The organism is Marinobacter fuscus, assembly GCF_003007675.1.
Taxonomy (GTDB): Bacteria; Pseudomonadota; Gammaproteobacteria; order Pseudomonadales; family Oleiphilaceae; genus Marinobacter; species Marinobacter fuscus.
In genome coordinates, this window is record NZ_PXNP01000076.1 from 56,605 (window position 1) to 114,275 (window position 57,671).

The following is a 57,671-nucleotide window of genomic DNA, read 5'->3' on the forward strand; positions in this document are numbered from 1 at the left end:
CCGAAAAGCAAGCGCTCCTGCACGCTGGCCAGCCAGTGCCGTTAACTGTAAAATTCAACAAGGTTAACAACTCATTTCCCTTCCCTCCGGACGGAGCATTCTTATGCGCAATGCCGATCTTGTCGCCCGCGACCTGAAATCCGTATGGCACCCCTGTACCCAGATGAAAGATCACGAATCCCTGCCGCTTATTCCCATCAAACGGGGCGAAGGCGTGTGGCTGGAAGACTTCGAGGGCAACCGCTACATTGATGCCGTGAGCTCCTGGTGGGTGAACCTGTTTGGCCATGCCAATCCGCGCATTAACGCCGCCATTCAGGAACAGATTAGCCAGTTAGAGCATGTCATTCTGGCGGGCTTTTGCCACGAGCCAGTGGTTAACCTGTCCGAGCGGCTGATTGAAGTTACGCCGGAAGGCCTGAACAAATGCTTCTACGCCGATAACGGCTCCTCGGCCATCGAGGCGGCCCTGAAGATGAGCTACCACTACTGGAAAAACCACGGCAAGCCGAACAAGAAAAACTTCGTTAACCTCAGCAACAGCTACCACGGCGAAACCCTGGGCGCGCTGGCGCTGGGTGACGTCGCCCTCTACAAAGACACCTACCAGCCCCTGCTGATGGAAGTGCTTACCGCCCCTTCACCAGACGCCTACAACAAAGAGGCTGGTGAAACCGACGAGGAATACGCGCTGCGCCAGTTCGAAGCCATGGACGCACTGCTGGCCGAGAAACACGATGAAATCTGTGCCGTGGTGGTGGAGCCGCTGATCCAGTGTGCCGGGGGTATGCGCATGCACCACCCGATCTATCACACCAAACTGCGCGAAGCCTGCACCCGCTATGGCGTACACCTGATTGCCGATGAGATTGCGGTGGGCTTTGGCCGCACGGGTACTCTGTTTGCCTGCGAGCAGTCTGACATTACGCCAGATTTCATGTGCTTATCGAAAGGGCTGACGGCGGGCTATTTACCGTTGTCGGTGGTATTAACCACCGACGATGTGTATAACGCCTTCTACGACGACTACGAAACCCTGCGGGCCTTCCTGCACAGCCACAGCTATACCGGTAATCCCATCGGCTGTGCCGTTGCCCTGGCAACGCTGGATATTTTCCGGGATGAAAACGTGGTGGAGAACAATCGGCAGCTGGCCCGCTGCATGGCCGATTCCGTGGCCCACCTGGCCGATCACCCAAACGTAGGTGATATCCGCCAGCATGGCATGACCATGGCCATCGAAATGGTGAAGAGCAAAGCCGGAAAAACCCCGTTCCCCTGGCAGGAACGCCGTGGTATCAAGGTATACAAGCATTCTCTGACCCGACAGGCTCTGCTACGCCCGCTTGGCAATGTGGTGTATTTTATGCCTCCGTATGTCATTACCGAAGAACAAATCCGGCATCTTGCCCAGGTTGCTACCGAGGGCATAGAAGTTGCCGTCAAGGACTAGAGCTCCCAGTATGAGAATTCCCCGTATCCATACCCATAGCCCGCTGGCGACAGGCCGCCAGTGCCAACTGGACGAAAATGCCGCCAATCATGTTGGCCGGGTGCTGAGAATGCAGGCGGGCCAGTCGCTGGTGCTGTTTAATGGTGACGGCCACGACTACAACGCCGTGATCACGGAGGCTGGAAAAAAGCAGGTGCTGGTAGAGGTTACCGAGGCCAGCGCTAACAACACGGAATCCCCGCTGAACATTGTCCTGGCACAGACCTTGTCCAAGGGCGATCGTATGGATTACGCGGTACAGAAAGCAGTGGAAATGGGGGTGACCCGCATTGTACCCCTGACCACCGAACGCTGCGACGTAAAGCTCAAGGGCGACCGGGAAGACAAGCGCCTGCGCCACTGGCAGCAGGTCGCCATCAGTGCGGCAGAACAGTGTGGCCGGGCCCGGGTACCGGATATCCTGCCGATCATGACGCTTGAGGAATGGCTTGACCATGCCAGCGACTACGATCTCCGGCTGGTGTTACATCACCGCACTGAACACTCTCTCAACACCCTCAACAAACCTGCCAGCGTTGCCCTTATGATCGGCCCGGAAGGCGGTTTGACGGCCGACGAAATCACTCAGGCCGAAGCCCGGGGCTTTCTGCCGGTTGCCCTCGGCCCTCGGGTACTTCGCACTGAAACGGCACCGGTGGCCGCCATTGCCCTGTGTCAGTGGCTGTGGGGCGACATCGGCGAATGACGCCTGGGTGGCCCGGGTGCGGGTCACGCTTTGGCGTTGTGGTCATTGACTGTTTTCCCTGGGCTTCCCATTCTTCAAGGCCCAAAAATATTAAAAAAGTGCCAAGCCATGAAAGACCTGTTGACCAATCCTGCATTTTGGCAATACCTCAGCATACCGGTGATCGCGGCACTGATTGGCTGGAGCACCAACTGGCTCGCCATCAAAATGACCTTTTATCCCTTGGAGTTCATCGGCAAACCACCGCTGTTGGGCTGGCAGGGCATTATTCCGTCCAAGGCCCGGAAAATGGCAGCCATCAGCGTGGATGCTACCATTGCCAAGATTGGCACCGTGCAGGAAATCTTCGAACAGATAGATCCGAAAGTTCTGGCCGCCCACATTATCTACACGGTAAACCCGCGGGTGGAGGAATATGTCGACGAACTCATGCTAAAGGAATACCCCACATTCTGGGAAAACTTACCGGCGTCTGCCCGGCGCATGGTGTACGAGCGGGTTCGCAGATCAACACCGCAACGGGTGGATAACCTGGTAGACGACATCGCCGAGAACATCGAAGAACTGCTCGATATCAAAGGCATGGTCATTGAGCAACTGAGCCGTGATAAAAAGCTGTTAAACCGGATATTTCTCGAATGCGGCCACGTTGAGTTCCGTTTTATCATCAACTCCGGTTTCTACTTCGGGTTTCTCTTCGGGCTGATACAGACATTGGTCTGGTACCTGTACCCCGCCATATGGGTGCTGCCGCTGTTCGGGCTTCTGGTGGGCTGGGCCACTAACTGGATTGCGCTGAATGTGATTTTTCGCCCGCTGCGCGAACGTAAAGTCGGCCCGCTGCGCATTCAGGGACTGTTTCTCAAACGCCAGCCTGAGGTGGCAGAATCTTTCTGCCATATCGTCACCCACGAAATCCTCACTGTTGGCAACATCATCAATGCGATCATGGAAGGCCCCCAGGGGGATCGCGCACGTAGCATGGTGAAAATGCACATTAAACCCCTGGTGGATGAAACTGCAGGTATGGGCAAGGCAATCACCCAGGTCGCTTTCGGGCCAACCGGGTTCGCCGCACTTCGCCAGCAAGTAGGCGAAAAGGCCCTGGAGCTGTCTCGTACTTCATTCAATAACCCGGTGTTTGAAAAAGACCGGGCACGCTCTGTAGAGGCGATTATGGTAGAGCGTATGTCCACTCTGTCTTCCGAGGAGTTTCAGGATCTGCTTCGTCCCTGCTTTCAGGAAGACGAAATCAAGCTGATTCTGGTAGGCGCGTTTCTCGGCCTGGCGGCGGGTATTTTTCAGCTGGTGTTTGTATTCGGTGAGGCGTTTTATTGAAAAACAGGGGCTGGGAATGGCCTCTTTACACAACTATACTGGCTCTGGTACACGTAACCGATAAATACATACCATTCGGAGGCAATGGATGCCTGGTTTTTTCTCGTGGATATCAGGCCTGTTCAGCCGCAACGCACCGACGCCTCAACCCGCCTCGGAAACCCGCCTGTTTAACCCCAGCCATTCCTCGCCCGATGGGGAACAAAGCCAGCAAGCGGAACTTGTTGCCCAGCTTGAAGACCATCTGTTCTGCTGGCTGCTCGATGTTCAGCCCGCAAGCCTCAGAAAGAACCCGGAAAAAGCCGAACAGCACCTTGCCGAGCTGGAACGCCGCCTGGTGGAAAACACCATGGAAGAACTGCCCAGAAGGCCTGGAAGCCTGCCCCAGCTGATGCGCGCGCTCGCTAACGAAAGCACTGAACGCAAAGAACTCAGCCGGATTATTCTCAGCGACCCCTCTCTGACAGACCAGTTGCTGAAGGTCGCCAACAGCCCCTACTTTCGCCTGGGTGATCACCTCATTGAGTCGGTAGACCAGGCGGTCTTTGTCCTGGGCGTGGATGGTATCCGCAAAGTCGTTGCTGCCGCCCTGATGCGGCCAATGATGGCCGCCCGCAACAGCCGCGAAGCCCTGTTCGCACAACGTTCGTGGCGCTGGGGCCTCACCTGCGCCTGGGCCTCGGAACTGGTCGCCCAGATCCATCGGCAAGACAGCAGTGGTCACTTTATCGTAGGGCTGCTGCCCGCTCTTGCCTACATGACCATTCGCCGGGAGATGGACCGGATCTGTCGGGCCGACAACCGGGGGCATGAACCGGAGCCCGCGCTCTTGCGCATTGCCTTGGCACGCTACCAGTGGGCCACCTGCCAGTTGCTGGCCAATGTCTGGGGGCTGCCTCCGAAATACCACGCCTGGCTCATGGCTGCCGAGCGACCTACACCACGAAAGAGCCATCGGGCACTGACCAAAGGCCTGCTGATCGGCACCCGGGAAATGCTGCGGCACGCCCGACAGCGGAATCTGGCTACTGAAGATCTTGCCCGCATTGTTTATCTGGAGCCAGAGCAGCTTGAACGTGTTCGCGGCACTTTGAACCGTGCTCTGGAGGATGGCGGCCCGGCCAAAGCGTAACGCCAGTGTTCAGTTTTTGGGTTCCGGGCCAAGCGGCGGAGCCTGCTGTAACAGGTCTGAAAACCGGATATCGTCGCCACCGGGCACCAGATTCACCAGCTCATCCGGCAGGGAGTGAGCTGGTATACGATCAACCACCCGATCATCATCCCGGCGCACAGCCCTGAGCACACTGCCCACAGTGATCAGATTCAGCGCACGGCCGGGCACCAGGCGATCACCACTTCCACCCGCCAGGTGCAGCAGCCCGGCACGAATCAGCTTGTCACTGATTCGTCGAGTTACCTCTCCGGGCACCCGCAACTGCTGTTCCAGAGACTCTTGTTGGGGGGCCGGTTCGCCTCGGCTGAACGGGCTGGCCACCATCCACATCAAGGCAAGCCCCACCCGCTCCTGCAACTCCGGCGCCAGTTCCACGCTCTGGCGCTTGGCGACGGCCCCTGGATTCTGCAGATAGAAAGCCAGGCTGGCCCCCAGCAGCAGAATCATCCAGTTAAGGTACGTCCAGATCAGCAGGATGATGCCCACCGCAAACCCCGAGTAAATGGCCGCATACTTGGCAGAGCCTGCTACAAAGGAGGCGAACAGCATTCCACCTGCCTGCCAGGACACACCGGCCACCAACCCGGCAATAAAAGCATAGCGCAGCTTCACCCGGGTATTCGGGATGAAAATGTAGACAAAGGTAAAGGCGCCCACCACCAGAAAGAACGGAGTAAACCGGCTGGCCAGCACAATCAGTGAACCAAAGGGCTCAACCGCCATCAGTTTCTGGGCAAAGTCGGAGGCAAAGATAGTGGCCGTCGCGCCGATGGCAGACACCATCAGCAGCGGCCCCACCATAATCACACTCAGATAGTTACTGAAACGCTGGGCCATGGAACGCATTTCCGGCACCCGCCAGATCATGTTGAACGAGCGCTCGATTTTCTGGACCAGGGAAATCACGGTATACACCAGCAGCGCCAGGCCCAGCGAACCCAGAACACCCACTTTTATGTTGTCCACAAAGCCCAGAATACGCTCAGCCACCTCCACACCCTGAGGGCCCATGGGCTGGAAGAACTGGTACAGGAAGGGTTCCATGCGCTGATGCACACCCAGCGCCTTGAGCACGGAAAAGCTCAGCGCCAGCAGCGGCACAATACTCAGCAGCGTGGTGTACACCAGGCTCATGGCGTGAAGCGTCAGGTTGCCGCTGATAATATCCCGCACCAGCGCGTAGGCGGTCCGTCCGGTTTTGTACAGCCAGGTCCATGGCCAGTGTTGCGGTGGATTGGGGTTGGCGAGAATCCAGGTTTCCGCATTCTGAAGCCGTTCTTTGAATTGGAATGAAGCCACACAACGTCCTGTTTGCCAGTGTTTTGTACAGATTATCAGTCAGATACCAAATCACAACAAAGTATGGCGCATTGTGTGGCTTTTACTAGCGGTTTCGGCTCAGTATCGGAATTGGCTGATATTCCCGCTCAAGACCTCGCTCAGGGTCGCCAGGGAATCGGTCATGCTTCCCGTATTGCGGGCATTGTCGGAAATATCCTCAATTTGGCTTTTGAGATTGATCAGGTTTTCATCGATCTTACTGACGGCATCGCTCTGCTCCGATGCAGCCTGGGCCACCTGCTGGTTAAGCAGGCGCATCTCTTCCGCCTTTTCGTCGATCAGCCCAAGGCTCTCGCTGCACTGCTGAATGCGCTGGACCGTTGCACGGCTCTCCTCCTGCCCGGCCTTTACCGCCTCCACGGCGTCACGAGCCTGGGCCTGAAGTGACGACACCAGGTCGTCAATCTGGCCGGTGGAATTGGCGGTCTGACTCGCCAGGCCCCGCACTTCGTCAGCCACAATGGCAAATCCCCGCCCCATTTCGCCGGCCCGGGCCGCTTCGATCGCAGCATTCAGCGCCAGCAGGTTGGTTTTCTCGGAGATTCCCCGGATCACATCCACGACCTGGCCGATAGACTGGCTCTGGCGGGCCAGCCCGGCAATGGTTTCGGCCACGGCTTCCACTCGCGTGTCCAGCCGTGCCATGGCAGCAACCGCTTCGCTCGCCGACTGGCCGCCACTGTGGGTCAGTCCACCCACCTCATCGGCAAGGCGAGCCGCATGATTGGCACTGGTACGAACTTCCTCTGCCGTGGCGGTGACTTCGTTGGCTGCCGTGGCCACCAGGCTGGTTTCCTCATGCTGACGCCCCACCTGGTCGGCTAGGCTCTGGCTGCTCTCCCGGCCACGGGCCGCCATATTTCCCAGTTCGCTGGTAGACGTGGCCACTTGACCAATCAAGCCACCGAATCGAGCCAGCATCTGGTCAAACGCGCGCGTAATCACGCTCAGTTCATCGTTTTTGCGGTATTCCAGGCTGCCACGCAGGTCATTGTCGGCCTGTATTTCCTCAATGCGTTGTCCCAGCCTGCGAACCGGTTTTAGCAGGGAGCGCAGGAACAGCGTGCCCAGCAACAGGGCCGAGATGACAAGCACGCCAGCCATTGCCAGGCTGACGGTTCCGGCCTGATCGATTTCACGTCGGATAGCGCCACCGCTCAGGGCGACCTGGTCACTGGCCTGCCTCACAGTCTCCACCGCGTCCAGCACACCCTCGGTGAGCACCGTCTCGCGTTGCTGGTACCCGCTTCGGATATCGTTAAGACGAGCGGTGAGACTGACCGCTTGCTCTCGCGCGGCCTCCGCCATCGAGCGCCCCATCAGCATCATGGATTTCTCAAAGAACTCGAACATTTTCTCGCCAAGCGTGCGGTACTGCTCCACGGTTTCCGTCATTTCCGCGATCTTCGCCTGCAGGCTGCTATCGGCAGCAGCCATGGCGGTCAGCTCGCCCACCAACTGTTCAGAGGCAGCCTGGGCTTTCTCCAGAGACTCCATGTCCGCATTCAGGGCGGCGTGGAAATACCAGTACTGCATCGCTCCCATATGCTGCTGGGCGACGGTAACACGTTCCGACAGCTTGCCCAGCGCCCGTTGCTGGTCAATCAGGTCGGACTGCTCATCAATAGCGACTGTTTGGCCGGCAATGCCGCGAGCCTGCCGGTCAACGCTGTCGCCAATGCCGGCGATCCGCTGATGAACCAGGGCCGACGACGCAACGGACAGTCCGATCAGGAGGGTAAATAACAGGATTACCCGGGAACGGATGGTCAACTCAAATCGGGGGAATGCCATAGCAAGCTCACTCAGTTCGTCACGTAATGCCGGCGTGTCCAGCCCCGCATGTCGTCCAGGCGCTGCAACCGGGTAGCAGCATTGGTCAGCGTGGGCCGAATTGGCGCGTCTTCCGTCAGCATGCTGGTAAAGCGATGGGTCATCAGATCCCAGAACCGTTTCATTTCGGGGATGTTAGGCATGATCTCTCCCTTACGCGCGGAGCGGAAGGTGTGATCTATGAACGGGTCTGCACTCAGGCTTTCTACAACATCAAGATGGGCCACGGCGCCCAGGGGTTTATCGCTGTTGACCGCATGGAGTCCGTCTTCTGTCAGCAGGTAGTCTTCCAGAAACTGGCGGGCGATCTCCTTGTTGGTGGATACCGCGCTGATACCAGCCGCCAACACACCCACAAACGGCCGCCCCGGTGAACCGTCTACCGTAGGGACATCAGCGATACCTACCCTGATACCCGTATCCCGCAACTCACTCCAGGCCCAGGGACCGTTTATAATCATCGCCACCTCGCCTGCCTTGAACCCATTCATCATGGAACCATAATCCTCGCCCTGATTCAGCACCCCTTGCTCAAGCAACATGCGGATTCCGGCCACGGCTTCGATCGCGCCATCGGTCGCTACGCCCACATCACTCAGGTCGTAAACAAAGTCCCTGGTGCCAAAACTGTAGCCACCAGAACCGGCAAAGATTGGCCAGGAGAAGTACACATTCAGATAATCCCAGGCAATGGCACGGCCCCCCCGGGCACGCAGCTCACGATCCAGCTCAGCAACCTCCGCCAGCGTGTTCGGTGGTGTACTGACCAGATCCTTGTTGTACAACAAGCTGACCACCTCCATGGCAATGGGATAGCCATAGACCCGTTCGCCAACAGAGACCGACTGCCAGGCGAACGGCGCAATAACCTCTCGCACATGGGGAGAGGGAACGACGGGCTCCAAATGACCTTCGTTGATCCAGCTACCAAAACGGTCATGGGGCCAGATAATGATGTCCGGGGCCCGTGCCGTGAACCCATAGTGATCGTAGAGAGTGGTCAGATCTTCGGGAGTCTCTACAGTGACAGGAATGCCAGTTTCCTGCTCAAACCGTCTACCCACCTCCGCAAGGCCATTAAAGCCCTTGTCGGCATTTATCCAGATGAGCAACTCGCCACGTTCAAAGGCAGAAGCCAGAGGTGAAAACACACTGAAAGACAGCAGAACAGCCAGAATGGTTCGGATCATTGCATGTTGCCCTTTTCTTGTTATTCGGCGTTCCGAACATGTAAGCAAAGAGCGTCAATGATCACGTCATACCACGGCCAACTTTTCGGGGCGTAGGCCAGGGGCGTATCGCTATCCCCCTGGCGAAGTCGAGCAATTCTCAGGCACCCGATGCCAGATTCCGCGCCGTAATCTCAACAATCCGTTGTCTGGCCTCGCGGCTGGCCCAGGCCGAGTGCGGGGTGAGAATCAGGTTGGGAATAGCGTCTGCCAGCAGAGGGTTGCCATTGCGGGGAGGCTCTTCGGTCAGCACATCAAAGCCCGCGCCGGCAATATCACCATTCCGCAAGGCATCAGCCAACGCCGATTCATCGACCAAGCCACCCCGGCTGGTGTTGATCAGCAGTGCCGAAGACTTCATTAAACCCAGTTCCCGGGCACCAATCATGTTGCGGGTTTCTTCTTTCAGCAGGCAGTGCAGTGATAGCACATCAGCCTGCATCAACAGGTCATCCAGCGGAACTCGAGGATAGCCGTCCACTTCTCCGGGCTCTTGGCCGGGCCGGCAGCCAAGCACGATGTTCATGCCAAACGCTTTGGCCCGTTCCGCGACACCCTGGCCCAGATCGCCGTAGCCGACAATGCCCAGCGTTTTGCCTTCCAGCTCCATAATCGGGTAGTCCATCAGGCAGAACATATCGCTTTTGGCCCACTGGCCATTGCGGGCATCCCGGTTGTAATCCAGCAGCCGGGTGGCCAGTGTCAGGATGAGTGCCATGGTGTGCTGGGCAACGGTGGAACGGCCATAATTGGTGACGTTCATTACCTTGATGTCGTGGGCCTTGGCCGCCTCCAGATCGATGTTATTGAGGCCAGTTGCCACCACCGCGATGGTTTTCAGTTCCGGGCAGGCTTCAAAATGTTCGCGGTTCAGCACCACCTTGTTCACCAGCACCGTATCAAAGCCCCGAATCCGTTGAATCACCTGATCCGGCTTGGTGCGCGGGTGGCAGGTCAGTCCGCCGGTGATGTTTTCAATGGGGCTCAGATCCACATCCTCACCCAGTGTTGCAGCATCCAGAAAAACGGCTTTCATACTTTTCTCCTGACTCATCGACCCCACAGATTAAGGTAGACTGAAGAAAACGATCAATCTCCGGGAGGCTACCCATGGAACACGAATTCTGGCACGAACGCTGGGCAAAAGACCAAATCGGCTTTCACGAGGGCTCGGTGAACCAATATCTGCACGATCACTGGCCGGAACTGGCTGGCCAGGGCACCGACGCTGTGTTTGTGCCCCTGTGTGGCAAAGCCCAGGATATGTGGTGGCTGCACGACCGGGGCCATCCGGTCATTGGCGTGGAATTGAGCAGCATTGCCTGCAAAGACTTTTTCGAAGAAGCACAGGAAAAAGCCCAGGTGCAGCCGGGCGAACCTTTCACGGTATTCCGCCACCATGAACTGCAACTCTGGTGCGGTGACTTTTTCCAGCTTGCACCGGACGACCTGAAGCACACCCGGCTGGTGTATGACCGAGCGGCGCTGATTGCCCTGCCCCCGGCCATGCGCAAGGGTTACGTGGATCACCTGACTGCAGTCATCCCCGATGACACACGCATCCTACTGATTACCCTCGACTACGACAGTACAGAAATGCAGGGCCCGCCGTTTAACGTGAGCGATCAGGAAGTGTTTGAGCTTTACGGCGAAGATTACGACATCAACCACGTGGTCAAACGAGACATGGCCCGTGACAACCCCTTCGCCAAACGCAAAGGCCTGCGCAACGGCGCATCAGAGAGTGTCTTCATTCTACGGAAAAAATAATCTCTCCGGCGGGGCCCGCCAGGCTCCGCCGCCTAACACAATTTAATGAACCTAAATCGCCCGCCGACTGTCCAAGCCTTAGAGTCTGAACTAAGCTCAAAATTAAGCAGGCCGGATGCAACCGGTTAACGTATACCTGCTCAGAAACATCCCAATTTAACCAGCAACCAGATACACCGCCGGGAAAGGCGGCGAGAGATCAACGGGGAACGTGTGTGATTTTATAACAGGTAAGAGTCAGCGAGGGGCTATCTATGAGCATTCTGCAGCACTTCAAGAACCGGTATGACCAGTTTCAGGAAGAGGAGTATTCTCTTGAAGAATACCTGGAGATCTGCAAACAAGACCCAACAGCGTACGCCACCGCCGCCGAGCGCATGCTGATTGCTATCGGCGAACCCGAACTGATCGACACCTCCCGTGACCCCCGCCTGTCACGCATCTTTTCCAATAAGGTCATCAAACGTTACCCGGAATTCGACGAGTTCTACGGCATGGAAGACGCCGTGGAAAACATCGTGTCTTTCTTCCGCCATGCGGCTCAGGGCCTGGAAGAAAAGAAACAGATTCTCTATTTGCTTGGCCCGGTCGGCGGTGGTAAATCCTCACTCGCTGAAAAGCTCAAGGCGCTGATGCAGAAGGTGCCCTTTTACGCCATCAAGGGTTCACCGGTGAATGAAAGCCCGCTGGGGCTGTTCGATCCGGCCGAAGACGCGCCGATTCTGGAAGAAGAATACGGCATTCCCAACCGCTACCTGAAAAACATCATGTCGCCCTGGGCGGTCAAGCGTTTGCACGAATTCGGCGGCGATATCAGCCAGTTCCGGGTAGTAAAACGCTACCCCTCGGTGCTGGATCAGATCGGTGTGTCGAAAACCGAACCCGGCGACGACAACAACCAGGACATCTCCGCCCTGGTGGGCAAGGTGAACATCCGGATGCTGGAGGACTTCTCCCAGGACGACCCGGACGCCTACAGCTTCAGTGGTGGCCTGTGTAAAGCCAACCAGGGCCTGCTGGAATTCGTCGAGATGTTCAAGGCGCCGATCAAGGTTCTGCACCCCTTGCTAACCGCCACCCAGGAAGGCAACTACAACACTACCGAAGGCATGGGCTCAGTGCCCTTCGACGGGGTGATTCTTGCCCACTCCAACGAGTCGGAGTGGCAGACCTTCCGCAACAACAAGCACAACGAAGCCTTCCTTGACCGGGTCTACATCGTCAAGGTGCCCTACTGCGTGCGGATCACCGAAGAAATCGAAATCTACCGCAAGCTGCTCAAGAACAGCTCCCTGACCGGCGCCCCCTGCGCGCCGGACACCCTGGATATGCTGGCCCAGTTCTCGGTGCTGTCGCGCATCAAGGAACCGGAGAACTCCAGCATCTTCTCGAAAATGAAGGTCTATGACGGCCAGAACATCAAGGACACCGACCCCAAGGCCAAATCCATCCAGGAATACCGGGATGCCGCCGGGGTGATGGAGGGCATGGACGGCCTGTCGACCCGTTTCGCGTTCAAGATTTTGTCCAAGGTGTTCAACTTCGACACCACCGAAATCGCCGCCAACCCGGTGCATCTGCTGTATGTGCTGGAAAAGCAGATTGAGCAGGAACAGTTCCAGACCGAAATCCAGGAGCGCTACCTGCGGTTCATCAAGGAATACCTGGCCCCGCACTATGTGCAGTTCATTGGCAAGGAAATTCAGACCGCCTATCTGGAGAGCTACAGCGAATACGGCCAGAACCTGTTCGATCGCTACGTAACCTATGCCGACTTCTGGATTCAGGATCAGGAATACCGGGATCCGGAAACCGGTGAGATCCTTGACCGTTCGTCCATCAACGACGAGCTGGAGAAGATCGAGAAACCTGCGGGCATCTCCAACCCGAAAGACTTCCGCAACGAGGTGGTCAACTTCGTGTTGCGGGCCCGGGCCAACAACGGAGGCAAGAATCCCTCCTGGCTCAGCTATGAAAAGCTGCGCAGTGTCATCGAGAAGAAGATGTTCTCGAACACCGAAGATCTGCTGCCGGTGATTTCCTTCAACCCGAAAGCCAGCCAGGAAGATCAGAAGAAGCACAAGCAATTTGTGGAACGCATGGTTGACCGTGGGTACACCGAGAAACAGGTGCGCTTGCTTGCCGAATGGTATCTGCGCGTCCGGAAGTCCCACTAACGGCCAGCAGGAGCAGTTCTATGGGTATGACCCACATTGTTGACCGGCGCCTGAACGGCAAGAACAAGAGCGCAGTGAACCGGGAACGGTTCCTGCGCCGGTACCGGCACCACATCAAGAAAGCGGTGTCGGATGCCGTACAGAAGCGTTCCATTACCGATATCGAGCGGGGCGAGAAAGTCAGCATTCCGACCCGCGACATTGAAGAACCTGTTTTCCACCATGGCCAGGGCGGCCGGCAGGAAGTGGTGCATCCCGGCAATCAGGAATGGGTGGCCGGAGACACCATCCCCAAACCCGAGGGCGGAGGCGGGCAAGGCCAGGGCCAGGGCAAAGCCAGCCCCGACGGCGAAGGCATGGACGAATTCGCTTTCCAAATCACCCAGGAAGAATTTCTGGATTTCCTGTTTGACGATCTGGAATTGCCCAACCTGGCCCGCAAAAAGCTCAAGGACACCGAAGCGTTCAGTTACGTGCGCTCCGGCTTCACCACCCAAGGCGTGCCCGCCAAGTTAGATGTGGTGCGTTCGTTAAGGGGGGCCCATGCCCGACGCCTGGGCCTGGGCGGCGCCCGCAAGAAGAAAATCCGGGATCTGGAAGCCCAGCTGGCCGCGCTGAAATCGGCACCGGAGGAACTGGATCTGGCCTTCAGCCACGCTGACCAGATCAGGGTACTTGAGGAGGAGATCGCCCGCCTGAAAGCCAACGTGCGGCGCATTCCGTTTATTGATGAAATCGACCTGCGCTACCGGCAGCACCTGAAGCAGCCCAAACCGGCCACCAGTGCGGTGATGTTCTGCCTGATGGACGTATCCGGCTCAATGACCCAGATGCACAAGGACATCGCCAAGCGCTTCTTTATCCTGCTGTACCTGTTCCTGAAGAAGAACTACAAGAAAATCGACGTGGTGTTTATCCGGCACCACACCAGCGCCAAGGAAGTCGATGAAGAAGAGTTCTTCTACAGCCGGGAAACCGGGGGCACCATCGTGTCCAGCGCCCTGAAACTGATGAACAAGATCATCCAGTCCCGTTACTCACCGGCAGAATGGAACATCTACGCCGCCCAGGCGTCGGACGGGGACAACTGGAATGACGATTCACCCATCTGCAGCAAATTGTTGTCTGAGCGCATATTGCCCCAGGTGCAATACTACTCCTACATCGAGATCACACCTCAGGATCACCAGATGCTGTGGTACGAATACGAAAAAATTATGGAGCAGTATCCCCAGAGTTTCGCCATGCAACAGATCGCCGACCCCAGGGATATTTATCCGGTTTTCCGCCAGTTGTTTGAGAGGAAAGCGGCATGAGCAGCCTGATTGATCGCCCAAACGCACCGGAGAGCGAACAGCCCAGGGCAGGATCGCCCATTTCCACCAGCTCGGAGTGGACTTTCGATCTGATTCGCCAATACGACGAGGAAATCGCCAAGTGTGCAGCCGAGTTTGGCCTGGACACCTACCCCAACCAAGTGGAGGTGATCACCGCCGAACAGATGATGGACGCCTACAGTTCAGTGGGCATGCCAGTGGGCTACCATCACTGGTCGTTCGGCAAGCAGTTCCTGCAAACTGCCAAGGGCTATCAGCGCGGGCAGATGGGCCTGGCCTATGAAATCGTCATCAACTCCAACCCCTGTATCGCCTACCTGATGGAGGAAAACACGCTGCCGATGCAGGCGCTGGTGATTGCCCATGCCAGCTATGGCCACAACTCCTTCTTCAAGGGCAACTACCTGTTCCGCACCTGGACCGACGCCAGTGCCATCATTGATTACCTGGTCTTTGCCCGGCATTACGTGTCTGAATGCGAGGAGCGTTACGGCGTGGATGCCGTAGAGGAAATTCTGGATTCCTGCCACGCGTTGATGAACTACGGTGTCGACCGGTACAAACGCCCCTCCCCGATCTCAGCCGCCGAAGAGCGTCGCCGCCAGAAAGAGCGGGAGGAATATGAGCAGCGGCGCATTAACGATTTGTGGCGCACCATTCCCAAAGCCAACGAAGATGACGACCCGGTGCGGCGCAAGACCCGTTTTCCCGCAGAACCACAGGAAAACCTGCTGTATTTCATCGAAAAGAACGCTCCATTGCTGGAAACCTGGCAGCGGGAACTGATCCGGATTGTACGCAAACTGGCCCAGTACTTTTACCCCCAGCGCCAGACCCAGGTGATGAACGAGGGCTGGGCCACCTTCTGGCACTACACCCTGCTGCACCGGATGTATGACAAGGGCCTGGTGAACGACGGCTTCATGCTGGAATTCCTGCAAAGCCACTCGGCGGTGGTGTATCAGCCACCGTTCAACAGCCCCTGGTATTCGGGCATCAACCCCTACACGCTGGGCTTTTCGATCTTCACTGATCTGCGCCGGCTTAGCGAAAACCCCACCGATGAAGACCGGGAGTGGTTCCCCGATATGGCGGGCAAAGACTGGCTCGAAAACCTCCACTTCGCCATGCGCAACTTCAAGGATGAGAGTTTCATCCAGCAGTTCCTGTCGCCCAAGGTGATGCGGGATTTGCGGCTGTTTGCCATTGAAAACGACGACCAGGAAGATCATTACAAAGTCACCGCTATTCACGATGAACCGGGCTACCGCACCCTCCGGGAAAAACTGGCCCGCCAGTACAACCTGAGTTATCGCGAGCCTAATATTCAAATCTACAGCGTGGATGTTCGGGGAGACCGCTCTCTGACCTTGCGCCACATTCCGGTAGACCGCGTGCCTCTGGGCAAGGAAACCGACGAAGTGCTTCGCCACGCACATCGGCTCTGGGGCTTTGATGTGCATCTGGAGAGTGTGGATGAAGGTGTTGTGGTGGCGGAGCATCATTGCCCGCAAGGAACAGACGACGAGCATTAATCCTTACATACCGTTACAGCCCGGCCAACACCAGATCGAAACGGCGAATCTGTGCCGAATGTCAAATTCGCACTTTTGTTTGATCGTTCGCCGTGCCGGTTCGCCGTATACTTGCAGCTAACAATCAATGAATAAATAAATAACGAAAACTGGCGGAGAACGATAAGGAATGAAACGTCTAGGAACACTGGATGCATCCTGGCTGGCGGTAGAATCCGAAGACACCCCGATGCACGTGGGAACCCTGCAGATTTTCTCCCTGCCGGAGGGCGCACCCGATACCTTCCTGCGGGATATGGTCAGCCGAATGAAAGAGGCCGGAGATGTGGCACCGCCCTGGGGTTGCAAACTGGTCTGGCCGGGTTTTCTGGCGCGTGTGGTAGCCCCCTTCTGGAAGATCGACAAGAACATCGATCTGGATTACCACGTTCGCCACTCTGCACTGCCTCGCCCGGGTGGCGAACGGGAGTTGGGTATTCTGGTTTCCCGGCTGCATTCTCACCCGCTGGATTTTTCCCGGCCACTGTGGGAATGCCACGTAATTGAGGGGCTGGAGAACAACCGCTTTGGCCTGTACACCAAAATGCATCACTCGATGATTGATGGCATCAGCGGTGTGCGCCTGATGCAGCGGGTACTGACCACAGATCCGGATCGGCGCAATATGGCACCGCCCTGGACCGTACGCCCGCAGCAGCGGCGGGCCACTAAAACCGACAAAGAAGCAAGCGTTCCTGCCGCGATTTCCCAGGCTATGGATGCCCTGAAATTGCAGGCCGATATGGCACCCCGGTTGTGGCAGGCCGGGAATCGCCTGGTACATTCCGCCCGGCATCCGGAAGATGGCCTGACCGCACCCTTTACGGGCCCGGTTTCACTGCTGAACCACCGGGTAACCGGACAACGCCGGTTTGCCACCCAGCATTACCCCCTTGATAAGCTCAAGACACTTGCCCACGAATCCGGTGCATCGCTGAATGACCTTGTGTTGTATCTGTGCGGCAGTGCGCTTCGCCGGTTTTTACTGGAACAGGGCAACCTGCCTGAGGCACCACTGACGGCAGGCATTCCGGTAAACATTCGCCCGGCCGACGATCAGGGCACGGGTACCCAGATCAGTTTCATGATTGCCTCACTGGCCACCGACGAAGCAGAACCGCTGAACCGACTACAACAGATCAAAACCTCCACCCGTCGGGCTAAGGAACATCTGCAGAAGTTACCCCGTAGCGCCCTGACCCAGTACACCATGCTGCTGATGTCACCCTATATTCTACAGCTGCTGTCCGGGCTTGGTGGGCGCATGCGGCCGGTGTTCAACGTGACGATTTCCAACGTGCCCGGGCCGGAGCGAACGCTCTACTACGAAGGAGCAAAGCTGGAAGCAATGTATCCGGTATCTCTGATCGCCCACGGTGGCGCCCTGAACATCACCTGTCTGAGCTACGCCGGGTCTCTGAACTTTGGCTTTACCGGTTGTCGGGATACCCTCCCGAGCATGCAGAAACTGGCGGTATATACCGGTGAGGCCCTGGATGAACTGGAGGCGGCCATTCTGCCTCCGAAAAAAAGAAAGTCTGCGGAGAAAGCGAAGAAGTAGCCTGCCTCAGGCAATCTGAAGCAGGCGAAGCAGCTGGGGCCGGTGCTGATCATTGATCACATCGGCCAGGGTGTATTTATCCAGCACCTCAAGGAAGGCTTTCAACGCTTCCCCGAACATGGACTTAAGCCCGCACACCGGCGTAATTTTGCAGCTATTCTTCGCTGAGAAACACTCAACGATACTGAAGTCCTGTTCGGTTTCCCGCACCAGCACCCCCACGTTGATGTCTTCCGGCGCCAGATGCAGGCGCATCCCGCCTTTCTTGCCCCGTACCGTTTCGATGTAACCTTTCTTGTTCAGCTGGTGTACCACCTTCATCAGATGGTTTTTCGAAATCTCATAGCTGTCGGCAATTTCCTGGATAGTGGCCAGACGATCACCCTGGGTTGCCAGATAGATCAGCACTCGAAACGAGTAATCGGTATAACGGGTGATATGCATTCAAAACTCCAACAAAACAGGCCGACTCAGTAGGAGGCCCTGCTCAGAATATAGACGGCGACGGCGGCCATACACAGGCCCGACGTGGCCAGAACAAAAACCGGAAACCCGAGCCATGCTAGCAGCAGCCAACTGATCAACATCATGCTGCAGGAAAGCACCTTGGCTTTGCGCGGTATGGCTCTGCGCAAACGCCATTCTTCGATTGCTGGCCCGAACGTGGGGTGGCCCTCAAGCCAGGCGGCAAACGCAGGTGACCCTTTGCTGGCAAAAAATGCTGCCAGAATAACAAAGGGCGTGGTTGGCAACAGCGGAAGCACTACCCCTACAGCCGCAATCGCGACACTGATATACGCCAGAATCCGAAAACCGGTTCTGCCTGGCTGCACGGCCATGGCTCCCGCCTCATCGTTGTTCACGTCAACAACTATTTTAGCGCGATTCAGTGTACAGGTCTCCCCAACCGGCTAAGGAAAGCAAGGCGGGCAACATAGGCGATCTTGATACCGACGGCAAACAGCAAGGTGCCCATGTGGGCGAAAATCTGCAACACCATGGGCAGCCTGGCCGCCAGCGGGTATGCCAAGGCCACCGTAATCACCAACCCCAGCATACTCAGTAGTACCCCGGTGTTGGCCCGGAACAACCATTTCTCGTAAGTTTCCATCATTGTCTCCCCCGGCCAATTGGCCGATTCTGCTAAGGCGTATCTCACGTTTACTTCCTTCTCTTTTTAACATATATCCCATATAAATGTTATAGAGGAAATCGGCCATGACTGCAAACAACACAGGAATACTCCCCGAGGGGTATCGGAATCCGCTGAACGGTTTGCCATACTTGGGGTACACTGATGTAGAAAGATTGAACAGGATATGGCGTCCATGCCCCAGAATCGACTGACAGACCGCTTTGGCCGCACGGTGAATTATGTTCGCCTGTCGGTGACTGACCGTTGCGATTTCCGGTGCGTGTACTGCATGGCCGAGGACATGACCTTCCTGCCCCGCCAGCAGGTGCTGACGCTTGAAGAAATCGCCCGGGTGGCCCGCAACTTTGTCACTCTGGGCACCGAGAAGATCCGCCTTACCGGTGGTGAGCCGCTGGTGCGCAAGGACATCCTCGAACTGGTGCGCGAGATCGGCAGTTTCGGGCTCCGGGACTTCGCCATGACCACCAACGGCAGCCAGTTGCCCATCATGGCCGAAGAGCTTCGCCGTGGCGGCCTGCATCGTTTGAATATCAGCCTCGATTCCCTGGACGCCGACAAGTTCCGTACGATCACCCGCACCGGCAAACTCAGCCAGGTGCTTGATGGCATCGACGCCGCCAAAGCGGCCGGGTTTCGGGGCATCAAGCTGAACGCAGTGGTGATGAAGGGGCGTAACGACGAAGAAGTGCCGGAGCTGGTCGAGTTTGCCCGGCGCAAAGAAGTCGACATTACCTTTATCGAAGAAATGCCGCTGGGTGAGATTTCAGAACACGACCGGGGCTTGGCTCTTTGTACCAGCGATGAAGTCCGGGATATTATCCGCCAGCACCATGAGCTGCTGCCCGCCACAGAAGACTCCGGTGGCCCGGCGCGGTACTACCGGATGCCAGGCAGCAAGACACGGGTGGGCTTTATCTCCCCTCATTCCCACAACTTCTGCGCCACCTGCAACCGCGTGAGGGTAACGGTTGAAGGGCGATTGCTTCTGTGCCTGGGCAATGAGCACTCGGTTGATCTTCGGCGGGTTCTTCGGAGCCACCCGGAATCCGATGACAAATTACAGGAAGCCATTATCAAAGCCATGGATCTGAAGCCGGAGAAACACCATTTCTCCAGTAATGGCGATGTGCAGATTCTGCGTTTTATGAACATGACGGGCGGCTGACCCGCCGGTTTATAACCTTCTCTTCCTGCCCGGACGGAGCCTCTGTCGATTCCGGGCCTGCATGCTAACTCGCCAGCAAGCCCGTTCAAGCGCCGTCTGTTAATGCCCCATGTCGTGATCCTGGTGCACGCTCTGCTCCTGCATTGCTCCGTGGTCACCATGCATATCATGTTCACCCGACTGGCCGTCGCCATCGTGCATACCGCTCATGTCGTGCATGGCCATGCCCGCACTCAGGTGGTCTATGGTGATATCGGCAAACGCCAGTACCTCACCACCATGCTCTGCGGCGAAAGTGTCCGCCTCTTCGCGGGTGGCAAAGCTGGCCAGAGTCGGGCCCATGGCGCCCTGCCGTTCAGAATTGGCAACATAGAAAGCCTCTCGGGCGTTGATCAGCTGAGTGTCATCAGGGCTGGCCCACTCCGCCTGGGCCATATTGTGCACGTACAGGGTGTGATCCCTGTTCACATTTTCCGGCTGCAGGAACCAGGCAAACATGTCCTTGGTGGAGCAGAATTTGCGAACATCCTGCTCCCGCTCGGTAAATGCCTGGCCTTTTGGCCCCGGGAAGTTAGTGATCACCATCCCGCAAACATGGCATTCGTCACCGGATTCAAAATGCACTGGGTCCGGTGCCTTGGCCACCTGCTCTTCACTGCCGCTGCAACCCGCCAGCATAACCGCCGCCATACAGGCCAGAACCCACTGCAATACGAATTTAGACTTTCTCATGATCTCTCCGGTAACGTCAGATTTTTCGATTCTTGAATAACAGCAAGGCACCCGCCAATGGCAGAGCACACCAGACAATCAGGCCCAGCCAAAGGCCACCGGCACCGATGGGCAGATCCGCCCCAAGGCTCAGCACGCCGCTCAGCTGGGCGCTGTCGCCAAAGGCCACAATGTTCAGTAGCCGGTAGATATCTGTGGGGTTGAGCATCAACAGCCAGGGCAATAATTCCGGGTTCAATTTGCCTTCACTGGCAACCAGCGTGCCCAGCAGCACCAGGTCAAAAATCAGCACGAAGAAAAACCAGATGGCCAGAGCCAGGCCAGCGGCAACCGGTTTCTCGCTCACCCGCACGCTCACCAGATAGGCCAGAGCAATAAAGCCCCACCCCAGCAGCACTGTGGAGCCGATAAAACGCCCCATGGCCACCGCCAGGCTCGCTACTGCGACATCATCCACCAGCACCGCAATGGCAATAGCCGCCACGCCGAACCCGATCAGTGTGGCCAACGCCAAGGTAAGCCCATGGCCGAGAAACTTGCCCAGCAATAACTGGCTTTTGCTCAACGGGTAGGTCATCAGCAACAGTAATGTGCCGCCTTCCTCTTCACCGACAATGGCATCGTAGGCCAGCAGCAGAGCAATCAACGGAATCAGGAAGATCCCCAGGCTGGCCAGGCTGGCGATGGTAGCCGGTGTTGAGGCGTAGCCCACCTGGCCAGACGCCGCCGCACCAAACCAGGCAATCCCCAGAGCCAGGGTGGCAAACACCAGAGAGATAGCCACCAGCCAGCGGTTCCGCAGGCTGTCGCTCAGCTCTTTTCGGGCGATGGTCCAGATTGCGTTCATTGGCTACCTCCGCGATGCGCCAGGCCACCCGACCCGATGAAGTGCACGTAAATGTCTTCCAGGCTGGGTTGATGAACCCCCAGATCCGCCAGCTCGCCGGACTGTATCAGGCTCTCGATCAAGGCCATTTTCTGCTGTGGCCGCACATCCACCAGTAACCGGCCATTCGAACTTTTCATCATCAGCCCGGCCCGCTGGTCGGCCCGGTCAATCGCCATTTCCAGAGCCGCCACGCCATTGGCGGGCTGCAAGGTCAGGGTAACCGGCATATTGGCCTGCTTGCGCAGCGAGGGCAGATCACCCGCGGCTTTCAGAGCGCCGTCGGTGAGAATGGCGGCCCTGTCAATGTAGGGCTCTACTCCCGGCAACACGTGAGAACACAGCACAATCCCCGTGCCGTCATCGCGAAGGTCGCGCAACAACCGGTACAGATCCGCCGTGGCCACCGGATCCAGGCCCACCGTGGGCTCGTCCAGCATCAACAGCTTCGGCTTGCCCAGCAGCGCCTGAGCCAGCCCCAGCCGCTGGCGCATGCCTTTGGAATAGGTTTTGGTGCGGGACTCCATGGCATCCCCCAGCCCCACCTGTTCCAGCAGTGCAGGCACCTGGGCCAGTGGCGCGCCCTTGAGACGGGCAAAATGGCTGAGTATCTCCCGCCCGGTCAGCTGCGGGTAGAACATGACGTTCTCCGGAAGGTAACCGATATGCTGGGTAATCTGCGGGTCTCCTGCCTCTCCCCCCAACACCGACACTTTGCCTTCCGTGGGCTTCATCAAACCCAGAATCAGCTTGATCGACGTTGTCTTGCCAGCACCGTTGTGGCCAAACAACCCCAGAATCTCCCCCGGCTCCAGCCGGAGATCAACACCATGCAGCACCGTTGCCTTGTCGTAACGGTGGCTGACATTATCCAGACGAAAACAGTTCATCGGGTCTCCGATTGCAGATGTTCAGGAACACGCATCAGGGGCCGGGGATCCTTCACCCCCGCAGATTTCACTACCGGAAAGGCATCCTGCACCCAGCGCAGGGTATCCACGGCCGGGCTGAACATCAGCACCTTGGCCTCCGGATACTTCCAAAGCAGGCGGTCCACGTTATCGTTGGGCTCGTAGGGCACATCCCCGAGGCCATCCTGATTGCGATCCCACCCCAGATAATCACTCCAGTAATTGCCCCGGCCATCCTCCGCCCAGCTCTGGGTGCGGGTGGCCACATACTTCACCTGCCGCTGATTTTCCACAAAGGCGTTGTTGAACACCCGGTTCTCTTCGGAACCGGCGGTCAGGTGAATGCCGATGTTGCTTTGGCCGAAATAGTTGCCCTCAAAGGTGTTGTACAGCGAGTTGTAAATGAACACCGCTTTACCCTCGGCACCGGAGATCACCACCCCGGCACTCTGGCCCTGGGAAACCCCGGTCACCACGTTATTGCGCAGTTCCGAATTGGTGATGAAGTTCATCAGAATGCCGTAGTTCTCGTCGTTCTCCGACCGATTATTAAAAACCTTCAGGTACTTGCTCTGCATCAGCGCATAACCGGTACGGGTGCCCCGGGTGACGTTGTTTTCCAGCAGGTTATGCATCGAGTACATGTAATGAATGCCGTAGCGCAGATCCGTCATCACGTTGCCACGGATGGTGTTGCGGTTGGCGGTTTCAATGTAAACCGCGTCGCGGGTCTGGCTGATGTCGTTGCCCTCAATCAGCGCCCCGGTGGTATTGAACAAGTGAATACCGTTACCCCGATCCTGCGACCGCAGGCTGACATCACCCCGAATATGGTTGTTGCTTACGGTCACATTGGGCGTTGCATCCAGCCAAACCCCGAATGCAGGCCCCTGCAACCGATTGTTGCTGACCACCGCACCCTCGGCCTCCCGGGCGACGAATATGCCCGCATCCAGCTGGTTCAGATCCTTGCCCCAGTTGCGTACCTGGCAACCGGTAAAGGTGACGTTTTCCGCAAGAATCTCCACCGCATTGCCCTGCCCGCCGCCATCAATCACCGTTTCCGGTGCGCAGGCCACAGTAATGCCCGGCACCCTGACAGCCAGCGGCGACAATGTTTCCGGGGGAAGCTGGAACGAAGAACCCGGCGCAAGAGCGTCCAGATCCTGTTGAAGATCCGCCGTGGCGGTCAGCGCAAACAGAGCGACTGACAGGGCCACTCCATAACGCAATGTGTGATACATCAATAGATCTCAAAGGTGTTAAAAAATACTCTACTTTACTTTGATCGCAGACTTGCTGCCTACGTTAGGGCAAATCGATGGGAGAAGCCTTTCCAAAACCTTGCGGAGCCAGGGATGGCGGAGCAGAGCGTACATGGATGTATCCACAGCGTGTTTTGGAAAGGCTTCTCCCAACGGTTTGCTTCACCAACGTTGCAAATCAGGGAGCCCCATAGGAGCTCCCTGATCCGCGCCTGTGCTATCAGGCCTTCTCAACCAGCATCCGGCCACCCATCTCCATGTGGAGTGCGTGGCAGAACCAGTTACAGTAGTACCAGTAGACACCCGGCTTACCGGCTGTAAAGGTCACAGAAGCGGTCTGCTGCGGGCTGATTTCCATGCTCACACCATGGTTCACCATACAGAAACCGTGGGTGACGTCCTCAACCATATCCAGGTTGGTTACGTACACCGTTACTTCGTCGCCTTCCTTCACCTTGAACTCGGTCATGCCAAATTGCGGCGCAACAGAGGTCATGTAAATACGAACTTTGTTGCCGTCGCGAACCACCTTGTTGTCGGTTTCCAGCGTTACACCATCCTTTTCGGCCTGGGCACGGGCAGAGGCAAAGTACGGATCCTGACGATCATAAATCTTCTTGGTCTTGATCTGGTCACGACGCACCAGAATACAGTCATGAGGCTCGGCGTAGGTCGGGCCATCGTGTACCAGTTTCATTTCCTCGCCGGAGATGTCGATCAGCTGATCGTTTTCCGGGTGGAGCGGGCCAACCGGCAGGAACCGGTCCTTGGAGAACTTGGACAGTACCACCAGCCACTTGCCATCGGCGTCCCGGGATTCGGTCAGAGAAGCATGGTTGTGGCCCGGCTGGTACTGCACATCCAGCTTCTGGCGAATGTAGTTCACCTTGTCGCCATTGTAATGCTTGATCGCATCGGCGATGTTCCACTTACACACCTGACTGTCGATAAACAGTGTGGTGTAGGCGTTGCCGCGGCCATCAAAGGTGGTGTGCAGCGGCCCAAGGCCCAATTCCGGCTCTGCTACAATGGTGTCGCGCAGCTCGATCTTGTCGTCGAACAAGTCATCCAGCTTGTCGATGGCAATGACAGAAACGGTCGGTGACAGCTTACCGTTGGCGATGAAGTACTTGCCATCCGGAGAGGTGTTCAAACCGTGCGGGTTCTTGGGCACCGGGATGTAACGGGTAAATTCAGACTTACCACGGCCATCCACTACCGGTACCTTGGAATCGCCGATGGTCTTGAACTTGCCAGCCTTCACCGCAGCCGCAATGCGCTCTACGTTGAACACAACCACCCAGTCGCGGTCATTGCGCATGGTGCCCGCCAGATCCAGGGCGCGCTCGGAGTTGTAACAGGTAGACGCCGCGTACTTGCCGGTGTAATCCGCATCGGTGTTGTCGAGGTTACCGTCTACAATCACCTGCCAGGCCACTTCCATGGTTTCCGCATCCAGTGCGCTGAACATGGTGTAGCTGTTTTCCAGGCTGAACTCCTTGCCGTCGTTCGGCTGGGGAATGACAAATTCCGCGTTACAGAACACGTAGTTGGTCTTGGGCACTTTCTGCAGACGCAGACCGTGAATCGCCTGAACGTTCGGAATGTGGGTAATCTTGTCCGTCTTCATGATGTCCAGACGGATACGGGCAACCCGGGTATTGGCCTTGTCGTTGATGAACAGATACTTGCCATCGTAACGGCCGTCGGTCATGGAAATATGCGGGTGGTGGCAGTCACCGTTCAGGTACTGCTGGTCGCCGCCCAGAATTTCCTTACTTTCGTTGGTGATACCCCAGCCCGTGGCGGAGTCGACGTTGAATACCGGAATACGCATCAGCTCACGCATGGAGGGTACGCCCAGAACCCGCACCTCACCCTGGTGACCACCACTCCAGAAGCCGTAGTACTCATCCAGCTCGCCCGGCGCAATGTGAGCCTTGTTACGCGCCTCTTCAGCGGCCGCTGCCCAGGCCTCACGGGACATCACCGATGTACCCAGGCCGGTAGCGCCAGCCACGCCAGCCAGGGCTGCAGCGCCCATAAAGCGACGACGGCTCAGGCCGCCCTCAGGCACTTGCGGCGTATCCTTGGTCAGATCATCTCTTTTTTTCATAGCATCCAACTCCGTTATTGGTTATGGCGGTTATCACTTCTCATTTTTTACCGGGGCCTTTCCGGCTCCTCGGGACAACAATCAATTTACCTGTACTACCGGAATCTCTTCCGGGTGGCCCGGCGCGTTATGGCCCCGGCGCTTGCCGCGTCGTTTCACGATCAGCGGCGGACACTTGTGATCATCGAAGTAGGTCATCTGGCAATCGAGGCAATAATGGCACTCCATGTAGTTGATCGTGCCGTCCGGGTGGATCGCTTGCACCTCGCATTCCTTATCGCACAGCCGGCAAGGGTTGCCGCATTCCTTGCGGCGTTTCAGCCAGTCGAATACCCGCAGCTTGGTGGGCAGAGCCAGGGCTGCACCCAGTGGACACAAGTAGCGGCAATACACCTTGCGGGTAAAGATATTCACCACCAGCAACAACACCGCATAGGTGACAAACGGCCAGCTGCGATCAAAATGCAGCGTGATGGAGGTCTTGAACGGCTCTACTTCCGCCAGCCGTTCGGCGGTGGCCATGGATTCCAGCGATACACCAAACAACACCAGCAGAATGATGTACTTGATGGCCCACAGTCGCTCGTGCCAGGCAAACGGCACGGTGTACTGAGGCACCTTGAGCTTGCGGGCGATTTCGTTGATCAGCTCCTGCAGCGCACCAAACGGGCACAACCAGCCGCAGTACACCGCCCGCCCCCAGAGCAACACGATGCCAGCCACCACGGCCCAGAGTACAAACATGATCGGGTCGATCAGGAAGGTCTCCCACTTGAACCCGCTGATCAGACTGTTCACAAAGGTGAGCACGTTCACAATCGACAACTGGCCCAGAGCATACCAGCCGATAAAGAACAGGGTGTAGGTCAGGAAGGCGTGACGAATCCAGCGGGTTACCTTGGGCTTCTTCACCAGCCAGTCCTGGAAGAAAAGAATAAACAGCAACACTGCAATGCCCAGCCCAAGCACCACCACCTGGAACTGTTTTTGATACCAAACCTGTACCCACAGGGGCTGAGTTTCAAGCCACTCCTCTTCGGTCAGCACCGGCTCGGGGCGGGTGTAGTAAGTGTCTGGCAACTGGTATTCCAGCGGGAACACCTGGAATTCGCTGTCCAGTGGCCCGGTCTGACGCTTGACGGTAAGCTCCAGCGTCCAGGGTGCGCCCGGGTCAAAGTTGTACTGTTGGCGCACAATGAAAATGGCCATTTCTGAGAACGACGGCATACCATCGGCGTAAACGTCACTCAGGCGGTAAAAGTCGAGATCCCGGAAGTTGAACGTGTCACCGAACTGGCGAATCTGCACCCGATCAAAGATACCGCCGCGCACATAGCCGGAACCTTTGAAGGAGTATTCCCCGTTGGCCATCACAGCAATAGCATGCTCACCTTCTTTCAGCTCAGACATCAGCCACTGGTACTGGCTTTCGCCCAACAGGTTGCGGCCGATGGTCGGTGCATCCAGGTAACCGGCATAAAGATCAATCAGGACGTCGCCCCGCTCATCCGCATCGGCGGTTCCGATGCCCTCGGCGGGGGTGCCAACGAAAGAGTCATCCACCTGGCCCTTGGTCAGTATCAGGCGGCGCACCGAGCCGTCGCCGGTCAGCTCTTGCCAGTTCTTTTGCTGAAACTGATCCATCCTGACATTGGCCATGGGCGGACGGGTATTTTCGCCACCTTCAATCAGGCCGATTTCCACACCCACGCGGTGGGCGGTACGCATGATGACTTCGTTGATCACCATCACGGTAACCGTAGCACCGGATAAGCCATCTACCGCCACCTTGCGTTCGGTGGAGGTTCCACCCACGGTAACCCGCTGATCCGCTTTCAGGCCGGTGTACTGGTCGGTGAAATCGTGCATCTTACTTTCGGGAATGCCCACCAGCAGGATGGGCTCATCGTGGTGAATCACCTTGGCACCCCGGATTTCACCATGGGTATCCAGAACCACCATGGCATTCAGGGGCTTTCCGGAGTAGGCAGGGGTCTGCACGAAATCCAGCGACTGGTAGGCGTAACCCTTCAGTTCGTCACCGGCATAAAGCTGCTGAATCGCGCGATTGCCTTCCAGCGGCTGCAGCTCCGTCACCTCGGGAAAGGCGTTTTCGATGACTTGTCGCCCGGCAACGGGTTGATAGGAAGACAAGGGTTCTGCCGCAACGGAGGCCGCAAGTCCCATAAAAAGCAAACAGATAACAGTACGTAACGCAGTAGACACGCCGGCCCCCATATACGATGAAGCAACAACTAGGGTGGTTCAATTGTGATGAAAGTCAAATACCTCTAAGAGGATATAGCGCGCGAGGCACACGCGCTTTGAGGTCAGTCAAGGCTGATGGCCTGGCCCTGACTATTCAGAGGAAGATAGTTGCCCAGGTGCCCCATGCGGATGCTCTCCACCATCATGGTCATGGGCTGCTGAGCTTCATCGCTGGAGGGCACGATCCCGCCCCGGCCGGACATGGCGGCAACAAACACCATATCCCAGTCCTGCCCGGTTTCCCGGGACTCTTCAACAAGCTGCTCAAAACGAGACACTTCCTCGGGCGTCTTGTCGACACAGATTACGGGTGTCAGCGCACCGCCTTCACCCCGTTCAAACGCGGCACGCTCTTCGGCTGAGGCATCGTCCGGCAGTTCTGCTTTGCAGAACACGAACAGAAAACGCTGAGGCTCAGGCTCTTCCCGACTGGCCTGCACAAGATCCTGATAACTGCTGATCATGACTATCCCCTGGACATCAAGGCTTTAAAAAGCGGGCCCGAAGGCCCGGCACGGTTTATTGGCTGATGGACATCAACCGTTGGGGGTCTGATATAAAGAGTTTGCTTCGGTTCACACGAATCAGATTATTGGATTTCAGGTCGGCGAGAATCCGTGAAAAGGTTTCGGGCTGCATGGCAAGGCGCGAGGCCACCAGGCATTTGGGCAGCGGCAATTCCACCTCACCGCCCTTTTCGGCACCTTCCGGCAGCAAATCGATCAGATAACGTATCAACCGGTCGCGGGCATTCTGCACGGTCATGATTTCAAGATCGTGGAAACGGGTAACCGCCCGCTTGGCATAATGGCTGAGGGCGGCCTGGGCGTATTCCGGGTGCTTATCGAGCAGATCCCGGTAGGCTTTCACCGGAATCATCAACACTTCACTGGATTTCAGGGCTTCGGCATAACAGGCGTACTGGGGGGGATCGGCGTAAATCATCACTTCCGCAAAGCAGTCGCCCGGTGCAATGCTGTCCAGGGTTCTGTCGACACCCGAGGAGTCCAGGCGATACAACCGCAACCGGCCAGAAATCACGAAAAAGAAGTGATGAGCTGGCATGTCCTGGCGGTAAAGCAACTGGTGGTGGCCCAGCCGCAGTCTTCGGGACTGCTGGATCAGGCTCTCCAGATCCTTGGCGCGCAGGCTCTGAAAAAGCGCATGACTGCGCAGGGCTTGCAGGCTGTCTTCTTCATCCAGTGGCTTGTTGATGGCTACCAGGACGGGTTTGGTGTAACGCTGTTCTGCGGCTTGTGTCATGGCCATGGGTGTATCCCCTGTGCATATTCATGCATTCCAAATCTTGATTTAATAGTAGAAGGATACAAATGAAAAATCGCTCCCCCGATGGGGGTATTCTTTCGGTTATTACTGAGTAATTGATCTAACTCAATTCACGGAAGGCTTGTCGAACCCATGCTCGCCAGGCTCAACAACCTTTTAAAACTCGGGGAAACCCTGCGGAAGCAACGGGCTGGCCTTATAAAGCACGCTGTGAGTGCCGCCGTGGCACCACGCGGTTTTGTGAGCACAACCCGTTGCTTTTACTGCATTAATGGTGAATCCGGCAGCTCCAGATCCACACCTTCCACGCCGGTGTCGGCGGCCAGAACCTGCAAATACTGGCGCAATGCCCGGCGGGTGACGCTTTCGCTCAGATACTGGCGAATCTGCGGTTTTACGTGTTCATAGGGCAACGGCTCACCATCGATCCGCTGATCAACCCGGACAATATGCCAGCCGTAGCGGCTTTCAATCAGCTCCGGGTTCAGGCCTTCCTGCAGCGTCAGCACGGGGCGCTCGAACTCCTCGACCGTCTGGCCCTTGCTGATCTGGCCAAGGCTACCGCCCTGATGGCGGGATTCGCAGGCCGAATACTGCTTGGCCATATCGTCAAACCTTGCACGGCCGTCGAGCAGGGCCGACAAAATCTGCCGTCCGGCGTCTTCCTGGCGAATCCGCTCTTCCACGTCGTCCGGGGCAGCGGCCAACAGAATGTGGCTGACGGCCATCAGGGTCGGGCTGCAGAACCGGCCCGGGTTGGCCGCGTAAAAGCGTTCGCAGTCCTGCTCGCTGGGGTCGGGAACGCCCAGTTCCATTTCCAGTACCCGGGCGATCCGCTGTTCTTCGTCGTCAATGCTGTCAAGGTTCAGGCGGCTGGCCTGCTGCAGCAACAACTCCCGGAGTACCAGGCTCTTGGCTGCGTTGTGCCAGGCATCGGCCAGCTCTTCGGCCGGGTGATGCTGCATTTCCCGGGCAATGTCGTCCTCGTGTATGAGGGTGTCGCCGACATACACGGGTGGAAACTGATTTCTGGGTTTACCGGCTTCGCCGGTGGGAATAAGTTGCATGGTATCAACCTCCGGAACTGTCATCGTTTCCCCCTCTCCCCCAACCCCTCTCCCGCAAGGGGAGAGGGGGGCCCTGACCTGCGAGAGTCGCAACACCTGTCTCTCTCCTACCGCAGAGAGGTGATCAATCATCACATCAGCGTTCAGGGTTTTGCCCCCTCTCTCTCAGGGGGGAGGGGAGCCCTGACCTGCGAGAGTCGCAACACCTGTCTCTCTCCTACCGAAGAGAGCCGATCAATCATCACCAACGCTCAGTGTTTTGCTCCCCTCTCCCCTTGCGGGAGAGGGGCCGGGGGAGAGGGGGAGGGAGCGTTTATCCTCAGGCCCGCTTACGGACCACCTGGTACTTACGCCCGAAGTATTCCACCGGCACGCTGAGCATATGCACCAGGCGGGTGAACGGGAAGAGCACGAAGATGGTCAACCCCAGGAAGATGTGGGTCTTGTAGATCCAGTGCACATCGGCGATGTATCCGGCGATGCTGGAGCCTTCCAGGGTAAACACGCCCTGCGCCCAGGCGGAGAACTTGAGCATGGTGCTGCCATCCAGGTGCCCGAGGGTGGGCAGAATGGTGAGCATGCCCAGTACCAGCTGAACCACCAGGATAATGATGATCATGTTATCGGCAAAGGTGCTGCTGGCCTGTACCCGGGGGTCGGTCATACGGCGCCAGGCAAGCATGCCGCCACCAATGATGGCCATGATGCCGGCAATACCACCCACCAGAATCGCCATCACCTGTTTCTGGCCCGGGGTGATAATCCACTCATAGGCCCAGTGCGGTGTAAGCAGGCCAACCAGGTGGCCAAAGAAGATCACCAGTACGCCCACGTGGAACAGTACCGAAGCCATCACCATGTTTTTCTTGCGCAGCATCTGGCTGGAATGCGCCTTCCAGGTGAACTGGCCATGGTCGTAACGTGCCCAGGTACCGACAAACAGCACAACCAGGGCGACATAAGGGTAGATGCCAAAAAGCAGTGTATTGATATAGGACATAATATTTCCTCCTGCGCCTCAGGCGCGCCCGGCCGGACGGGGCGTGGCGTCTGTCATCAGCTGGTCACTCAGGTGAATGGTCTGGGTTTGTTCCAGTTCGCGGCGGCGCTGGCCGACAACACCGCCGGTGCTGCAGGAGCTGCCCTGGTCGTCGACAAACTTCACCATTTCCTCTTCCCACACCTTGTCCAGGGCCTCTGGCGTATCGTCGCGCTCTTCCGAAGCGACAATCTGGGCCAGTTCCTGGCGGTCGGTCTTGCGGCCCGAGAGCACCAGCAAGGCATCCATCACCACGTGGTAGAAGCTTTCCCGCTGATACAAGCGCTCGCCCAACAGGCCAAGAATATGGTGGATATCCTCCAGCCAGTTACGGATCTCATCCCAGGGCCGGGTGGACAGGTATTCCAGGAACAGCGGCAGGTAATCCGGCAATTCCTTGGCATCAATTTCCAGGCCATTGGCGCGGTATTGTTCCATCAGATCCACCATCGCCTGGCCCCGATCCCGGGATTCGCCGTGCACGTGCTCGAACAACAGCAACGAGGTTGCACGCCCTTTGTCGAACAGCCCCACATAGCTTTCCTGCATATCCAGCAAGTCGGAGTCGCACAGCGTTTCCACGCAACGAAGCAACTGCTCCTTGTTCTGTCCGGGCAGCCGTGTGTCTTCCAGCACGGCGGCCACCAGTGCATCGCGGGACTGCTGCAGGTCTTCGGTGGGGTACTCGAGTACCCGCGCCAACACTTTCAGTAATTGCATGTCAGCCTCCTTAATCCTGCAGCTGTTTCGGGTCAACCTGCTTCACGGTCGCCAATTTGCTGACCATACTGGTGGTCTGCTTCTTGCCGCCGAACAGGCTGAACTCACTGTCGCCACCACTGCAGCCGTCGCCGAAGCTGAAGCCACAACCGCCGCGCTCACCGAAGGCGTCTGCATCCGGGAACGCTTCCTTGGCCAGCTCACGATGGCTGGTGGGAATCACAAAGCGATCTTCATAGTTGGCGATGGCCAGGTAACGGTACATTTCATCGGCCTGCTCTTTGGTCAGACCACACTCCTCGAGGGCGCGCAGGTCTTCCCTGCCCTCCACGGTTTCGGCGCGCTTGTACAAACGCATGGCCATGATCCGCTTGAGGGCGAGAACGATGGGTTTTTCGTCACCGGCAGTCAGCAGGTTCGCCAGATACTTCACCGGAATCCGCAGGCTTTCGATCTTCGGCAGTACGCCGTCGAACTCCACCTTGCCGGCTTCCGCCGCCGATTGGATCGGGCTCAGGGGCGGCACGTACCAGACCATCGGCAGGGTACGGTATTCCGGGTGCAGCGGCAGGGCCAGCTTCCAGTCCACCGCCATCTTGTACACCGGGCTTTGCTGGGCGGCTTCGATCACGTTCATCGGAATGCCATCTTTCTTCGCCTGCTCGATCACTTTCGGGTCGAACGGGTCGAGGAAGATTTCCAGCTGCTTCTCGTACAGCTCGTGCTCGCCCGGGGCGCTGGCGACTTCTTCAATGCGGTCGGCATCGTACAACAGCACGCCCAGGTAGCGAATCCGGCCAACGCAGGTCTCGGAACAGACCGTCGGCATACCGGCTTCAATGCGTGGGTAGCAGAAAATACACTTCTCGGACTTGCCGGTTTTCCAGTTGAAGTAGATCTTCTTGTACGGGCAGCCGGAGACACACATCCGCCAGCCACGACACTTGTCCTGGTCGATCAGAACAATGCCGTCTTCTTCCCGCTTGTAGATGGCGCCACTGGGGCAAGCGGCAACACAGGCCGGGTTCAGGCAGTGCTCGCACAGGCGCGGCAGATACATCATGAAGGTGTTTTCAAACTGGCCGTAGATGTCTGCCTGCACCTGGTCAAAGTTCTTGTCTTTGCGGCGCTTGGCAAACTCGGTGCCCAGGATTTCTTCCCAGTTCGGGCCCCATTCAATTTTCTTCATACGCTGGCCGGAGATCAGCGAGCGGGGACGGGCAATCGGCTGGTGCTTACTGTCCGGCGCTTTGTGTAAATGCTGATAGTCGAAGTCAAACGGCTCGTAATAATCGTCGATTTCCGGCAGATCCGGGTTGGCGAAGATGTTCGCCAGTACCCGGAACTTGCCACCAATGCGCGGCTTGATCTTGCCGGAGCTGTCGCGCATCCAGCCGCCTTTCCACTTGTCCTGGTTCTCCCACTCTTTCGGGTAGCCAATACCGGGTTTGGTTTCAACGTTGTTGAACCAGGCGTATTCCATGCCTTCGCGGCTTGTCCAGACGTTTTTGCAGGTGACCGAACAGGTGTGGCAGCCAATGCACTTGTCCAGGTTCAGTACCATGCCGACTTGGGAACGGATTTTCATTTTACAGCCTCCTGAACATAGTCATTGCCTTCACCGTCGAGCCAGTCCACGTTCTTCATCTTGCGGACCACCACAAACTCATCCCGGTTGGAACCTACGGTGCCGTAGTAGTTGAAGCCGTAGGAGTACTGGGCATAACCACCGATCATGTGGGTCGGTTTCGGGCACACCCGGGTGACCGAGTTGTGAATACCGCCACGGGTGCCGGTAATCTCGGAGCCGGGAATGTTCACAATCCGCTCCTGGGCGTGGTACATCATCACCATGCCGGGCATTACCCGCTGGCTGACCACCGCCCGGGCGGCAATGGCGCCGTTGGCGTTGAACAGCTCAATCCAGTCGTTGTCTTCCACGCCGATCTCTTTGGCGTCATCTTCACTCAGCCACACAATCGGGCCACCGCGGGACAGAGTCAGCATCAACAGGTTGTCGCTGTAGGTGCTGTGGATGCCCCACTTCTGGTGCGGCGTGATCCAGTTCAGCGCTTTTTCAGGGTTACCGTTGCTGCGCTGGTTGATCATGCTGCCCACGGCCTTGGTGTTGATGGGCGGACGGTACACCAGCAGGCTCTCGCCGAAGGCGCGCATCCACTCGTGATCCTGGTAGAACTGCTGACGGCCGGTCAGGGTGCGCCAGGGAATCAGCTCATGGACGTTGGTGTAACCGGCGTTGTAGGACACGTGCTCGTCTTCCAGGCCAGACCAGGTCGGGCTGGAGATGATCTTGCGTGGCTGAGCCACAATGTCCCGGAAGCGGATTTTTTCCTCTTCCTTGTTGGTGGCCAGATGGGTGTGATCCAGGCCGGTGAACTCGGACAGCGCCGCCCAGGCTTTGACCGCCACCTGGCCGTTGGTTTCCGGCGCCAGGGTCAGGATGACCTCGGCTGCATCAATGGCACTCTCGATCTTCGGGCGGCCTGCGTTGGCACCCTCGATGTGGGTGTAGTTCAGCTCTTTCAGGAAGCTGATTTCTTTCTCGGTATTCCAGTTGATGCCCTTACCGCCATTGCCCAGTTTGTCCATCAGGGGCCCGAGCGAGGTAAAGCGGGCATAGGTGTTCGGGTAATCCCGCTCCACCGTGATGAAGTTGGGCGCGGTCTTGCCCGGAATCAGGTCGCACTCGCCTTTTTTCCAGTCTTTCACATCGAACGGCTGGCCCAGCTCCGCAGGCGCATCGTGCAGCAGCGGCAGGGTCACCACATCTTTTTCGACGCCGAGATGGCCTTCGGCCGCCTTGGAGAAGGACTTGGCAATGCCCTTGTAGATTTCCCAGTCACTGCGCGCTTCCCAGGCCGGATCGGTGGCAGCGGTCAGCGGGTGGATGAACGGGTGCATGTCTGAGGTATTCAGGTCGTTCTTCTCATACCAGGTTGCGGTCGGCAGAACGATGTCGGAATACAGACAGGTGGTGGACATCCGGAAGTCCAGGGTCACCAGCAGGTCGAGCTTGCCTTCCGGCGCGTCGTCCCGCCACTTCACTTCTTCCGGTTTGGCGCCACCCTCGACACCCAGATCCTTGCCCTGCAGGCCGCTCTTGGTGCCCAGCAGGTACTTAAGCATGTACTCATGGCCCTTACCGGAGGAACCCAGCAGGTTGGAGCGCCAGATGAACAGGTTACGCGGGCAGTTTTCCGGGGCTTCCGGATCTTCACTGGCAAACGCCAGAGAGCCGTCCTTCATGGACTGAGCCACGTAATCCGCCACCTCCATGCCAGCCTTTTCGGCTTCGGCGGCAATGGTCAGCGGGTTGCGGTTCAGCTGGGGTGCAGACGGCAGCCAGCCCATGCGCTCGGCGCGCACGTTGTAGTCGATCAGGCTGCCACCGAATTTGGATTTGTCCGCCAATGGCGACAGGATTTCATCCACACCCAGCTTCTCGTAGCGCCACTGGCCGGAGTGAGCGTAAAAGAAGGAGGTGGAGTTCATGTGCCGGGGCGGGCGCTGCCAGTCCAGACCAAAGGCCAGCGGCTGCCAGCCCGTCTGCGGGCGCAGTTTCTCCTGGCCCACATAGTGTGCCCAGCCACCACCGCTCTGGCCGATACAGCCACACATGATCAGCATATTGATCAGGCCGCGGTAGTTCATGTCCATGTGGTACCAGTGGTTCATACCGGCGCCGACGATGACCATGGAGCGGCCTTTGGTCTTGTCAGCGTTGTCGGCGAACTCACGGGCAATACGGATCACTTTCTCGGCGGGTACGCCGGTGATCTGCTCCTGCCAGGCAGGCGTGTAAGGCTTGATTTGATCGTAGGAAGTGGCGCCGTCGTCGTCACCCAGGCCACGGCTGATGCCATAGTTGGCCACCATCAGATCGTAAACCGTAACCACCCGGCCTTCGGAGCCGTCCGCCAGCTTGACTTTGCGGGTGCCCAGCTTGTGCTTGAGAATGTCGCTGTATTCAACGTGGTTGAAGTGTTCGTGCTCGATGCCGCCAAAGTACGGGAAGGCCACATCCACCACGTCGTCGTGCTTCTCCACCATCGACAGCTGGAGATTTACATCAGAGCCTTTGGCGGTTTGCTTGAGGTTCCACTTGCCCTTCTCGCCCCATCGGTAGCCGATGGAGCCGTTCGGTGCGGTCAGCTCGCCAGTGCTTTCATCAATGGCGATGGTTTTCCACTCGGGGTTGTTCTCTTCACCCAGGCCATCCACCAGATCGCTGGCCCGCAGGAAGCGACCCGGCACGAAGCTGCCGTCGTCTTTCGGCTCCAGCATGACCAGGTAGGGCATGTCGGTGTAGCGACGAACGTAGTCGGTAAAATATTCGCTGGGCTTGTCAACGTGGAACTCTTTAAGAATCACGTGGCCCATGGCCATACCCAGAGCGGCATCGGTGCCCTGCTTGGGGTTCAGCCACTCGTCGGAGAGCTTGGAGACTTCGGCGTAATCCGGGGTAATGGCGACGGTCTTGGTGCCCTTGTAACGCACTTCGGTGAAGAAGTGGGCATCCGGGGTACGGGTCTGGGGTACGTTGGAGCCCCAGGCAATGATGTAGCCGGAGTTGTACCAGTCGGCGGATTCCGGCACGTCGGTCTGCTCACCCCAGGTTTGCGGAGAGGCGGGCGGCAGGTCGCAGTACCAGTCGTAGAAGCTCATGCAGACGCCACCAATCATCGACAGGTAACGGCTTCCCGCTGCATAAGACACCATGGACATGGCAGGAATCGGAGAGAAGCCGAAAATACGATCCGGGCCATATTGTTTGGCGGTGTAGACGTTCGACGCCCCGATCAACTCATTCACTTCGTCCCAGTTGGCGCGAACAAAACCGCCCATACCACGGCGTGGCTTGTATTCGGCCGTCTTCAGCGGGTCTTCGACAATAGAGGCCCAGGCTTTCACCGGGTCTTTGTGCTCGGCCTTGGCGGCACGCCACAATTTGACCAGGCTCTTGCGCATCAACGGGTATTTCAGGCGGTTGGCACTGTACATGTACCAGGAGTAGCTGGCACCGCGAGGGCAGCCGCGGGGCTCATGGTTGGGCAAATCAGGGCGGGTACGTGGGTAGTCGGTCTGCTGGGTTTCCCAGGTAACCAGCCCGTTCTTGACGTAGATTTTCCAGCTGCAGGAGCCGGTGCAGTTTACGCCGTGGGTGGAGCGCACAATCTTATCGTGCTGCCAGCGCTGGCGATAGCCGTTTTCCCAATCGCGATTTACTTCATGGGTTTCGCCGTGACCGTTAGAGAACGATTCGCGGTTCTTCCTGAAGTAGTTCAATTTGTCGATCAAATGACTCATGGTCTCTCTCTCCATCAACCCGATTGCCGGATCGTTTTTTCCGAATGGAAACCATTGTGGAGAATGAAATACCTGAAATCTGCATGGTTACTACCAGATAACCGGGGCATACCCCGGTATGGGTAGCGCAGCTATATCTCGGGGTGGAGAAGCACCCGACGCTCCTCACGGCGGATCTGGCGGGCGAACAGCAGCAAGCTGCCGCCGAGTAGCAGAAAGAGGATCATGAACACGGCGGTACGGACACCGAACCACTGATTCACCATGCCAAACAGCACCGGCAGGGCGAATGCCATGGCGGAGGCACACACCAGCAAAACACCGGCAAACAACGAGGCTTCCTCGCGGTTGGCAAGTATCACGATGCGTTGCAGACTGCCCATGGCGGTGCCCATCGACACACCAAGCACCACCGCAAACATTCCTTCCACCGATATCGGCAACACAAACTCCACCACCAGCTCCTGCTCAATACCCTGAATGAACAGCGTCATGGGAGGATATGAAAGCACCAGTAACGCCAACAGACAGCCTGCAAGGGCCTTGGTGGCGACTCCGGACGACCCGAAACGGTCAGACAAGCCGCCGCCGACAATCTGGGCAAGCGCCCCCGGCAGCACAAAATACTGGGCCAGCCGGGCGCCCTCATCGACCGTCAGGCGAAACTGGGCAGACAAAAAATCCGGCAACCAGAGAGCAAGCGCAAAAAAACTGCCGGCGACAACGCCAAAATACAGACACAGAGGAAGGTTTCGCCCCTGGCGAACACTATCGACAATCTGCCGCAGCGAACGCTTGTGAACGGATTCCGTCTCGCCCGTGGCCTCGGTCAGCATCAATAGCAGCGCAATCACCAGCAACAAAGTAATCAGATACGCCAGGGGAACACCCTGCCAGGAGAAGGCACTGTGAAACAGCGGCACCAGGTAGTAGTTGAACCCGGCACCGGTGACGCCCGCCCCAAACACGCCCAGCACCAACCCCAGGCGCCCGACCTCACAATGACTGGTAACAAACTGCAGGCCGGCGGCGTAGAAGCCCCCGGCAAATCCCAGCCCGGCGGCGGCAATCAGGTACCCGGCAAACGTATCGGTCAGCAACAGGATTGCCATGCACACGGCCAATCCAAACAGGCACACCAGCATGATTTCCCGGGCGCCATACCGGTAGGCAGCAAGGCCCGCAGGAATCGCCATCAGCGCACTCACCGCCATGGGCATGGCCAGCAACACCCCGAACTGAACACTGCTCAGGTTCAGCTCGGCCCGCATGTGCACCCCGGCCACGGCGAACAGCGTCCAGCAACCAGACGCCACCACAAAACCGGTCAGCGCCAGCGGCAATACCACCGCCAGCGATGCCAGTCTGTCGTCGTCCTGATCGGCCTGTGAATGCATCAAACGTCCTGAAAGTTAACCACTCTTTAGTCTCTGCTTTTGCTTGAGCAAGGGTCAAAGGCTATGATGGGATATAAACTATTGGGGTAATTGACTATCCTCAAGGTGGTACAAAAAAACAGGTGTTTTTGCACTTTTATATGCTTGCCACCTGACACTCTGGCCGACACCGAAGAGATTTCATGACATCCCGAAGCCCTCTCGTTAACCGCCTGGCGGTGGTCATCGGCGCTATTGTACTGACTGCCATTGTCAGCATGGCCACGACCCTGGCTGTGTCCAACAGCATCGAAGGCAATGCCACTGCCATTAATCTGACCGGTGCGCTGCGCATGGGCGCCTATGAGCTGGCTGTCCAGGCCGCATCCAGCGATCCTGCAGACCCGGAGCAGGCGCTGGCACAGCGTCTTGAGGCGTACCAGGCAAGATTGAAGAATCCGGCGATTATCAAAGCCATTCCGCCAACACCCGATCATCCGCTCAATAGCCAGTACCGCGAGGTCACTGAGCTCTGGACATCCCTGCTCGCGCCCGCCATCCGCGCCCATGAACGTGGCACAGCCGTCAGTGCCGACATGATCCGCGCGGCAGAACGCTACACCCGCGAAGTCGATGCGCTGGTGTCTATGCTGGAAGAGCGCACCGAAGCGCGCATCGACCTGCTGCATCTGATACAGATAATCAGCATGGTGTTTTCCATTTTGATTGTGGTGGCGCTGTTTATCGACCTGAAAACCCGGGTGCTCGGGCCCCTGCGCAAACTGGTCAGTATTGCCACCGGGGTAGCGGAACAAAACTTCAGCCGCAAAGCCAACCTATCTGGCAACGACGAGCTGGCGCAACTGGGCCAGGCCTTCGACCAGATGACCAGCGAACTGGCCCTGACCTACCACGAACTGGAAAGCCGGGCCAGGGAGAAAACCCAAGAACTGCAGGTCAGCCACGCGGCACTGCAGGTTATGCACTCTGCCAGCCGCAATCTGTTTGCCAACCACGACCTGTGCAGTGGCGCCATTCCCATGTTGCAGGAACTGGAAAAACTGCTCGGCATTGGCCCGATCCGGCTGTTTCTACACGACAAGCATTCCGCCGAGCCGGTCGAAGCCGTGACCACGGCTACGCCGGAGCGGCCGTTTTACTGCCGCGATCATCACTGCAATGCCTGCCTGGTGACGCCGGAAGTGTTCGACGAGATGCCACTGGAAAACAATGATGGCCGGCGCCTGCTGCTGCCCATCCGCACCCCGGGCCACCTGCTGGGCACCCTGGAGGTCTGGTACCCGGCAGAGAAAGGCCTATCTGATATGTCTCGGCGCCTGCTGGAAACCCTCACCGACCAGCTGGCCACCGCCATTTTCCTGGAGCGTCAAATTACCGAGGAACAACAACTGACGCTTGCCGAGGAACGCACGGTGATCGCCCGGGAACTGCATGATTCATTGGCCCAGTCGCTGTCGTATCTGAAAATGCAGGTAACACGCATGCGCCGATTGAATATCGAGGGTGAGCAAAAGCCGCTGCACGACGACATTCTGAACGAGCTGAGTACTGGCCTGAACAGCGCGTACCGCCAGCTGCGGGAATTGCTGGCCACCTTCCGACTGAAACTGGACACCCCGGATCTGGCCACTGCACTGCGCAAAACCATCAGCGAATTTTCCGAGCGCCTGGGTAAACCGGTGGAATTTGACTACAACCTGCCGCCCCAGACCCTCTCGCCGAACGAGGAAATTCATACCCTGCAAATTATTCGCGAGGCGCTGGCCAACGCAGTCAAGCACGCCAATGCCAGCCACATCCGCGTGCAAATTCTGTTCGAATCGCCCCGGGTGCTGGCCTGCGTGCAGGACAATGGCCGTGGGTTGCCGGGAGGAGAACAACCGGTGAACCATTATGGCCTGATCATCATGGAAGACCGTGCCCGCACACTGGGCGGACAGGTAAGGGTTCACAACAGGGATGAAGGCGGGGTGGAAGTCGCGTTAACATTCGTTCCCAAGAGCCGAAACCTGATTCCTACTGAAACCTCAACGGCATAAGCCCTGAGCAGGACACACGAGAGAGACCATGTCTGACACACCCGCAAGCATTCTGTTAATTGACGACCACCCCCTACTGCGTCAGGGCATCAAACAGCTGATCGGCCTGGAAGGAGATATGGAAGTGGTCGGCGAGGCCAGTAATGCCATAGACGGTATCCGCCTGGCCACCGAGCTGGAACCGGATCTGATCCTGATGGACTTGAACATGCCCGAAATGGACGGCATCGACGCCCTGAAGAGCCTGCGCGAGAAGAACATTAGCTCCCGGATTGTCATGTTCACCGTCTCTGACCAGGAAGACGATGTGGTTGCCGCCCTGCGCGCCGGTGCCGACGGCTACCTGCTAAAGGATATGGAGCCTGACGACATGATCGCCCAACTGCACCAGGCTGCGGTTGGCAAAATGGTGATCAGTGACCGGCTGACCACGCTGCTAGCCGAGGCGCTGCGTTCCAACAAACCCCAACAGACCAGCCGCCCGGATTTCGACAGCCTGACCCCACGGGAAAAAGACATTCTGCGGCTGATTGCCGAGGGCCTGTCCAACAAGATGATCGGCCGCAAGCTCGACATCAGCGATGGCACCGTCAAGGTGCACGTAAAACACCTTCTTAAAAAACTCAACCTGCGCTCGCGGGTAGAAGTGGCGGTCTGGGCCGTGGAAGAAGGGCTGCACAAAGCCTGAGTTATATCAAACCGTCGGCCGTGGCTTTCCGGTACTCTGGGCAAATTACCATCGCCCGGAGTATGCCATGGCCTTCAGCCTTCCCCCCATCGCCGCCCTGCACAGCCCCCTGCTTGATCAGTCCCTGGCGGTGATCCGCGACTACCTGCCCTCCCCGGCTCCGGTGCTGGGCATGGTCGACCGGAAAATCCCCATGCCGTTCAAGCAACTGCTGGCTGAGGCACCACTTAACCGGCTGTTTGCCCAGGCCATTGAAGAGGGCGAGTTTGATGACTTTGAGGGCCGAACCCTACGCCTGGAAGTGAACGGTGGGCACCCGGGTGTGACTCTGGGGTTCTGGGCTGGCCGGCTGAGGCTGGTGGATGGCCCGGGCGAAGCCACCATTCGCGGCTCTCTGGCCGCCTTCAAAACCCTGGCCGAACGCAAACAGGATCCGGATCAACTGTTTTTCCAGCGGCGACTGGTGATCGAAGGCGACACCGAGCTGGGCCTGGCCCTGAAGAACCTGCTCGACAGCCTGGACTGGAATCTCAGCTTTCGGGCACTGCTGTAATATCTCCCGGGCGAAGCTCCCGCCACTCGGGAAACGGCTGCCAGTTGCTCACCCATACCGGCAACTGGCTTGCAGGTATAGGCGGCGACATGGCGTAGCCCTGGGCATACTCACAGCCCAGGGCCAGCAAGGCCTGGCCCTGGGTCACGGTTTCCACACCTTCGGCAATCACGGTTTTACCAAATGCCCTGGACAAACCAATAACCCCCTTGAGTATCAACAGGTTTTCATCATTGCCTTCCACACCAGCAACAAAGCTCTGGTCGACTTTGAGCGTATCAACCGGCAACCGTTGCAGATAGGACAGCGACGAATAGCCGGTACCAAAATCATCCAGCGAAAAAGTAACACCCAGCGCCCGGCAGTCTTTAATTACCTGAACAGCCTTATCCAGGTCGGCCAACGCCGCCGTTTCCAGAATCTCCAGATCCAGCCTTGAGGGAGTAATCTGCGGGTACTGCGAGAGGATCATCGACAAACGGCTGGTAAAGTCATCGGATTGCAGGTGCACGGCCGAAATGTTCACCCCGACGTTCAACACCATTCCCTCCTTATCCCACGCGCTCATTTGCTTCAGGGCCTGCTGCAACACCCATTCCCCGAGTTGGATATTCAACTGGTGATGCTCAACTTGAGGAAGAAAGCGACCGGGTACCAGCAGCCCCTCTTCCGGGTGCTGCCAGCGAATCAGCGCTTCTGCACCAGCCACCTCGCCCGTGTGCATATTCACCTTGGGCTGGAAGTACAACCGGAATTCGCCGTCCTCCAGACCCCGCCGAATACCGGCCAGTACCATCTGGCGGGCATGGTGCTGCCCCTGCTCATAGGCATCCAGGTATATCCAGCCGCCCTTGGCTTCTTGCTTGGCCCTGTACAAAATATGGTACGCCTGACGCAGAATGGTTTCTGCTGCGATCGCCCCCGGCCCGGGAAACAACACGATGCCAGCAGTAAACTCCAGTACAACCTGATGCCCATCCAGGTCGAAGCGCTGGTTTGCCGTTAGTTTCAGGGCTGAAAGGCGGGATTCCAACTGGTTGGCGTCTGGTAGCAGCACCGTAAATTCATCCCCGCCGGTGCGTGCCAGAACGGCATCACATGGCAGGGCGTCCAGCCAGCGCCGGGTGAGTAACCCCAACAGGCGATCAGCCGCGTCTTCGCCAAGCAGGTTGTTAACGAGGGCAAAATTGTCCAGATCTATGGCTATCAGCACCCCGGAGCCGTCGGATCTTGGTTCGGCATCCATCCACTCATTGACAGCGCGGATGATACCGTTGCGGTTCCAGAGTCCGGTCAGGCCGTCGGTGTAGGCCAATGCTTCCAGGTGCTTCTGGTATTCGCTGGCCTGCTGCTCCAGCGCTTTGTTCAGGCGTTCGTTCTGAATACGCTGTACTTCCTCCTCCGCCCGGTGCCGGGCCATTTTCTCCCGCATCAGCTGGATGGTCAGCGCCGACAATTTGCCGTAGATCTCCAGCAAGGCATTGACCAGCACAGAAATAGTGCCACTGAGCTCGGCGTCTACCCTCTCCCGGGCCTCGGCCATGGTCAGCCCGTCGCGCAAGGCCTTTACCGTGAGCGCCATGCGCCGGTCAGACTCGAGAATGTGAAACGCCAGCCAGCGGGTCAGGTAATCAAACAACTCCATTAGAGTCTCTTCGCCCGGATCGTCCCGCTGTTTGAACATCTGGATGCGGACAAAAAACATCTGGTGCGAATCGTGATGGTTACGGGCAACATCTGACCCGCCCATCGCCTCATTCCAGATGGTCTCTTCATACTCGAAATGATAGGCCGCGTAGGCCAGCAACTCTTCAAGGATATGCTCGGTGGAGAGCTCCGAGGCGTCGGAGGCGAAATGCCAGGCGAGCCGATTCAGGATACTGACCAACACCCTATGCTGTTCGTCTATATCCTCAAGGCCGGTTTCGAAGTTCCGATTCCATGGAAATATCTCAAAGACATCAGACTCTTTCTGCCCCAACGCCATCTTGCGCTCCTGAGTTCCCGGCAACTGACGTACAGCATAGCTCAAAAAGCACCAATCGCATCCGCTCAGCCAGGCAAGCCGTCCGCCCTGCTCGACAGCAAAAACCGGCCATAGGCGAAGACATAAAGAACGTAGGTTATCAGCCAGAACACGAAGGGCAGGCCCACACCCGCCAGCAGATAGTATTCCGGCAGGACAACCGGGATAAATGTGCGAAGGGTGGCCGTTGTTACCAGCGCCAGCAACGCGGGCCAGATAAGTTTGGGCAACAGCAGAGCACGGCCGGTGTGGCGCAGACCGGCAATGCAGAACACCGCGAGAATGGCGGTGCCGGCAGCGCCCGCAGATAAGGCATGGCGGCCAGTGTAGCCTGGCAAGCTGTCGATGAGTGCCGTTATCCCAACCAGCACCAGCCCCACCACCATCCAGACATAGGCCACCGTCAACAGCAGTAGATACAGCCGCGACATGGCACGCCCCCAGGGCCATTCGCTCAGACGATCGGCCTGGGCCGCGGCCGCTGCCAGCGCAATCCAGCCGGTCACCGGGTGGCCGGGTGCCAGTAAGTCGGCAACAACAAACAGGATCAGAGCCGCCACCGCCAGATGCTCCCGGGCCGGTGTCAGCCGCCCTGGCCCGGCCAACCCAAGATGCTTTCGAGCCTCCATTGCGACCACCCGAACTATGCGGCTGGCGGTCAGGGCAATCAACACCAGCAAAATGTTCACCGTGGCATTTAATACCTCAACCGGCGTCAGCCCCCACACCCATTCTGGCGACAGCCAGGTAATATAAAACAACGCCTGGGCCAGAATAAATGCCGCAAGCGCCGCACCAATACTCAGGTGTCGTCGCCCTGCCTGAGACCAGAGCCCTGGCAACGCCCAGAACAGCAATGCCAATGGAAACGCGAGATTGACCAGCGCCACCAATGGCCCCGGCACAATCGCTGACAGCCAGAACACAAGGCGCCCGGATAACCACAACGCAACCAATGCGGCCAGCGGCTTACCCGCAACAGGCGGTACATTGGCCCAGGATGGCACTGACGTAAGAAGAAAACCCACCAATGCCGCGCTGGCAAAACCAAACAGCATTTCATGGCCATGCCAGGCCAGCGGTGGCAGAGCCATCGGCAGAGTAAACTGTTGCAGCAAAGCGCCTACCCAGGGCAACAATGCCAGGGGCGCATAAAGCGCACCCAGCAGGAAAAACGGCCGAAAGCCGTACGCCAGCCAAGGGTGATTAAACATAATAGAAATCCGCACCCGGCAACTCACCGCCAATAAACCCCGGTGAGAGTTCCGACAAGGCGGTAAAAAAGTTCTCCAGTGCCGGGCGCGCCTCTGCCGCCGTTACCATGTTCAGAATGGTTCGTTTAATCGCCCCTTCAAACACCGGTTTGGCCAAAGGCGCGTGCTCGGCCCCCAACTGCGCAGCCGCCGATGGCTCCTGCACCACCCAGTCAACCGCCCGGCCGATCGAGGCCTGCAATGCAGCCACCTGCCCTGGATGTTCATCCAGCAACTCCCGCCGACAAAGCACACCCGCCTGCGGCAACATGGGCTTGCCACCGGCCAGCCGAGCCCACTCCTGCTGCAGATCGAGCTCCCGGGGCGTCTGGCCGAACTGAACACTCTGCAGCCGGGTGGCCGTGCGCATGGGTTCGGGCAATACCGCTGCATCCAGCCGCTGGGCAATGTACATCTGTACGGTTTCAAAGGGGCTCGACTGGTAACTGATTTTCAGATCCCGCCCCACTTCCAGGCCTGCCCGTGCCAGCAGATAACGAAACACCAGATCCGGCATATCGCCACGCCAGGGTACGCCCACATGACGACCGGCCAAGTCTTCAATGGCCGCCAACGGGCCTCGGGATTCCAGGCCCAGAATGCCGAGGGTGCCCCAGACATTTACACTCATCAGCACCACGGGCACACCCCGGTTATAAAGGTTGGCCGCCACATTGGTAGGCGTGGCCGTCACCGACGCTTCGCCCCGGGCCAGCCAGGCTCGAAGCTGGTCAGGATCTTTCCAGTGGCGCAGTTCCGGCTCCGGAACCTGTTGGGTGAACTCCGGGTCTTGCAGCGCCCGGGCTAAAATAACCTGTGGTAAACCCAAAGGCGTTGCGGCAATTAGCGACGGAGCCGCCAGCACCCGCTGCAAGGGCAGCGCCGACAACAGGGCAGACGCAGCCGCCAGTTGAAGAAGTTCACGACGGTTCATGCCACCTCCGAGTCCGGGTGAAAAAGAAAACTGTCTTGTACCACAGGCTGCCGAAGTAAATGCCCGGCCTCCTCATACAGCCAGGCCGGAGTACGCTCGGCAAACGGTGTGCTCACCCGGTGTTCACAAACCACTGTGCCGGGCGCACCTGAGAGGACCACCACCCGATGCGCCAGGCGCAGGGCTTCGGTAAGGTCGTGGGTAACCATCAGTGTGGCGATACCCTGATCCACCACCAGGCACTGAACCAGTCCCTGGGCCTCGCTTCGTAACCCCACATCCAGCGCACTGAAGGGTTCATCCAGTAACAGGAAATCGGCATCTACCGCCAGCGCCCGGGCCAACGCCACCCGCTGCTGCATGCCGCCAGACAGCTCATGGGGAAAATGCTGGTCATACCCGGCCAGCCCCACTTTGTCTGCCAGTGTCCGGGCACGGGCCAGGCGTTCATGGCGATTTACCCCCCGGGCTTTCAACCCCAGGGCAATATTGTCGAGCATCCGGCGCCAGGGCAGCAGCCGCGGCTCCTGGAACACCGCCGCTGTGGTGCGAAAATGGTTCTTCATGTGGCCTGAGCTAACCTCAACCGCGCCCGCGGCAAGCCTCAACAAGCTGGTTTTGCCGCAGCCGGAAGGCCCCACCAGGCAGACGGATTCGCCAGCGGCCACCTGCAGGTTTACATTCGCCAGAATACAATTCGGGCCCAGATCCAGCGATACCTGTTCACACATCAACATAATCCACTCCTCACTGCGGCGGCATCGGGCCACGGGCCTGTCGCCAGGGCTCAATCTTCTTTTGTAGTGGCCGCAGCAATCCATGCTCCGCCACCAGCAACAGCACCACAATCACCACAATCCAGGCCATGGCACCGGCGGTATCCAGGCTCACCCTGGCCATGGCCATACCCGCACCCACACCATCTTCGGTGGCAAACAGCTCGGCCATTACCGTGACCTTCCAGGCCACCCCCAGAGCGGTAATCAGCGCGGGAAAAACATAAGAGACAATGTGGGGCAGGTAGAAGTCCCACAGGCGCATGGGCCAGGGCACCAGGTAAACATCGGCCATTTCCTGCAGCCGGGCATCCAGGGTTCGGGCACCAATCTGGGCTCCGGCAAAGGCGACCGGCACCGTGGTTGCGACAACCGTATAGATAGCCGCCAGCGAGCCGCTGCCAAACCAAAGCAGAGCCAGCACAATCCAGGCAATGGGGGGAATACCCAGCAGCACCGTAGAAATTGGCTCCAGCGCCCGCCCCAGGGTATGGGACAAGCCTGCCAGCAACCCCAGCCCAACACCCGCCAGAGCGGCAATCGCAAAGCCGCTCATGGCCCGCCAGGTGGTTGCCCAGACCGCGGCCCAGAGCTGATCGTTGCCCGCAAATGTCAGCAGTGAAGCCAGAGCATCTCTGGGGCCGGGCAACAGGAAGCTGCCATAGGCCAGACTGCCCCATTCCCATAAGGCTACGAACAACAGAACCCCGGTGAGGCTACCGCCCCACCCCAGAACCGTTCGAATCAGACTCCCCATCGATATTGCCTGCCCTGATCATTCAATTTGTACCGCCAACCACACGTTTCCATCCGGTTTGGTTCAATCCGAAAAATGAAAACCAAGTTTACCCGCCACCATGCGCCATTCTGTTGATGGAAATCAAATGATAATGAATGATATTCGCGATATAGTTGAGATACATTCTCAATTATCCCCATCCACGGAGTCGTCAATGAAACTGAACCGTCGCCCACTGGCTCTTGCTGTAGGTTTTCTCTCCACCCTGCCCGGTACTTACGGTTTTGCGGCTACCGGCCCCGAGTTGCAGGAGTTGGTGGTGACTGCCAAAGGCTATGAGGCCGATACCCTGGAAACCGCCAGTTCAACCGAGCAACTGACCACCGGCGATACCGCCGCCAGCAAAACCGCCGGAGACCTGTTCCGGGGCCAACCCGGCCTGGCCGTGCAGGGCGACGGAGGCGCCTGGGGCGGCAATCCGGTCATTCGCGGCCAGCGCAAAGAGAGCCTGGTGATGCTGGTGGACGGTGTACGCCTGAACTCCGCCCAACCCCAGGGCGCCATTGCCTCTCTGGCTGACATGAGTCTGCTGGATACGGTGGAAGTGGTGAAAGGGCCTGCGTCGGTGTTGCACGGCACCGGTGCCATGGGCGGCGCCATCAACCTGCGCACGCCCGAAGCCCGCTTTGCCGACCAGGCCCAGGCCCGTGGCCGGTTCTCCGGCAGCACCGGCACCGTAGACAGCAGCCTGGCGGGTGGCGCCCTGCTGGAGCTCTCCAGCCCGAACCATGGCCTGGTGCTCGGCGCAGCCGCCAAAGACGTGGACGACTACGAAACGCCCGATGGCGAGATAACCAACAGCGGCTTCCGCTCGGAATCCTTTCTGGCGAAATACGCCCTGCGCATCAGCGACAGCCAAAAGCTGACCCTGAACCTGCAAAATCACGAAGACCGGGATGTCTGGTATCCCGGTTCTGCCAAGCCCGGCCCTGGCGGCAATGGCACCCTGGTTATCCACTCACCGAAACAGAAGCGCACACTGGCAGAGCTGGGTTATACCGCAGATATTGGCCCCGGCACGCTCGAAACCAGCGTTTACCGCCAAGAAGTCGACCGGCAAATTCGCGCCTGGTGGGATTTCAAAGACCGCAACCAGGTGTGGAACAATGTCAGCTTTCGAACCGATGGCGCCAAAGCCCAGTATCGCCTGCCCCTGGGCGCCAACCACTTGCTGACGGTTGGCGCAGAGGGCTGGGAAATGACCGGCGATCCCAAACGCTTCACCTACAACCCTCCAATGTCGGATAACGCCATCGCCAATTCCCCGTTCCGGAACGGCGAGATCGAAAGCCAGGGCGTGTTCCTGCAGGACGACATCATGGCTGGCAACTGGAACCTTCAGCTCGGTGCCCGCTATGACCGGGTCACCGGAGATGCCCGAGTGGTCGGCAATGGTTCCGGTGCCAAAACTGAGGGGTTGGAAAACACGGCAGAAACCCTGTCCTGGTCGGTTGGCGCTATCTACAACCTGAATGACATGGTGAATCCGTACATCAATCTGGGCACCGCCTACCGGGCACCGGATATGCGGGAGCGGTTTGAGGACGCTGCCCGTGGCGACGGCTATTTCCACCGGGGCAACCCGCAACTCGACCCGGAAAAATCCACCAGCGCCGAGCTTGGCCTGAAGGGCCGGGGGCGACTGGGGCAGTACCAGCTTGCGGCATTCTATACCCGTATCGACGACTACATTGCCGGTCGCATCACTGGCCAGAATCACCCCCAGAACAACCTGCCCATCAAGCAGACGGAGAATCTGGACGAGGTAGAAATCTACGGTGCCGAAGCCGGGTTTCTGATGCCTCTGGAGGCCCTGAACGCGAGCGCACCCGCCATTGATCTGGACGGCAGCCTGACCTGGTTGCGCGGCGAGAACAAACAAGACGATGAGCCGCTGTACCAGATGCCCGCACCGGAACTGACTCTGGGGCTCGGACAGCAACATCGCCCGGGATTCAACTGGCATGGCCAGGTACGGGCCGTAGCGGAGCAGGATCGCACGGCCGATGCTTTCTCCAACGGAACAGAAGCCCAGACCCCAGGCTACGCAACCCTGGATCTGGAGCTGGGCTGGAATTTCGGTACCACCGGCAGTCTGCGCGAACTGGAGGTGACTCTGGAAGGCAATAACCTGCTCGACAAGCGCTACCACGAGCACTTGACCGATGGCGGCATCCTGTCACCGGGCCGGGGGCTGGTGGCCAGGCTGGCCGGGCGTTTCTGAACCTGCGGGTTTGAGCCGTTTCCCTACGGAGCGGCTCAGATCAGCCCCAACTCCAGCCGGGCATCGTCGTCCAGGTTGTCATAACTCCAGGGGGGATCAAATACGATCTCCACCTGGCATTCTTTAACCAGTGGAACCTGGGATACGTTGTCCCGGACATCCGCTGCAATCACATCCCCCATGCCACAGGTTGGTGAGGTCAGCGTCATGGTGACACAGACTTTGCCACTTTCCTGATCAATGTCCAGCCCGTAGATCAGCCCCAGACTCAGGACATTCACCGGAATTTCCGGATCGTATACCTGCCGCAGGGCATCCTCGCACTGGGCTTTGCTGATCTGGCCATCCGCCGGTGTTTCGAAAACCGGCACATCGCTGAATAACCCGATGCCCCGAGCAACATCCGGGGCCAGGCGATACAAGTTGCCGTTGTAGTTAATGGTAAAGCTGCCACCCAACGCCTGGGTAATCGACACCGTGGCACCGGCGGGCAGGCTTACCGGGGTGCCATGGGGCACATGCAGCCCAACACAGGTATCGGGCAGTTCAAAGGTTTCCGGCGGCCGCGCAGGTTTCTTGCTGTTCGGCGCCTTGATCGCCAGCATCTGGCCCGAGCCATGCCGGTCAACATCGATCTTCATGTCCTGCAGATACGGCGCACTGAGTGCGTCAATGTAGAGCACCAGATCCCCAAACTCGGCCCGGGCGTCGCTGGCCTTTTCTTCACCGGGCGGACAGTACGCCAGACAAGTTTCCGCTTGCGAGGTGCCGCCTTTGTCGACAAACACCCGGGCCGCCATGCCAGGTACATTCTGCCTCGCCAGTAGGTTCAATAAATAATTCCGGGCTTCTGATGTGACTTCAGCATTAACGTTCATCTCACTCCCACTTGTTGGCAATAATTCTCATTGACAGATCTTTAACATGCATCTATTATAAATCTTAATGCAAGAAAAGGAGCCGCGCCATGAGATATCAAACCATTCTTGGAAGCTGTAGCACGACCACGGTCAACCAGCTGATCCATCGCTGCCCCGAGACACTATCGGTTTTCCGAAAGTACGTACCCGACATCCCTGAAGATTCCCCCGTAACCGTTAAAGCTCTGGCGGAAGAATCCGGAGCTGCACCCCAGGCACTGTGCCGGGATCTGTTTGATGTTTACATGGAGCACAACCCACTGGAAGACCTGGACACCGACCTGCTGCTGAAACTGATCGCGGAAAACTACGACGCCAGACACTTGGAAGAACTGCCCAAGCTGCACCGGCTCGCCCGCAAGATTGAAGCGGTTCACAGAGCAAACCCGGACGTACCAAAAGGCATCACGCTGGCGGTCAAAAAGCTGGAGGACACACTCCGGAATCACATCGAGAAGGAACACACACACGTAATGAATCAGATGGTGCATGACCAGCCACCTCGCCAGGAAACACCCATCGCTCAAATGAACGAAGAGCATTCAGCCTTAAAGCAGCAGCTGAGCAAACTGCGCGACATGACTCATAACTACCAGGCACCGGCGTCTGCCTGTCGCTCCTGGAAACGCTTCTATCATGAACTGCAGGCTCTGGATTTCGGGCTTTCCGAGCAAATTTACCTGGAACGGGATGTGCTGTTCCCGCGCTTCCAGTTCTGAAGGAGGAACCCCGGTCAGGCCGGGGTTTCGTTTTTCTGAAGATACTCCCGGTACACCCGGACAGAGGCCAGCAGGCTTTCCCGATAAGCGGCACCGTATTGATTGCCATCGGAATCTGATTCTCTGATGGCAGACTCGTATTGCGCAACACCCTGCCGTGCAAAGGTCAACGCCGCTGCCATACCATCTCGGTTCTCAACAAAGGCCAGCCTTTGCCATTCCCGACCCTCCGGGGTATCCATTCATTGCCTCCAGAATTATTTCATCGCTTTATGCAGCATAGCGGGTGTGCGCTCGGCTTCAACCACACCACTGCGCACCAGAAAATCACCGAAATGTTCACCAGCCTGGCGCTGCTCACCATAGGCACGGAACAACGGGCGCAAGGTATCCAGGATGGTGTCAACGTCAATATTTTCCCGGTACAGGCGATTCATCCGCTGGCCGGAGAAATCCGCCCCCAGGTACAGGTTGTATTTACCCACGGCCTTGCCGGTGAGTGCGATTTCTCCCAGATAGGGCCGGGCACAGCCATTGGGGCAGCCGGTAATCCGGATATTGATGGCGTCTGGCTCTAGCCCTTCCTCCGCCATCAAACGCTCGATACGGTCGATAAAACCGGGCAGAAAGCGCTCGGATTCCGCCATAGCCAGACCGCAGGTTGGCAGCGCGACACAAGCCATTGAGTGCTGGCGCAAGGGTGTTCTGCGGTGACCAGCATCCAGGCCATATTCGGCTACCAGCGCGTCGATCTTGGGCTTGTGCTCCGGCGAGACACCGGCAATCACCAGGTTCTGGTTACAGGTAATGCGGAAGTCGCCGTCATGGTTTTCGGCAATTTTCCGCAACCCGGCTCGAATGGGGCCGCCCGCCTCGGTATCGGCAACGCGGCCGGTTGGGATCAGCAGGGTCAGATGCTGCTTTCCGTCTTCGCCTTCTACCCAACCAAAACGGTCGCCATTGCTGGTCAGACTGAAGCTCCGGGCCGGTTCAAAACCCCGACCATGATATTCCGCAAAACGCTCGCGGAACCAGTCCATTCCGTAGTCGTCGATGGTGTATTTGAATCGGGCATGAGCCCGATTGGTGCGGCACCCAAAATCCCGCTGAATGGCACAGATAGCCTGACAGGCATCAACAATCCGTGATTTCGGCACATAACCGGCCATGGTTGCCAGCCGGGGGTAGGTGCCCGGGTCGCCATAGGTCAGGCCCATACCGCCACCCACAACCACATTAAAGCCCTCGATACGGCCATCCTCCACAATGGCAATCAACCCGATGTCGTTGGCGAACACATCGCAATCATTTTCCGGAGGTACCGCCAGCGCGATCTTGAATTTCCGGGGCAGATACTTGTATCCGTAAAAAGGCTCTTCCTCTTCACCCAGCGCAGCCACCCGTTCTTCGCCAAGCCAGACTTCACCATAGGCACCGGATCGCCAACGCAAACGATCGCTGATCGCCTGCGAGAGTTCGTGAATCTCCCGGTGCAGGTGCGACAGCTCGGGATTCACATTGCTGATGACGTTGCGGTTTACATCGCCGCAGGCACCCCGGGTATCTAGCCCCAGCTCATTCACCATGGCCATGAAGGTTTGCATCTTCTCTTTGAAAATGCCATGAAACTGGAAGGTCTGTCGGGTCGTTAACCGCAACGTAGAATTCGCACATTCGTCTGCGATTCTGTCCAGCCCCAGCCATTGTCTGCTGGACAATACGCCGCCCGGCAAACGCAACCGAACCATGAACTGGTAGAGCGGCTCGAGCTTCTGGCGCCGGCGTTCATCCCGTACGTCCCGGTCGTCCTGCTGGTAACTGCCGTGGAATTTGGTCAGCTTGGTGTCGTTGTCCGGCAAGGCGCCCGTGGCACGATCCTGCAAGCCCTGCAGTATCGTACCCCGCAGGTAGTCACTTTGTTGTTTGATCTGCTCTGCTTCTGGTAGTTTCTCAGTCATCAGTACACATCCCGCTGGTAACGTTTATCCCGATTCATTTGCCGCAGGTAGTCCTCGGCTTCCGCCAGGGTCATTTCCCCCTGTTCGCTGACCAGCGTCAGCAGGGTCTGGTGAACATCCGGTGCCATCTTTTCTGCATCACCACAGACATAGATCGAAGCGCCCTGCTGCAGCCAGGCCCAGACCTCGCCCGCCTGCTCAGCCAGACAATGCTGCACATAGCGTTTTTCAGCCTGATCACGGGAGAAGGCCACATCCAGCCGGGTCAGCAATCCATCACGGCGCCACTTGATCCACTCGGTCTGATAGAGGAAATCACTGCGGAAGTGCCGATCACCAAAAATCAGCCAGTTATCGCCACTGGCACCCCGTTCTTCGCGTTCCTGCATAAAGGCGCGGAAAGGCGCAACCCCGGTCCCCGGGCCGATCATGATGATCGGGGTGGCGTCGTCTGAGGGCAGTGAAAAGTTCTTGTTCGGGTCGATATACACGGGCAGTTGATCGCCTTCGACCAGCCGGTCGGCCAGCCAGCAGGAGGCCACGCCCTCCCGGTCGCGCTGGTGACTGTGATAACGCACTGCCGCCACCGTGATATGCACCTCATCTTCCTCTGCACTCTGACTGGAACTGATGGAATACAATCGCGGAGGCAACTTGCGTAACAGGCTAACCAGCGCCTGGGGCTCCAGGCCCTCAACCGGCCATTGCGTGATCAGATCCAGAAAATCCCGCCCGGCGGTCCACAGCCTTAATTCCTCCGGATTATCAGCCAGTGCCCGCAGTTCATCATGGCCAGCCAATTCGGCCCACTGTTTCATCAGCGGCGGCGTCAGCAGGGTAATCTCCCGCTCCAGACGCAACACGTCCGCCAGCGCCCGAGGTTCACCATCCAGCTCCACCCGGGCATCAGCCTCGAATCCCAGAGCCGACAACACGGCTTGCACCAGTGCGGGGGCATTGATCGGGCAAACCGCCAGCGCATCGCCTGGTTGGTAGCGCAAATCCGAGCCTTCCAGCGACACTTCAATGTGGCGAACTTCCTTGTCCGATCCCTGGCCACTGAGCAGCTGATTGGTCAGTAGCGTCGCCAGAAACGGATGCTTGCGCCCGTAGACAGATTCCACCACAGGCCCAGCACCCGGCGTTGCAGCCAGCGGCTGGGAAGCGCCCGCCCGGGCGGCCATTACGTCCAGTAACCGCTCAATCCACTGCTCGGCCAGATCTTCATAATCCACATCGCAATCCACCCGTTGCGCCATGGCCGTCGCGCCCAGCCCTGCCAGCCGCTCATCAAACTCCTTGCCGGTCTGGCAGAACTGCTCGTAACTGGAATCCCCAAGCGCCAGCACGCTGTAATTAAGGTGCTCCAACTTGGGGGCTTTCTTGCCCATCAGAAACTCATGAAAATCCAGGGCATTGTCCGGTGGGTCGCCTTCACCCTGGGTTGAGGTCACCAGGGCCAGCCATTGCTCCTGGCGAATCTGTTTGGGTTTGTAATCGGCAAGATCCACCAGCCGTGCCTTGATGCCCTTGTCTGCCGCACGGGCAACCAATTGCTCCGCCACGCCCTCGGCATTACCCGTCTGTGAGCCGAACAACACCGTCAATTCCGACTGCGGTACATCGCTGTTCACTGGCGCGCTCTGTGTGGCCGCTGGCGTTCCCTGGCAGTAACCTGCCAGATAACCTGCCAGCCAGTGGGCCTGATCGCGGTCAAGCCCGTCCAGAAGCTGCCTAAGTTGCTGTTGTTGCGCTCCCGTCAGTGGGGATGCACTGAAATCTGCTGCCATAAAAAACCCCGTGGTATCGGCCATCGTGTTCGAAAGCCGGTAAAAGTGTCACGGGCACTCTAGAAAGCGGGCACAAGCCCCATAAATCAGATTGTTTTCATGAGCCTTATCGATTAAGCCGATAAGAAAATTAACTCAATGTTTTTTATGATGTTTATCTATATAAAAAATCGTTCCATCGAAAATGATCTCGATCATCTTATGTTTTTTAGGCTTGACCCTATCATCCGTTCAAAACATTTGGTTCTAAACAGAAAGAGGGAACAGATAGATGACTGACACCGGGCAAACCCAGGAGCACCAGATTGTCGTGGTCGGTGCAGGTGCGGCTGGCACCAGCGTGGCGGCGTCTTTGTTAAGGCAGCAGCCAGGGCTGGACGTAGCCATCGTGGAGCCCAGCGACATCCATTACTACCAGCCCGCCTTCACTCTGGTGGGCGGCGGTGCTTACTCGCTGGCAAAAACAGCCAGGCCACAGGCCCAAACCCTGCCCACTGGAGCCCGCTGGGTAAGAGCCGCTGTCGCTGATTTACAACCGGAGAAAAACACCCTTACGCTGTCAGACGGGCGCACACTCGGCTACCAGATTCTTGTGCTGGCACCGGGATTGAAACTGGACTGGGACGCAGTGGATGGCTTGCGGGAAGCCATAGGGCGAAACGGAGTCTGCAGCAATTACGATCCCTCTCTGGCGGAATACACCTGGCAATGTTTGCAGGCGTTCCGGGGCGGTAAAGCTCTGTTCACTCAGCCCTCAACGCCTATCAAATGTGCCGGTGCGCCGCAGAAAATCGCCTACCTGGCGGCGGATTATGTGCGCCGAAAATGGCTGGCAGACAACAGCAAACTCAAGTTCTATTCCGGGGGCAGTGCTCTGTTCAGCGTGGCGGATTTTGTACCGCCGCTGACCCAGGTGGCCAAGCGCTACAACGTTGCTCTGCTGATGAATCACAACCTGATTGCGGTGAATGGCGCCAGACGCGAAGCGACCTTCCGTTTTACCAACAGCGCAGGCGAGACCACAGACGTGACCGAGACTTTCGATATGCTGCACGTGACACCGCCGCAGTGTGCCCCGGATTTCATCCGCAACAGCTCACTGGCCAACGAAGGCGGCTGGGTGGATGTCGATCAGCACACGCTGCAGCATGTCCGCCATGACAACGTATTCAGTCTGGGCGATGCCAGCTCACTGCCCACCTCCAAAACAGCCGCAGCTATTCGCAAACAGTCACCGGTCGCAGCGGCCAACATACTGACCAGACTGGCCGACAAACCACTTGAAGCCCATTACGACGGCTATACCTCCTGCCCGGTGGTGACCGGCTATGGCAAGGTAATGCTGGCGGAATTCATCTATGGCGGAAAAGTCACGCCCACCCTGCCCCTGAGCCCGTTCAAGGAATCCCGGTTTTACTGGCAGGTGAAAAAGCGTGGCTTGCCACCTTTTTACTTTGACTACATGCTCAAAGGCAAAGAGGGCGACCTTGCCCACAAGGCCATTGGCTAGTGTCCCGGGAAGCTGTGATAACAAGCTCATCGATGAAACCGACTCTGAATTCATCTGCTATTCTGCATTTAAACCCACACTTGAAATGAATAATTTTAAGGAGGGCAGAATTGATGGAAGCTTTAAAGGTACGAGTCTACCGTTATAACCCGGAGCAGGATTCAGTACCCTGGTATCAGGATAGCGAAATTGATGGCAGTTTCCGCAACCGGATGGTTCTTGATGTTCTGGAACACCTGAAAACACGGGACGTTACGCTGTCGTTTCGCCGCTCCTGCCGGGAAGGCGTATGCGGCTCTGATGGGCTGAACATCAACGGCCGAAACGGGTTGGGCTGCATCACCCGGGTTGCCGATATCCTCGGTAAGAAAAACCTGCTGGAGATTCGGCCACTGCCGGGTATGCCTGTGATCCGGGATCTGGTGGTGGATCAGTCGCTGTTTTTCAAACAGTACGAGAAGGTGCAGCCCTGGCTGATCAATGATGAGCCGACACCGGCCATCGAGCGACTGCAAAGCCCGGAAGACCGGGCCAAACTGGACGGCCTGTACGAGTGCATTCTGTGTGCCTGCTGCACCTCGGCTTGCCCGTCCTGGTGGTGGAACCCGGAAAA

The 57,671-nt window shown here is 57.9% G+C and carries 47 protein-coding genes (1 of these 47 running past the window's edge); 17 read left to right on the plus strand and 30 right to left on the minus strand.

All coding sequences use genetic code 11. From position 1 onward, the window contains the following. Positions 1 to 103 precede the first annotated feature (103 nt). The 4 genes from C7H09_RS09835 (at position 104) to C7H09_RS09850 (ending at position 4,668) form a co-directional block, all read left to right on the plus strand. A complete protein-coding gene (locus C7H09_RS09835; protein ID WP_106762349.1) occupies positions 104 to 1,453 on the plus strand; it encodes an adenosylmethionine--8-amino-7-oxononanoate transaminase in 1,350 nt (449 codons plus the stop codon). 10 nt (positions 1,454 to 1,463) lie between these two features. Then, positions 1,464 to 2,198, plus strand: coding sequence for a 16S rRNA (uracil(1498)-N(3))-methyltransferase (locus C7H09_RS09840; RefSeq protein ID WP_106762350.1), 735 nt, complete (start codon positions 1,464 to 1,466; stop codon positions 2,196 to 2,198). Between the two features lie 108 nt (positions 2,199 to 2,306). Then, entirely contained in the window at positions 2,307 to 3,536 is a 1,230-nt protein-coding gene (locus tag C7H09_RS09845) for a DUF445 domain-containing protein (protein WP_106762351.1), read from the plus strand. Between the two features lie 88 nt (positions 3,537 to 3,624). Continuing rightward, positions 3,625 to 4,668 (plus strand): HDOD domain-containing protein, encoded by a 1,044-nt coding sequence (locus tag C7H09_RS09850; RefSeq protein WP_106762352.1) that lies wholly within the window; start codon positions 3,625 to 3,627, stop codon positions 4,666 to 4,668. Between the two features lie 9 nt (positions 4,669 to 4,677). On the opposite strand, the gene C7H09_RS09855 is transcribed toward C7H09_RS09850, so the two are convergent. The 4 genes from C7H09_RS09855 to C7H09_RS09870 all read right to left on the minus strand — a co-directional run bounded on the left by C7H09_RS09855 (position 4,678) and on the right by C7H09_RS09870 (position 10,149). After that, positions 4,678 to 6,009, minus strand: coding sequence for a YihY/virulence factor BrkB family protein (locus C7H09_RS09855; protein WP_106762353.1), 1,332 nt, complete (start codon positions 6,007 to 6,009; stop codon positions 4,678 to 4,680). Between the two features lie 99 nt (positions 6,010 to 6,108). After that, on the minus strand, positions 6,109 to 7,845 hold the full coding sequence (locus C7H09_RS09860) for a methyl-accepting chemotaxis protein (RefSeq protein WP_106762354.1): 1,737 nt from the start codon (positions 7,843 to 7,845) through the stop codon (positions 6,109 to 6,111). A gap of 11 nt (positions 7,846 to 7,856) precedes the next feature. Beyond that, on the minus strand, positions 7,857 to 9,074 hold the full coding sequence (gene malE / locus C7H09_RS09865; RefSeq protein ID WP_106762355.1) for a maltose/maltodextrin ABC transporter substrate-binding protein MalE: 1,218 nt from the start codon (positions 9,072 to 9,074) through the stop codon (positions 7,857 to 7,859). A gap of 139 nt (positions 9,075 to 9,213) precedes the next feature. Further along, positions 9,214 to 10,149: a D-2-hydroxyacid dehydrogenase gene (locus tag C7H09_RS09870; protein ID WP_106762356.1), complete on the minus strand. Its 936-nt coding sequence runs from the start codon at positions 10,147 to 10,149 to the stop codon at positions 9,214 to 9,216. Positions 10,150 to 10,223: 74 nt separating this feature from the next. On the opposite strand from C7H09_RS09870, the gene tmpT reads away from it, so the two are divergent. The 5 genes from tmpT to C7H09_RS09895 all read left to right on the plus strand — a co-directional run bounded on the left by tmpT (position 10,224) and on the right by C7H09_RS09895 (position 17,532). Then, positions 10,224 to 10,883 (plus strand): thiopurine S-methyltransferase, encoded by a 660-nt coding sequence (tmpT, locus tag C7H09_RS09875; protein WP_106762357.1) that lies wholly within the window; start codon positions 10,224 to 10,226, stop codon positions 10,881 to 10,883. A gap of 254 nt (positions 10,884 to 11,137) precedes the next feature. After that, positions 11,138 to 13,060 (plus strand): PrkA family serine protein kinase, encoded by a 1,923-nt coding sequence (locus tag C7H09_RS09880; RefSeq protein WP_106762358.1) that lies wholly within the window; start codon positions 11,138 to 11,140, stop codon positions 13,058 to 13,060. A gap of 20 nt (positions 13,061 to 13,080) precedes the next feature. Further along, positions 13,081 to 14,376, plus strand: coding sequence for a YeaH/YhbH family protein (locus C7H09_RS09885; protein WP_106762359.1), 1,296 nt, complete (start codon positions 13,081 to 13,083; stop codon positions 14,374 to 14,376). Further along, positions 14,373 to 15,932 (plus strand): SpoVR family protein, encoded by a 1,560-nt coding sequence (locus tag C7H09_RS09890; protein WP_106762360.1) that lies wholly within the window; start codon positions 14,373 to 14,375, stop codon positions 15,930 to 15,932. The genes C7H09_RS09885 and C7H09_RS09890 overlap by 4 nt, the downstream gene beginning before the upstream one ends. 169 nt (positions 15,933 to 16,101) lie before the next feature. After that, a complete protein-coding gene (locus C7H09_RS09895) occupies positions 16,102 to 17,532 on the plus strand; it encodes a WS/DGAT/MGAT family O-acyltransferase (RefSeq protein ID WP_106762361.1) in 1,431 nt (476 codons plus the stop codon). Between the two features lie 6 nt (positions 17,533 to 17,538). Here C7H09_RS09895 and C7H09_RS09900 read toward each other — a convergent pair whose 3' ends face one another. The 3 genes from C7H09_RS09900 to C7H09_RS09910 are packed head-to-tail and all read right to left on the minus strand — an operon-like array spanning position 17,539 to position 18,643. Next, positions 17,539 to 17,976 (minus strand): RrF2 family transcriptional regulator, encoded by a 438-nt coding sequence (locus C7H09_RS09900; RefSeq protein ID WP_106762362.1) that lies wholly within the window; start codon positions 17,974 to 17,976, stop codon positions 17,539 to 17,541. Between the two features lie 26 nt (positions 17,977 to 18,002). Further along, a complete protein-coding gene (locus C7H09_RS09905) occupies positions 18,003 to 18,371 on the minus strand; it encodes a YbaN family protein (RefSeq protein WP_106762363.1) in 369 nt (122 codons plus the stop codon). 47 nt (positions 18,372 to 18,418) lie between these two features. Beyond that, positions 18,419 to 18,643, minus strand: a complete 225-nt coding sequence (locus C7H09_RS09910; RefSeq protein WP_106762503.1) for a hypothetical protein — start codon at positions 18,641 to 18,643, stop codon at positions 18,419 to 18,421. A 217-nt stretch (positions 18,644 to 18,860) separates the two neighbouring features. Between C7H09_RS09910 and moaA the strand changes: the two genes are divergently transcribed. Further along, entirely contained in the window at positions 18,861 to 19,853 is a 993-nt protein-coding gene (gene moaA, locus C7H09_RS09915) for a GTP 3',8-cyclase MoaA (RefSeq protein ID WP_106762364.1), read from the plus strand. Between the two features lie 99 nt (positions 19,854 to 19,952). Here the strand turns inward: moaA and C7H09_RS09920 are convergent, their stop codons facing one another. From C7H09_RS09920 to C7H09_RS09985, 14 genes are all read right to left on the minus strand, one after another. Then, on the minus strand, positions 19,953 to 20,585 hold the full coding sequence (locus C7H09_RS09920) for a nitrous oxide reductase accessory protein NosL (RefSeq protein WP_106762365.1): 633 nt from the start codon (positions 20,583 to 20,585) through the stop codon (positions 19,953 to 19,955). A 16-nt stretch (positions 20,586 to 20,601) separates the two neighbouring features. Continuing rightward, positions 20,602 to 21,432, minus strand: coding sequence for an ABC transporter permease (locus C7H09_RS09925; protein WP_106762366.1), 831 nt, complete (start codon positions 21,430 to 21,432; stop codon positions 20,602 to 20,604). Continuing rightward, positions 21,429 to 22,361, minus strand: coding sequence for an ABC transporter ATP-binding protein (locus C7H09_RS09930; RefSeq protein WP_106762367.1), 933 nt, complete (start codon positions 22,359 to 22,361; stop codon positions 21,429 to 21,431). Before C7H09_RS09930 ends, C7H09_RS09925 begins: the two co-directional genes overlap by 4 nt. Then, positions 22,358 to 23,626, minus strand: coding sequence for a nitrous oxide reductase family maturation protein NosD (locus C7H09_RS09935; RefSeq protein WP_106762368.1), 1,269 nt, complete (start codon positions 23,624 to 23,626; stop codon positions 22,358 to 22,360). The genes C7H09_RS09930 and C7H09_RS09935 overlap by 4 nt, the downstream gene beginning before the upstream one ends. A gap of 241 nt (positions 23,627 to 23,867) precedes the next feature. Next, positions 23,868 to 25,763, minus strand: a complete 1,896-nt coding sequence (gene nosZ / locus C7H09_RS09940; RefSeq protein ID WP_106762369.1) for a TAT-dependent nitrous-oxide reductase — start codon at positions 25,761 to 25,763, stop codon at positions 23,868 to 23,870. Positions 25,764 to 25,844: 81 nt separating this feature from the next. Further along, on the minus strand, positions 25,845 to 27,950 hold the full coding sequence (gene nosR / locus C7H09_RS09945; RefSeq protein WP_240616560.1) for a transcriptional regulator NosR: 2,106 nt from the start codon (positions 27,948 to 27,950) through the stop codon (positions 25,845 to 25,847). 143 nt (positions 27,951 to 28,093) lie between these two features. After that, positions 28,094 to 28,495 carry a ribonucleotide reductase subunit alpha gene (locus tag C7H09_RS09950; protein ID WP_106762371.1) on the minus strand — a complete coding sequence of 134 codons (402 nt, stop codon included), beginning with the start codon at positions 28,493 to 28,495 and terminating at the stop codon, positions 28,094 to 28,096. A gap of 55 nt (positions 28,496 to 28,550) precedes the next feature. Further along, positions 28,551 to 29,300 carry a Crp/Fnr family transcriptional regulator gene (locus tag C7H09_RS09955; RefSeq protein WP_106762372.1) on the minus strand — a complete coding sequence of 250 codons (750 nt, stop codon included), beginning with the start codon at positions 29,298 to 29,300 and terminating at the stop codon, positions 28,551 to 28,553. A gap of 278 nt (positions 29,301 to 29,578) precedes the next feature. Then, complete coding sequence (locus C7H09_RS09960) at positions 29,579 to 30,385, minus strand: peptidylprolyl isomerase (protein ID WP_106762504.1); 807 nt, start codon at positions 30,383 to 30,385, stop codon at positions 29,579 to 29,581. Positions 30,386 to 30,704: 319 nt separating this feature from the next. Continuing rightward, positions 30,705 to 31,385 carry a respiratory nitrate reductase subunit gamma gene (gene narI, locus C7H09_RS09965; RefSeq protein WP_106762373.1) on the minus strand — a complete coding sequence of 227 codons (681 nt, stop codon included), beginning with the start codon at positions 31,383 to 31,385 and terminating at the stop codon, positions 30,705 to 30,707. 18 nt (positions 31,386 to 31,403) lie between these two features. Continuing rightward, positions 31,404 to 32,144 carry a nitrate reductase molybdenum cofactor assembly chaperone gene (gene narJ, locus C7H09_RS09970; RefSeq protein ID WP_106762374.1) on the minus strand — a complete coding sequence of 247 codons (741 nt, stop codon included), beginning with the start codon at positions 32,142 to 32,144 and terminating at the stop codon, positions 31,404 to 31,406. A gap of 10 nt (positions 32,145 to 32,154) precedes the next feature. Next, complete coding sequence (gene narH, locus C7H09_RS09975; protein ID WP_106762375.1) at positions 32,155 to 33,732, minus strand: nitrate reductase subunit beta; 1,578 nt, start codon at positions 33,730 to 33,732, stop codon at positions 32,155 to 32,157. Next, positions 33,729 to 37,472, minus strand: a complete 3,744-nt coding sequence (locus C7H09_RS09980) for a nitrate reductase subunit alpha (protein ID WP_106762376.1) — start codon at positions 37,470 to 37,472, stop codon at positions 33,729 to 33,731. The genes narH and C7H09_RS09980 overlap by 4 nt, the downstream gene beginning before the upstream one ends. A gap of 131 nt (positions 37,473 to 37,603) precedes the next feature. Continuing rightward, positions 37,604 to 38,869: an MFS transporter gene (locus C7H09_RS09985; protein WP_106762377.1), complete on the minus strand. Its 1,266-nt coding sequence runs from the start codon at positions 38,867 to 38,869 to the stop codon at positions 37,604 to 37,606. A 182-nt stretch (positions 38,870 to 39,051) separates the two neighbouring features. On the opposite strand from C7H09_RS09985, the gene C7H09_RS09990 reads away from it, so the two are divergent. From C7H09_RS09990 to ubiT, 3 genes are all read left to right on the plus strand, one after another. Continuing rightward, on the plus strand, positions 39,052 to 40,908 hold the full coding sequence (locus tag C7H09_RS09990; protein WP_106762378.1) for a histidine kinase: 1,857 nt from the start codon (positions 39,052 to 39,054) through the stop codon (positions 40,906 to 40,908). 28 nt (positions 40,909 to 40,936) lie between these two features. Then, positions 40,937 to 41,596 carry a two-component system response regulator NarL gene (gene narL / locus C7H09_RS09995; RefSeq protein WP_106762379.1) on the plus strand — a complete coding sequence of 220 codons (660 nt, stop codon included), beginning with the start codon at positions 40,937 to 40,939 and terminating at the stop codon, positions 41,594 to 41,596. Between the two features lie 67 nt (positions 41,597 to 41,663). Next, positions 41,664 to 42,149: a ubiquinone anaerobic biosynthesis accessory factor UbiT gene (ubiT, locus tag C7H09_RS10000; protein ID WP_106762380.1), complete on the plus strand. Its 486-nt coding sequence runs from the start codon at positions 41,664 to 41,666 to the stop codon at positions 42,147 to 42,149. On the opposite strand, the gene C7H09_RS10005 is transcribed toward ubiT, so the two are convergent. Genes C7H09_RS10005 through C7H09_RS10025 form a run of 5 tightly spaced genes read right to left on the minus strand, consistent with a single transcriptional unit; the run spans position 42,127 to position 47,895 of the window. Then, the gene (locus C7H09_RS10005; RefSeq protein ID WP_240616551.1) at positions 42,127 to 44,181 is read right to left on the minus strand and encodes a putative bifunctional diguanylate cyclase/phosphodiesterase; all 2,055 of its coding nucleotides are present in this window, start codon (positions 44,179 to 44,181) and stop codon (positions 42,127 to 42,129) included. The two genes, ubiT and C7H09_RS10005, sit on opposite strands and share 23 nt — an antisense overlap. Before the next feature lie 20 nt (positions 44,182 to 44,201). After that, complete coding sequence (locus tag C7H09_RS10010) at positions 44,202 to 45,389, minus strand: NnrS family protein (protein WP_106762382.1); 1,188 nt, start codon at positions 45,387 to 45,389, stop codon at positions 44,202 to 44,204. Next, complete coding sequence (locus C7H09_RS10015; RefSeq protein WP_106762383.1) at positions 45,382 to 46,362, minus strand: ABC transporter substrate-binding protein; 981 nt, start codon at positions 46,360 to 46,362, stop codon at positions 45,382 to 45,384. Before C7H09_RS10015 ends, C7H09_RS10010 begins: the two co-directional genes overlap by 8 nt. Then, positions 46,359 to 47,099, minus strand: coding sequence for an ABC transporter ATP-binding protein (locus C7H09_RS10020; RefSeq protein ID WP_106762384.1), 741 nt, complete (start codon positions 47,097 to 47,099; stop codon positions 46,359 to 46,361). The genes C7H09_RS10015 and C7H09_RS10020 overlap by 4 nt, the downstream gene beginning before the upstream one ends. A gap of 10 nt (positions 47,100 to 47,109) precedes the next feature. Continuing rightward, complete coding sequence (locus C7H09_RS10025; protein ID WP_106762385.1) at positions 47,110 to 47,895, minus strand: ABC transporter permease; 786 nt, start codon at positions 47,893 to 47,895, stop codon at positions 47,110 to 47,112. A 196-nt stretch (positions 47,896 to 48,091) separates the two neighbouring features. Between C7H09_RS10025 and C7H09_RS10030 the strand changes: the two genes are divergently transcribed. Beyond that, a complete protein-coding gene (locus C7H09_RS10030; protein WP_106762386.1) occupies positions 48,092 to 50,161 on the plus strand; it encodes a TonB-dependent receptor plug domain-containing protein in 2,070 nt (689 codons plus the stop codon). A 35-nt stretch (positions 50,162 to 50,196) separates the two neighbouring features. On the opposite strand, the gene C7H09_RS10035 is transcribed toward C7H09_RS10030, so the two are convergent. Continuing rightward, a complete protein-coding gene (locus tag C7H09_RS10035) occupies positions 50,197 to 50,994 on the minus strand; it encodes an iron-sulfur cluster assembly protein (RefSeq protein WP_240616552.1) in 798 nt (265 codons plus the stop codon). A 134-nt stretch (positions 50,995 to 51,128) separates the two neighbouring features. On the opposite strand from C7H09_RS10035, the gene C7H09_RS10040 reads away from it, so the two are divergent. Further along, positions 51,129 to 51,800 (plus strand): hemerythrin domain-containing protein, encoded by a 672-nt coding sequence (locus C7H09_RS10040; protein ID WP_106762388.1) that lies wholly within the window; start codon positions 51,129 to 51,131, stop codon positions 51,798 to 51,800. A 14-nt stretch (positions 51,801 to 51,814) separates the two neighbouring features. Here the strand turns inward: C7H09_RS10040 and C7H09_RS10045 are convergent, their stop codons facing one another. From C7H09_RS10045 to C7H09_RS10055, 3 genes are read right to left on the minus strand one after another with little or no spacing between them, the layout of a single operon-like run. Next, on the minus strand, positions 51,815 to 52,042 hold the full coding sequence (locus tag C7H09_RS10045; RefSeq protein ID WP_106762389.1) for a hypothetical protein: 228 nt from the start codon (positions 52,040 to 52,042) through the stop codon (positions 51,815 to 51,817). Between the two features lie 15 nt (positions 52,043 to 52,057). Then, positions 52,058 to 53,758, minus strand: coding sequence for an NADPH-dependent assimilatory sulfite reductase hemoprotein subunit (locus tag C7H09_RS10050; protein ID WP_106762390.1), 1,701 nt, complete (start codon positions 53,756 to 53,758; stop codon positions 52,058 to 52,060). Further along, complete coding sequence (locus C7H09_RS10055) at positions 53,758 to 55,548, minus strand: assimilatory sulfite reductase (NADPH) flavoprotein subunit (protein ID WP_106762505.1); 1,791 nt, start codon at positions 55,546 to 55,548, stop codon at positions 53,758 to 53,760. Before C7H09_RS10055 ends, C7H09_RS10050 begins: the two co-directional genes overlap by 1 nt. Positions 55,549 to 55,819: 271 nt before the next feature. Here C7H09_RS10055 and C7H09_RS10060 point away from each other — a divergent pair, with 271 nt between their 5' ends. Continuing rightward, a complete protein-coding gene (locus C7H09_RS10060; protein WP_106762391.1) occupies positions 55,820 to 57,058 on the plus strand; it encodes an NAD(P)/FAD-dependent oxidoreductase in 1,239 nt (412 codons plus the stop codon). A 113-nt stretch (positions 57,059 to 57,171) separates the two neighbouring features. Then, positions 57,172 to 57,671, plus strand: the 5' portion of a protein-coding gene (locus C7H09_RS10065) for a succinate dehydrogenase iron-sulfur subunit (protein ID WP_106762392.1). It continues 214 nt past the right edge of the window; the window shows 500 of its 714 coding nt (coding positions 1–500); the start codon lies at positions 57,172 to 57,174; its stop codon lies beyond the right edge, outside the window.

Excerpts from the sequence above, each read along its gene's own strand:
- C7H09_RS09835 (WP_106762349.1), top strand. The coding sequence starts at position 104 with ATGCGCAATGCCGATCTTGTCGCCCGCGACCTGAAATCCGTATGGCAC.
- C7H09_RS09840 (WP_106762350.1), top strand. The coding sequence starts at position 1,464 with ATGAGAATTCCCCGTATCCATACCCATAGCCCGCTGGCGACAGGCCGC.
- C7H09_RS09845 (WP_106762351.1), top strand. The coding sequence starts at position 2,307 with ATGAAAGACCTGTTGACCAATCCTGCATTTTGGCAATACCTCAGCATA.
- C7H09_RS09850 (WP_106762352.1), top strand. The coding sequence starts at position 3,625 with ATGCCTGGTTTTTTCTCGTGGATATCAGGCCTGTTCAGCCGCAACGCA.
- C7H09_RS09860 (WP_106762354.1), bottom strand. The coding sequence starts at position 7,845 with ATGGCATTCCCCCGATTTGAGTTGACCATCCGTTCCCGGGTAATCCTG.
- malE (WP_106762355.1), bottom strand. The coding sequence starts at position 9,074 with ATGATCCGAACCATTCTGGCTGTTCTGCTGTCTTTCAGTGTGTTTTCA.
- C7H09_RS09870 (WP_106762356.1), bottom strand. The coding sequence starts at position 10,149 with ATGAAAGCCGTTTTTCTGGATGCTGCAACACTGGGTGAGGATGTGGAT.
- tmpT (WP_106762357.1), top strand. The coding sequence starts at position 10,224 with ATGGAACACGAATTCTGGCACGAACGCTGGGCAAAAGACCAAATCGGC.
- C7H09_RS09880 (WP_106762358.1), top strand. The coding sequence starts at position 11,138 with ATGAGCATTCTGCAGCACTTCAAGAACCGGTATGACCAGTTTCAGGAA.
- C7H09_RS09885 (WP_106762359.1), top strand. The coding sequence starts at position 13,081 with ATGGGTATGACCCACATTGTTGACCGGCGCCTGAACGGCAAGAACAAG.
- C7H09_RS09890 (WP_106762360.1), top strand. The coding sequence starts at position 14,373 with ATGAGCAGCCTGATTGATCGCCCAAACGCACCGGAGAGCGAACAGCCC.
- C7H09_RS09895 (WP_106762361.1), top strand. The coding sequence starts at position 16,102 with ATGAAACGTCTAGGAACACTGGATGCATCCTGGCTGGCGGTAGAATCC.
- C7H09_RS09900 (WP_106762362.1), bottom strand. The coding sequence starts at position 17,976 with ATGCATATCACCCGTTATACCGATTACTCGTTTCGAGTGCTGATCTAT.
- C7H09_RS09905 (WP_106762363.1), bottom strand. The coding sequence starts at position 18,371 with ATGGCCGTGCAGCCAGGCAGAACCGGTTTTCGGATTCTGGCGTATATC.
- C7H09_RS09910 (WP_106762503.1), bottom strand. The coding sequence starts at position 18,643 with ATGGAAACTTACGAGAAATGGTTGTTCCGGGCCAACACCGGGGTACTA.
- moaA (WP_106762364.1), top strand. The coding sequence starts at position 18,861 with ATGCCCCAGAATCGACTGACAGACCGCTTTGGCCGCACGGTGAATTAT.
- C7H09_RS09920 (WP_106762365.1), bottom strand. The coding sequence starts at position 20,585 with ATGAGAAAGTCTAAATTCGTATTGCAGTGGGTTCTGGCCTGTATGGCG.
- C7H09_RS09925 (WP_106762366.1), bottom strand. The coding sequence starts at position 21,432 with ATGAACGCAATCTGGACCATCGCCCGAAAAGAGCTGAGCGACAGCCTG.
- C7H09_RS09930 (WP_106762367.1), bottom strand. The coding sequence starts at position 22,361 with ATGAACTGTTTTCGTCTGGATAATGTCAGCCACCGTTACGACAAGGCA.
- C7H09_RS09935 (WP_106762368.1), bottom strand. The coding sequence starts at position 23,626 with ATGTATCACACATTGCGTTATGGAGTGGCCCTGTCAGTCGCTCTGTTT.
- nosZ (WP_106762369.1), bottom strand. The coding sequence starts at position 25,763 with ATGAAAAAAAGAGATGATCTGACCAAGGATACGCCGCAAGTGCCTGAG.
- nosR (WP_240616560.1), bottom strand. The coding sequence starts at position 27,950 with ATGGGACTTGCGGCCTCCGTTGCGGCAGAACCCTTGTCTTCCTATCAA.
- C7H09_RS09950 (WP_106762371.1), bottom strand. The coding sequence starts at position 28,495 with ATGATCAGCAGTTATCAGGATCTTGTGCAGGCCAGTCGGGAAGAGCCT.
- C7H09_RS09955 (WP_106762372.1), bottom strand. The coding sequence starts at position 29,300 with ATGGCCATGACACAAGCCGCAGAACAGCGTTACACCAAACCCGTCCTG.
- C7H09_RS09960 (WP_106762504.1), bottom strand. The coding sequence starts at position 30,385 with ATGCAACTTATTCCCACCGGCGAAGCCGGTAAACCCAGAAATCAGTTT.
- narI (WP_106762373.1), bottom strand. The coding sequence starts at position 31,385 with ATGTCCTATATCAATACACTGCTTTTTGGCATCTACCCTTATGTCGCC.
- narJ (WP_106762374.1), bottom strand. The coding sequence starts at position 32,144 with ATGCAATTACTGAAAGTGTTGGCGCGGGTACTCGAGTACCCCACCGAA.
- narH (WP_106762375.1), bottom strand. The coding sequence starts at position 33,732 with ATGAAAATCCGTTCCCAAGTCGGCATGGTACTGAACCTGGACAAGTGC.
- C7H09_RS09980 (WP_106762376.1), bottom strand. The coding sequence starts at position 37,472 with ATGAGTCATTTGATCGACAAATTGAACTACTTCAGGAAGAACCGCGAA.
- C7H09_RS09985 (WP_106762377.1), bottom strand. The coding sequence starts at position 38,869 with ATGCATTCACAGGCCGATCAGGACGACGACAGACTGGCATCGCTGGCG.
- C7H09_RS09990 (WP_106762378.1), top strand. The coding sequence starts at position 39,052 with ATGACATCCCGAAGCCCTCTCGTTAACCGCCTGGCGGTGGTCATCGGC.
- narL (WP_106762379.1), top strand. The coding sequence starts at position 40,937 with ATGTCTGACACACCCGCAAGCATTCTGTTAATTGACGACCACCCCCTA.
- ubiT (WP_106762380.1), top strand. The coding sequence starts at position 41,664 with ATGGCCTTCAGCCTTCCCCCCATCGCCGCCCTGCACAGCCCCCTGCTT.
- C7H09_RS10010 (WP_106762382.1), bottom strand. The coding sequence starts at position 45,389 with ATGTTTAATCACCCTTGGCTGGCGTACGGCTTTCGGCCGTTTTTCCTG.
- C7H09_RS10015 (WP_106762383.1), bottom strand. The coding sequence starts at position 46,362 with ATGAACCGTCGTGAACTTCTTCAACTGGCGGCTGCGTCTGCCCTGTTG.
- C7H09_RS10020 (WP_106762384.1), bottom strand. The coding sequence starts at position 47,099 with ATGTTGATGTGTGAACAGGTATCGCTGGATCTGGGCCCGAATTGTATT.
- C7H09_RS10025 (WP_106762385.1), bottom strand. The coding sequence starts at position 47,895 with ATGGGGAGTCTGATTCGAACGGTTCTGGGGTGGGGCGGTAGCCTCACC.
- C7H09_RS10030 (WP_106762386.1), top strand. The coding sequence starts at position 48,092 with ATGAAACTGAACCGTCGCCCACTGGCTCTTGCTGTAGGTTTTCTCTCC.
- C7H09_RS10040 (WP_106762388.1), top strand. The coding sequence starts at position 51,129 with ATGAGATATCAAACCATTCTTGGAAGCTGTAGCACGACCACGGTCAAC.
- C7H09_RS10045 (WP_106762389.1), bottom strand. The coding sequence starts at position 52,042 with ATGGATACCCCGGAGGGTCGGGAATGGCAAAGGCTGGCCTTTGTTGAG.
- C7H09_RS10050 (WP_106762390.1), bottom strand. The coding sequence starts at position 53,758 with ATGACTGAGAAACTACCAGAAGCAGAGCAGATCAAACAACAAAGTGAC.
- C7H09_RS10055 (WP_106762505.1), bottom strand. The coding sequence starts at position 55,548 with ATGGCAGCAGATTTCAGTGCATCCCCACTGACGGGAGCGCAACAACAG.
- C7H09_RS10060 (WP_106762391.1), top strand. The coding sequence starts at position 55,820 with ATGACTGACACCGGGCAAACCCAGGAGCACCAGATTGTCGTGGTCGGT.